Source organism: Ureibacillus endophyticus (assembly GCF_003628435.1).
Classification (GTDB): domain Bacteria; phylum Bacillota; class Bacilli; order Bacillales_A; family Planococcaceae; genus Ureibacillus; species Ureibacillus endophyticus.
This window is the reverse complement of record NZ_RBZN01000012.1, coordinates 1-57,671: the sequence shown is the minus strand read 5'-3', so window position 1 is coordinate 57,671 and position 57,671 is coordinate 1. Positions and strand designations below refer to the sequence as shown.

Below are 57,671 nucleotides of genomic sequence, written 5' to 3'. Positions count from 1 at the left end.
TGAAATTTTAGCAAACTTAATTACTGCTGCTGAAATTGGTGGAGATGGTGAAGTGACGTATTTACTTGAAGAAGCGCGCAAAAAATCAAAAAACACTCCTGTATTAGGTATTACGGGTACTGGTGGAGCAGGTAAATCTTCGTTAACAGATGAATTAATCCATCGTTTCTTGCGTGAATTCCCTGACAAAAAAGTAGCCATCATTTCAGTAGACCCTACTAAACAAAAAACGGGTGGCGCACTGCTTGGCGACCGTATCCGTATGAATGCAATTTTCAATAATCGTGTTTATATGAGAAGTTTAGCGACGAGAGGATCGAGAACGGAACTATCTTCGGCGACTGGGGATGTCCTTGATATTGTAAAAGCAGCTGGCTACGACCTTATCATTGTAGAAACAAGCGGTATTGGTCAAGGCGATGCGGAAATCACAAAATATACAGATCTTTCGATGTATGTAATGACAAGTGAGTTTGGTGCACCAACGCAACTTGAAAAAATCGACATGATTGACTATGCAGACTTAATTGCCATCAATAAATTTGAAAGAAAAGGTTCCGAGGATGCCCTTCGCCAAGTTCAAAAGCAATACCAACGCTCTCATGAATTGTGGAATGAACCTTTAGATAAAATGCCTGTTTATGGTACGATTGCTAGTCAATTTAATGACAAAGGGACAAATTCATTATTTGCTGCACTTGTTGCAAAAATCAACGAGAAGTTTGGATTTAATTGGAAAACTTCCTATGAGCAGTTTGTTCAAACTCAAAAGCAGGATGTCATCATTCCAAATGATCGCCGCTATTACCTGCGTGAAATTGTTGATACAGTAAGAAATTATCACAAACATGCGGCACATCAAGTAGAGCTAGCAAGAAAACTATATCAACTAGAAGGTACGATTTCGCAAGTTCAGCAAAACTCACCAGAGGATGCTTTATTACAATCTTTACAATCTCTTGCCGATAGTGTGAAAAACGAATTATCAGCAGAATCTAAACGTATTTTAAATAACTGGGAGAAATTAAAAGAAGCGTATTCTGGGGATGAATTCGTTACAAAAGTTCGAGATAAAGAGATTCGTACAATTTTAAAAACAACATCTTTATCAGGGACAAAAATTCCAAAAGTGGTCCTTCCAAAATATAAAGATTACGGGGAAATCTTAAGATGGGTTTATGCTGAAAATGTACCAGGTGAATTTCCGTATACTGCTGGCGTATTTCCATTTAAACGCCAAGGTGAAGATCCGAAACGTCAATTCGCTGGGGAAGGTACACCTGAACGAACAAATAAACGATTCCATTACTTATCAAAGGATGATGATGCAAAACGATTATCAACAGCCTTTGATTCTGTAACATTATATGGAGAAGACCCTGATTACCGTCCAGATATTTATGGGAAAGTCGGGGAGTCTGGGGTTAGTGTTTGTACTCTTGATGATATGAAGAAACTATATTCCGGATTTGATTTATGTGCACCATCTACGTCTGTTTCTATGACTATCAATGGACCTGCACCAATTATTTTAGCGATGTTTTTAAATACAGCGATTGATCAACAAGTGAAAAAACGTGAACAAGAACTAGGTCGTACGCTTACAGTCGAGGAATTTACTCAAGTACGTGAGCAAACATTGCAAATTGTGCGCGGAACTGTTCAGGCAGACATTTTAAAAGAAGACCAAGGTCAAAATACGTGCATATTCTCTACTGAATTTGCTCTTAGAATGATGGGGGATATTCAAGCATACTTTATCGACCATAAAGTACGAAATTATTATTCTGTTTCTATTTCCGGTTATCATATTGCAGAAGCTGGGGCGAACCCAATTTCGCAACTAGCGTTCACGTTAGCGAATGGATTTACTTACGTAGAGTATTATTTAAGTCGTGGTATGAAAATTGATGATTTTGCACCAAATCTTTCGTTCTTCTTCTCGAATGGTTTAGACCCAGAATATACAGTAATCGGTCGTGTTGCTCGTCGTATTTGGGCAATCGTTATGCGCGATAAGTATGGTGCAAATGAGCGTTCTCAAAAATTGAAATATCATATTCAAACATCTGGTCGTTCATTACATGCACAAGAGATTGACTTTAATGATATTCGTACAACGCTTCAAGCATTAATGGCACTACAAGATAATTGTAATTCACTTCATACAAATGCATATGATGAAGCAATTACAACACCAACAGAGGAATCCGTTCGCCGCGCAATGGCGATTCAAATGATTATTACAAAGGAACATGGATTATCGAAGAATGAAAATCCATTACAAGGTTCCTTCATTGTTGAAGAATTAACAGATTTAGTGGAGCAAGCGGTTTTAGAGGAGTTTGAACGACTTAATGATCGTGGTGGCGTGCTAGGTGCAATGGAGACACAATATCAGCGCGGAAAAATTCAGGAAGAGTCCATGTATTATGAGCATCTAAAGCATACTGGTGAATTGCCAATCATTGGCGTAAATACTTATTTGAACCCTAATCCACCTTCAGCTGATGAAATTAATAATATGGAAATCGCCCGAGCAACAAAAGAAGAGAAGGAATTGCAAATTAAAAATTTACAGGAATTCCAAAAACGTAATGAGGCAAACTGTTCTACTGCATTAGAAAAATTAAAACAAACAGCCCTTTCTGGAGGGAATATTTTTGCAGAATTAATGGAAACAGTGAAAGTTGCGAGTCTTGGGCAAATAACGCGAGCGTTATATGAAGTTGGTGGGCAATATAGAAGAAATATGTAAATATGATTAATTATAAAGCGCTTGCAAATGAGTATAGTTCAATTGTGCAAGCGCTCCTTTTTGTTAAAAAAGTTTTTTCTCACAATACTGAAATTACCTTTTTTAAGCAAATTTCTACTCACTTAATAAATATTTTACTGAAATTATAATTTTAAGGAGAATGTGGCATGCTGTTTAGTAGCAATTTTTAGTTTTTTTGTCTAAATTTTAGCTATAATATATTGTACAGAAAGGAAGTTTTGCACTTTGATTAAACAATATTATCATTACATTTTTATACTTTCTTGTTTACTGGCAACTTTCTTTTTGTATAATAAACAGTTAGGTTCTATACCATTACTGATATTATCAGGTTTTTTATTTTACTTAGGGTTTAAAGAAGTTTATAAAATAAAAAAACAGTAAATGAAACTAGCATAGTGTATAGTACTTTGTATATAATGGATATTATGCTTAAGATATGTAGAATCGCAAAACAAGAATATGCGAAATTGTATTGATAGAAAGGACGTGCACGAGTTGAATATTCGTGAATTGACAAAAGAACAATTAGCAGAAGAATCGTTAATTGACTTAGCCTACGCAGTATTAGAAGAGAGAAAATCACCGATTGCATTCCATGACTTACTTAAAGTAATCCAATCTTTAAACGGTCTTTCAGATGAAGAAATCCAAGCACGCCTTGTACAGTTTTATACTGATATGAATATTGATGGACGTTTCCTTCTAAACCATGAAAACGGCTGGGGCCTACGTGAGTGGTATAAAGTTGAAACAATCGAAGAAGAAACAGCTCCAACAGTAAAAGCTCGTAAACGTAAATCTAAAGCAGTTGATGAAGAAGAAGAAGAATTAATTGTTGATGAAGACGATTTAGTATTCGAGGAAGACTTCGAAGAGTTTGTTGACGAAGAAGAAATCGATGAATTAGATGATGAAGAAGATTTAGAATTTGTTGAAGAAGAAATTGATGATCTTGACGATGTCGATGCAGACATTGACGATGAAATCATTGAGGACGATGAGGAATTCATTATTGAAGATGATGAAGAAACAGAAGAAATTGAGGAAGAGGAAGAAGAATAATATAAAAGTGTTAGATTTTGCCGCTAGATAAGCAGAAACACCATTTTATTTTTCGATACTCAATTTAAAAGGGCTTGACTTCTCCTATTTTTCAATATACTCTTTTACTTGGGCTCCTTAAAAAAGGAGATTGACCGTGATAAATTCACGCTCCCTCTGCTATTTGCAGAAGGAGCGTTTTTTATTTTGAATAAGAAAAACAGAATAGACCATTAAAAACGTATAGGTTTAAATATCCGGTGGAATGTTTTTATAGAGATATAAAAATTTTGATTAGAAACCACGGAAATGTTCTGTCTTTCGAAAAATGTGTAATAGTAGTATTGAGGAGGAAAATTTGCAATGACAAAGTATATTTTTGTAACAGGTGGAGTAGTTTCTTCACTTGGAAAAGGGATCGTCGCTTCATCTTTAGGACGATTATTAAAAAATCGTGGATTAGAAGTAACAATTCAAAAATTTGACCCTTATTTAAATATAGATCCAGGTACAATGAGTCCTTACCAACATGGTGAAGTATTCGTAACAGATGATGGCGCAGAAGCTGACTTAGACTTAGGACACTATGAACGCTTTATTGATATCAATTTAGGTAAACATTCTACTGTAACTTCAGGGCGTGTATATAAATCTGTTTTAGCAAAAGAACGCCGTGGTGATTATAACGGTAAAACGGTGCAAGTTATTCCTCATGTTACAAATGAAATAAAAGACCGTATTCAACGTGCAGGACGTGAAACAAACGCTGATATCGTAATTACAGAAGTAGGCGGAACAGTTGGGGATATCGAATCTCTACCATTCCTTGAAGCAATTCGCCAAATGAAATCAGATCTTGGTCACAATAATGTTATGTATGTTCACTGTACATTAATTCCTTACATTGCTGCTGCTGGTGAATTAAAAACTAAACCAACGCAACACTCTGTAAAAGAATTACGTTCATTAGGAATTCAACCTAATATTATTGTTGTACGTACTGAGCAACCAGTATCTCAAGAAATGCGCGAAAAATTAGCTTTATTCTGTGACGTAACGGCACGTGATATCATTGAATCTCGTGATGCAGAGCATTTATATGAAATTCCGTTAAACTTACATGCTCAAGATTTTGACGATATCGTTTTAGAACATTTCCGTATTGAAGCGCCAGAAGCAGACATGTCTGACTGGAAAGAACTTGTTCATAAAGTAAAAAATCTTCGAAATAAAACTCGTATTGCTTTAGTAGGGAAATATGTAGAACTACAAGATGCTTATATTTCAGTAGTAGAAGCTTTAAAACATGCAGGATATGTATATGATTCTGATATCGAAGTAGATTGGATTAACGCAGAACATGTGACTACTGAAAATGTTGGAGAGTTATTAAAAGATGCAGCTGGTATTTTAGTTCCTGGTGGTTTTGGTGATCGTGGGATTGAGGGAAAAATCGCTGCTATCCAATATGCTCGTGAAAACGATGTACCATTCTTAGGAATTTGTTTAGGTATGCAGTTAGCAACAATCGAATTTGCTCGTAATGTTTTAGGACTTGAAGGAGCACATTCTACTGAATTAAACAAAGAAACACCTTACCCAATTATCGACTTCTTACCAGATCAAAGTGATGATATCGATTTAGGTGGTACATTACGTTTAGGATTATATCCATGTAAATTAAAAGAAGGTTCACGTGCAATGGCGGCATATGATGATGAATTAATTTACGAACGTCATCGTCACCGTTACGAATTCAACAACGAATACCGTGAAGCAATGGAAGCAGAAGGGTTAGTATTCTCTGGTACAAGCCCTGATAATCGTTTAGTGGAAATTATTGAATTACCGGAGAAAAAATTCTTCGTGGCATGTCAATTCCACCCAGAATTCATCTCACGTCCACAACGCCCACAACCATTATTCCGTGAGTTCGTAGGAGCAGCATTTAATAACAATAACTGTTAATAAACAAAAAGGACTGTCATTTGGAGACAGTCCTTTTTTAAATATTACTAAATTTAATTCTTTAATATAAAATAGAATTAATCCAAGTCATCATCTGATAGCATTTCGTCATAGTTTAATTTGATTGCTTCATAGACAAATAAACCGGCCATTAAATATGGAATAACAACACGTTCTCCTAAATTTGTTGGATGAGGTAATATTCCACCACGAATTTTCATAGAAACATAAGTATAGGCTAAATCACTTAATAGATTCTTTTCGCTCGGCGGTTCACTTGAGACAACGGAAAAAGGAATAAATTTATCGTATAGCATATTGGCAAGTTCTACAGCTTTAAGATTTTCAGCACTTGGAGTAAAAATACAAACGCGATCTACATCAGTGATTACAGTATCTTCTGACCATTTTTCAAGATTGGTGAATTTTTCTATTCCGTGTAGAGCATTCGTTTCAATAGCTTCTAACCCATCAAAACAAGCAAAGTATACTTTACCTTGTCCAACACTTGCTTGTGCTAGTAGACGAGCAGTTTCTTCGATAGCATCTTCTTCACTTTGAATGATTCTTTGGAATAACCCACTCATTTGAGTAGAAAGTATTTTTGACATAGTTCCACCTCTTCTTTTGGTATTATAAAATTTCGAAAGGTAAAAATCAAAATTTGAAATTATTGTGAATGATTAGAAACTGGGAAATAAAAATAGCAGGACATACATGTTTATATATGGAAATATAGGGAAATGTAAAAGTGATAATACATAAATCTAAATTTTTTTTAAGGGGAAAAGAACTGTGAGAAATATATTAATTGTAGATGATCAAAGAGGCATTCGACTTTTGTTGGAAGAGGTATTTTCAAGAGAGGGTTATAATGTTTTTCAGGCAGTGAATGGTTTAGAAGCACTAACCATTATCGAAAATAACATAATTGACTGTGTCTTATTGGATATGAAAATTCCGGGTATGAATGGTTTTGAAATTTTAAAACATATTCGAGAGCGTGATTTTATGATGCCAATTTTTATGATGACAGCTTTCGGCGATCAAGAGATGATGGAGGAAGCCAAAACTCTTGGTGTAGTCAGATATTTTACGAAGCCATTTAATATATTCGAGGTAACGAAAGAAGTAAATGACGTGTTAACAGCTTGATAAATTTTTTTATAGTGATTTCTCCTTAAACCACTATTTTAGTTTATATAAAAATTGATTTTAAAATTCCTGTCTCTTTTTTGAGTGATGGGAATTTTATTTGTTAATAGGCTATAAATGTGATTTATATCTGAATTGTCGATAAAGCTTTAGGTTCATTACGTTTATGTACTAAAAAATATATAAAGAAAGGATCTGACGTTATTTTACATGTCGGTGTGCTTTCTATTAAGAAAACAAGTTATTTTGACAAAAAGTAATTTTTCCAAAAGATTGAATAAGTGTTAGCTTTCTCGAAAAAAAGTTGATTGGAATGGAGTGTGGCTGAGTGTAGCTGACGGCATTCGCCTTTCGCTACAGAGCAAAGCTTCCTGCGGGAATAGCAAATTTATTTGCGACGAAAGCGGAGCGACAGTAGCACTGAGCCGAAAATCCATTTTTGCCGGCGTTAGCCGGAAAAAATTAGTTGAGGCCATGCCCGCGGAAAGCGTCCACACGGAATGGAAATCAACTTTTACTTAATAAAGACCATTTGCAAATAGATGTTAGGATCCTGAAATGTATAAACTAAACTTTTTTAATTAAAAACTAATAAGAGTTTTTGAGCTTGATGCTTGCTTTCACCGCAGAAAAGCAAGTCGTCTCGCACTTGAGAGACGAGAATAAGGAAATACATTAAAAATAATAAATTACTTATTGAGAAGTTTTTGCGCCTTTCGCTACGCTTTCGGCACAGAAAACGATGTAGTCTCACTTGAGAGACTAATAAGTGAAAGCCTTAGAATTATTTGAATACTTATTAAGAATTTTTGCGCCTTTCGCTACGCTATCGGCGCAGAAAAGCATGTCGTCTCGTACTTGAGAGAGTAGATTAAATAACAATTCCGGTAAAGTAATATTTACTTTATAAAAGTTTTTGTGCCTGACGCTACGCTTTCGGCACAGAAAACGATGTAGTCTCACTTGAGAGACTAACAAGTAAAGCCTCTGAATTAGTGTCATACTCATAAAGAATTTTTGCGGCTGACGCTTCGCTTTCGCCGCAGAAAAGCAAGTCGTCTCGTACTTGAGAGAGTAGATTAAATAACAATTCCGGTAAAGTAATATTTACTTTATAAAAGTTTTTGTGCCTGACGCTACGCTTTCGGCACAGAAAACGATGTAGTCTCACTTGAGAGACTACATCGTTTTTGTTATAGTTAATCTGGAATATTTAATGGAATGTTTTAGCATAATAATAAAAAATTTTGGTCTGGGAGTGTATTTAACGATGCCATTAGTTTCTATGAAAGAAATGTTAATTAAAGCGAAAAAAGAAGGTTATGCTGTAGGGCAATTTAATATAAATAACCTAGAATTTACTCAAGCAATTTTACAAGCAGCTGAGGAAGAAAAATCACCAGTTATCCTTGGTGTTTCTGAAGGTGCAGGGAAATATATGGGTGGATTTATTGCAGTTGTCCACATGGTAAAAGGGTTAATGGAAAGCTACAAAATTACAGTTCCAGTGGCAATTCATTTAGACCACGGTTCTAGCTTTGAAAAATGTAAAGAAGCGGTTGATGCAGGGTTTACTTCTGTTATGATTGATGCTTCTCATCATCCATTTGATGAAAACGTAAAAATTACTTCTGAAGTAGTGGAATATGCACATTCAAAAGGCGTTTCAGTTGAGGCAGAGTTAGGTACTGTTGGTGGAGAAGAAGATGGTGTTATTGGCGGTATCATTTATGCAAATCCTCAAGAATGTAAAGCGTTAGTAGAACAAACAGCAATCGATTGTTTAGCTCCTGCATTAGGATCTGTTCATGGACCATATAAAGGTGAGCCAAACTTAGGATTTGCTGAAATGGAGGAAATCTCAAATTTAACAGATCTTCCACTTGTACTTCACGGTGGTACTGGTATCCCAACTAAAGATATTCAACGTGCGATTTCTTTAGGTACAGCTAAAATTAACGTAAATACAGAAAACCAAATTGCAGCAACAAAAGTTGTTCGTGAAATTTTAGAAAAAGACCAAAAAGTTTATGACCCACGTAAATACTTAGCACCAGCGCGTGAAGCAATTAAAACAACTGTTATTGGTAAAATGCGCGAATTTGGTAGCTCACAAAAAGCTTAATTTAAAGGTTGCAGAAATAGTTTATAATGATTAGTAAAATGTTTACTAAGTGAAATATTTAAATGAAACTCTGCTTTTCTTGATTGAATATTAACTTACAGGAGAAGAGTCGTTTGTGTTAAACCGACCTTCTCCTCATTTTTGATAGATGACTATTTGAGGAGGATTACACAATGAAATTTTTTATCGATACAGCAAATTTTGAAGAAATTAAAGAAGCACACTCATGGGGTATTTTATCCGGGGTTACAACTAATCCATCATTAGTTGCAAAAGAAGAGAACGTTTCATTCCATGATCGTCTACGTGAAATTGCAGAGCTTGTTGATGGTTCTGTTAGTGGTGAAGTAATTTCACTTGATGCAGAAGGAATGATTAAAGAAGGTCTAGAATTAGCGGCAATCGCTCCTAATATTACGGTTAAATTACCAATGACTCCAGAAGGATTAAAAGCATGTAAATTCTTCTCAGAAAAAGGCATTAAAACAAATGTGACATTAATCTTTAGTGCTAATCAAGCATTAATGGCTGCACGTGCCGGCGCAACATACGTATCTCCATTCGTTGGACGTCTTGATGATATCGGTCAAACAGGATCTGAATTAATTAGCACAATTGCTGATATTTTTGCAATTCATGATATCCCAACTCAAATCATTGCAGCGTCTATCCGTCATCCTCAACATATTACAGAAGTCGCTTTAGCTGGAGCAGATATCGCTACAACTCCATTCAAAGTATTAAAACAGTTATTCCATCATCCATTAACTGATAAAGGAATTGAAGGATTCCTAGCTGATTGGGAAAAACGTAAAAGTAAATAACCAGTTGTCCCGATTGTCAACATAAATGATATTTACAATACAATAGAGTAAATTGAAAAAAACTTAGATTCTTTATGGAAATTAGTCTTTAAATTGGGAAATTGGTAAATAATAAGAAGTAATTAAAAAATTATTATTTGGTCACCTTTGTTTTAGAAAGTGAGCGGATCTAACTGATGCGTAAAGGACAATAATAAGTGAAACTTTCCAATCAAAAGGGAGAACGTGTAATGGATGTTTATAAAATCATCGGCGGGAATCGTCTAAAAGGAACAGTGAAAGTTAGTGGAGCAAAAAATAGTGCAGTTGCTTTAATTCCAGCTTCGATCCTTGCAAATTCAACTGTTACAATTGATGGAATACCTGAAATTTCTGATGCTTGGACGTTAAAAGCATTATTAGAGGAAATTGGTGGGGAAGTCCTTTTCAAAGACGGTCAAATGGAAATTGACCCGACCCAAATGCAAGCAATTCCTTTACCAAATGGAAATGTCAAAAAACTTCGCGCTTCTTATTATTTAATGGGGGCGATGCTTGGTCGTTTCAAAAAAGCTGTAATTGGGTTGCCGGGAGGATGTTTTCTCGGCCCTCGTCCAATTGATCAGCATATTAAAGGTTTTGAGGCACTTGGGGCGAAAGTAACAAACGAACACGGAGCAATTTATTTACGTGCTGATGAATTAATTGGTGCAAAAATTTATTTAGACGTTGCAAGTGTTGGAGCCACTATTAATATTATGTTAGCAGCAGTGCGTGCTAAAGGGCGTACTGTTATTGAAAATGCCGCAAAAGAACCGGAAATTATCGATGTTGCGACTCTTTTAACAAATATGGGTGCAAACATTAAAGGTGCTGGTACAAGTGTAATTCGTATCGATGGTGTCGATGAATTACATGGTACAAAACATACGATTATTCCAGATCGCATTGAAGCAGCTACTTTTATGATAATGGCAGCTGCAATTGGTGATGGTGTAACGGTTGATAATATTATTCCTCTACATTTAGAAGCTATAACTGCAAAATTACGTGAAATGGGTGTTAAAGTTGTTGAGGGCGAAGAAAGTATTTTCATCCCTAGAACTGATGCACTTCAAGCAGTGGATGTAAAAACACTGGTTTACCCAGGTTTCCCGACAGACGTGCAACAGCCACTCTCGGTATTAATGACACAGGCAGTTGGTGCTTCTAAAGTAACTGATACGATTTATTCTGCGCGTTTTAAACATATCGATGAACTGCGCCGTATGAATGCAAACGCAAGAGTAGAAGGGAATACGGCCATTATTCAGGGCCCAACTCGACTACACGGATCGAAAGTTACAGCTACCGATCTTCGTGCTGGAGCGGCATTAGTATTAGCAGGTTTACTTGCAGATGGCGAAACAGAAATACAGGAAATTTATCATATCGAAAGAGGATATAGTTCTTTAATTGAAAAGTTGTGTTTATTGGGTGCAAATATTCGTCGTGAAACCATTAGTGTAAGTACAACCAACCGTGTTGATTAACGACTTAGTTAAATGAAAACCTAAAATGCAAAAATCACAAAGTATGTTACAATAAAGACGTGATAAGTTTCGGCATTTCCGAAAACAGGAGGCAAATATAGAATGGAACGTAGTTTAACGATGGAAGTAGTACGCGTTACCGAAGCAGCAGCAATCGCTTCTGCGAAATGGATGGGACGTGGCTTAAAAGAGGAAGCTGATGACGCAGCTACAACAGCAATGCGTGCGTTATTTGATACAATTCCAATGCATGGTACCGTGGTAATTGGTGAAGGAGAAATGGATGAAGCACCAATGCTTTATATTGGTGAAGAACTTGGCCAACGTAACGGCGGTCCGCATGTGGACATTGCAGTGGATCCTCTAGAAGGAACAAACATCGTTGCAAAAGGAACAAACGGTGCAATTACTGTATTAGCAATAGCTGACCGTGGAAATCTATTAAATGCACCAGATATGTATATGGAAAAATTAGCTGTTGGTCCAGAAAGTAAAGGGAAAGTAGATATCAATGCATCTGTTACTGAAAACTTAATGGCAGTAGCAAAAGCAAAAAATAAAGAAATTTCAGATGTAGTTGCCATTTTACTAGATCGACCTCGCCATCAACATATTGTAGATGAAATTCGCGCTGCAGGTGCACGTATTAAATTTATCCAAGACGGGGATGTAAATGCTGCGATTAGTACAGCATTTGATGAAACTGGTATCGATATCATGTTCGGAACTGGTGGTGCTCCAGAGGGTGTAATTTCTGCTGTAGCATTAAAATGTTTAGGTGGAGATTTCCAAGGTAAGCTAATTCCAGAAGACGAAGAGCAGGCTTTACGTTGCAAAAATATGGGGATCGATCTTGAAAAAGTGTTATACTTAGATGATCTTGTAAAAGGTGATGACGCAATCTTTGCTGCAACGGCTGTAACAGATAGTGAATTACTACGTGGTGTGCAATATAAAGGTGATTATTGCTTAACTCATTCCGTTGTTATGCGTGCAAAGACAGGAACAGTACGCTTCATCGAAGGTCGTCACAGTATTGAGAAAAAACCAAGATACGTAAAAGAATAACTTCAAAATAAATGCCTGATTAAAAAATAGTGAAAAAGGAAATTCTTTTTCTAAGAAAAAGTTCCTCAATATTTCTACATAATTTTAATCAGGCTTTTTTTCCTTCAAAACTTTCAAATAACCCTACAGTAAGTAAATTCCAACAAATTTTAAAGTTATATAAAAATATAAAAGACTGGAGAAATGCTATGTCAGCTCTTACGATAGCACAATTAGAAAATATGACGTTGAAAGAGTTATATGCTCTTGCACGTGATTACAAGATTTCATATTATAGTAAATTAACAAAAAAAGAATTAATCTTTGCAATATTAAAATCTCGTTCCGAACAAGAAGGTTTCTTCTTCATGGAAGGAGTTTTAGAGATAGTAAATCAGGAAGGCTTTGGATTCCTTCGACCAATCAACTATTCTCCTTCAAAAGAAGATATTTATATTTCTGCTTCCCAAATACGTCGATTCGATCTTCGTAATGGGGACAAGGTATCTGGTAAAGTAAGACCGCCAAAAGAAAATGAGCGATATTTTGGATTACTTCAAGTAGATGCAGTAAATGGCGAAAATCCAGAAATCGCAAAAGAACGAGTTCACTTCCCAGCATTAACACCACTTTATCCAGACCGTCAAATTAAATTAGAAACAGAATCCCATAAACTATCAACTCGCATAATGGATTTAGTTGCTCCTGTTGGATTCGGCCAACGTGGGTTAATTGTGGCACCACCAAAAGCAGGGAAAACATCGCTTTTAAAGGAAATTGCTAATGCTATTACAACAAACTATCCAGAAGCAGAGTTAATTGTTTTATTAATAGACGAACGACCTGAAGAGGTTACAGATATTGAGCGTTCTGTAAAAGCTGATGTAGTAAGTTCTACTTTTGATGAAGTTCCTGAAAACCATGTAAAAGTAGCAGAACTTGTATTAGAGCGTGCCCGTCGTTTAGTTGAACATAAACGAGATGTTATTATTTTAATGGATTCTATTACGCGTCTTGCCCGCGCATATAACCTAGTAATTCCACCAAGTGGACGTACATTATCAGGTGGTATTGATCCAGCAGCATTCCACCGCCCGAAACGATTCTTTGGATCTGCTCGTAATATTGAAGATGGTGGTAGTTTAACAATTCTAGCAACAGCATTAGTAGATACAGGTTCACGTATGGATGAGGTAATCTATGAAGAGTTTAAGGGTACTGGTAACTTAGAACTTCATTTAGACCGGCAACTTGCTGAACGTCGTATTTTCCCAGCTCTTGATATTCGTCGTTCTGGTACGCGTAAAGAAGAATTGCTTATTCCTTCAGAGCAGCTAGAGAAACTATGGGCAATCCGTAAAACATTCTCAGATGCACCTGACTTTGCAGAACGTTTCTTGAAAAAACTTCGTAGTACAAAATCAAACGAAGAATTTTTCGAGAAACTTGATAGTGATATGAAAAAGGCAAAAGGTAAAGGTTTGCTATAATCGAGTGAGTGGGATTTTTGCGCGAATATACAATTCACATACTATATGTGGACAAATTCTAAGCATGAATCGACAAACTATGTAAATGGCAAATATTTTTCCTTGCGATAAGTAATATTACTTGCTATAATCTTTTAGGTATGTAACGTGTGCATATATAACTGGCATATTCGGGTTATGTAAGGCACAGTACGAATAATAACTCTGTTCCGGATGGTTCAGGGCGAGAGGAGAAACGAATATGAAACAAGGAATTCATCCAGATTACAAAACTGCAACAGTAACTTGCTCTTGCGGTAACACTTTTGAAACTGGTTCAGTAAAAGAAAAAATCACTGTTGAGTTTTGCAACGAGTGCCACCCATTCTATACTGGCCGTCAAAAATTCGCGTCTGCTGACGGACGTGTGGATCGTTTCAACAAAAAATACGGTCTTAAATAAGAATTTTATAAAATGCCTGCCAAGCAAATGCTGGCAGGCATTTTTTAAGTTTTACGATATAGGTTTGTTCGTCCAACGATGATGAAATTGAAGAAATGAGGTATTCTTGAATGGCGCAATTATTTTTTAAACATGGTGCTATGAATAGTGGAAAGTCTATTGAAATTCTTAAAGTTGCTCATAATTATGAAGAACAAGATAAACCAGTATTAATTTTTACATCAGGAATCGATACGAGAGATGAAGTAGGTTACGTATCTAGCCGAATTGGACTTCGCCGTAAAGCAATACCTGTTTTTGATGAAACAAACATTTTTGAATACGTGAAAAACTTTCCAGGAAAATTATATTGTGTTTTAGTAGATGAAGTGCAATTTCTAACAAAAGAACATGTTTTACAATTAACTAAAATTGTCGACATTTTAAATATACCTGTCATGGGCTTCGGATTAAAAAATGACTTCCAAAACGAACTGTTCGAAGGTAGTCGTCATATGCTCATTTATGCGGACAAAATCGAAGAGATGAAAACGATTTGTTGGTTCTGCCATAAAAAAGCAACAATGAATTTGCGTGTTGATGAAAATAACAAACCTGTCTATACAGGAGAACAAATTCAAATTGGTGGCAATGATACATATTATCCAGTTTGTCGCAAATGTCATGTAAATCCACCTTTATAAAAGGTTGTAATTTCTTTATACTAAGAAAGAAAAAAGCAATTGGCGGATAAACGGCTCGATTTGGCGGATAAATTCAAAAGTTTGGCGGAAAAACCCCTCAAATTGGCGGATAAATACCCATTTTCGGCGGATAAACGCTAGTACACATAAATTATAATAATCAAAACAAGAGGTGAAACCATGTTTGATCGTCTACAAGCGGTTGAGGACCGTTATGAAAGATTAAATGAATTATTAAGTGATCCGGATATCGTAAGTGATAATAAAAAACTTCGCGAATATTCAAAAGAACAATCAGATATTCAAGAAATGGTAGAAGTGTATCGTGAATATAAAAGTGTGAAACAACAATTAGCCGATACGAAAGAAATGTTAGAAAACGAAAAAGATCCAGATATGTATGAAATGGTAAAAGAAGAGTTTAACGAATTAAATGCGCAAATTCCAGCATTAGAAGAACGCCTAAAAATCCTTCTTATTCCGAAAGACCCGAACGATGATAAAAACGTTATTATGGAGATTCGCGGTGCTGCAGGTGGGGACGAGGCAAATATCTTCGCAGGAGACTTGTTCCGTATGTATTCTCGTTATGCAGAAGCTCAAGGTTGGAAAATTGATATTATGGAAGCAACACCGAATGCAATGGGTGGTTATAAAGAGGTAATCTTTATGATTAACGGCCAAGGAGCATACTCAAAATTCAAATTTGAAAACGGAGCGCACCGTGTTCAACGTGTACCAGCAACAGAATCTCAAGGTCGTATCCATACTTCTACAGCAACAGTTGCATGTCTTCCAGAAGTAGAAGATGTGGACGTTGAAATTCATGAAAAAGACATTCGTGTTGATACATTTGCATCTTCTGGTGCAGGTGGGCAATCCGTTAACACGACAATGTCTGCTGTTCGTATGACCCATCTTCCTACAGGTGTAGTTGTTTCGATGCAAGATGAGCGTTCACAAATTAAAAACCGTGAAAAAGCGATGAAAATTTTACGTGCTCGTGTTGCCGATATGTATCGACAAGAAGCACAAAAAGAAATTGATGCAACACGTAAATCAGCTGTTGGTACGGGAGATCGTTCTGAACGTATTCGCACATATAACTATCCACAAAATCGTGTCACAGACCATCGTATTGGTTTAACTTTGCAAAAGCTTGATATTATCATGGAAGGCAAGTTGGACGAAATTATCGATGCATTAATGTTAGAAGAGCAAGCATCGAAACTTGCCCACTTAAATGATGAAGCATAAAACTATTTTTGAGGCCCTCAAATGGGCTTCTTCTTATTTAGTGGACAAAGGTCGTGACGAAAATGCTGCAAGACTATTATTGCAGCATATTTTACAAACGAATTATTCTGGATTAATGATGCGAATGCACGATGCAATTTCGAACGAAGCACTCGAACAATTTGAAAACTATGTAGAGCAACATGCAAAGGGGCGCCCTGTGCAATATATTACAGGGGTTGAGGAATTTTACGGAAGACAATTTACTGTAAATGAATCGGTATTAATCCCACGACCAGAAACGGAAGAATTAATTGTTGCCGCGCAAGAACGTATCCACAAATTGTTTGGCAAAGCCGCTCCTATAAAGATTGCTGATATCGGAACAGGAAGTGGTGCTATTGCTATTACAATGAAGTGCGAAATGCCAAACGCTGAAATTACTGCAACAGATATTTCTGAATCTGCTCTTGAAACAGCACGTCTTAATGCAAAACAAAATAAAGCTCAAATTGATTTCCGTTTAGGTGATTTAACAGAACCACTTCAGAACGAAAAGTGGGATGTCATTTTATCAAATCCACCTTATATTAGCTATGATGAAGCAAAAGAAATGTCAGAGGTCGTTTTAGAGCATGAACCACACTCTGCTCTTTTTGCTGAGGAAGACGGACTCATCTTGTATCGAAAACTTGCAGAACAACTGCCGCCTTTATTAAAAAAGCCAGCATTAATTGGTGTGGAAATTGGTCATTTGCAAGGTGAAGCGGTTGCGAATTTCTTTAAATCTAGCTTTCCAGAGGCAAAAATAGAAATCATAAAAGATATTAATCAAAAAAATCGTTTTGTTTTTTGTGAAATTGATGTATAAAAAAATCTCTTCCTGCCAATTATGATGTCAGGGAGGGATTTAATATGTTAAACGATTACGAGATTACAAGAGTGGAAAACGATGAGAAGGTAAATACGATTTTAAGTCTACTAAAACTAGTAGCTATTTCAGTAGCGATATTATGTTCAATCATTTTATTGCCAGATTTATTCGACAAAGTTTATGAAACTAGAGAAAGTGCAGTAGATGATTCATTAAAAATTCGTGTAGTTGCAAATAGTAATACAACAGCCGATCAACAACTAAAAAATGAAATTGTGGATAGTTTACAACCGATTTTTACGCAAATTCAGAAAAATGAATTAAATGGTGTGGATAACGATGAAAGTTATGCACAATTGGTAACTTTCGTACAAAAGCATTATCCACAAGAAGAAATTAATATTAATATTGGAGAACATTTAATACCACCAAAGTTTGATGCAAACACGTTTTACCCACAAAATGTGTATAATTCTCTTGTATTAACAATCGGAAGCGGTCGTGGTGACAACTGGTGGTGCAGTATTTTCGGAAATGTTTGTGAAAGTGCACAAGCAAAAGAAGATACAAAACAAGATGCTAAAGAAGTTGCGAAAGAAGAAGAAAAAGACGAACCAGAAGTGAAGTTCTTTATTTGGGAATGGATTAAAAAATTATTTAGCTAAAATTTTTTTCAAACAATTTAGAAAGTTGTACACATAAGTTGATAAGTTATCCACAAATTGTGTATAACTATTGAGTAATACTCAAAAATAAAGGAGGGAGTAGGATGGAGACTTTCCGATTGCTTGTGGATAAAGATGGGGATAATGAACAGATTTATTCACAAGCTGTGGATTTATTAGAAAATGGGGAAGTTGTAGCCTTTCCAACCGAGACTGTTTATGGACTAGGCGCAGTTGCAACAGATGATCGGGCGGTAAAGAAAATCTTTGAAGCAAAGGGCCGTCCATCTGATAACCCATTAATTGTACATATTGGTTCTATTGAAGAAGTATCTAATTTCATAGAAGAGATTCCTCAAAAGGCAAGCAAGCTGATGGAGATTTTCTGGCCGGGAGCGTTAACGCTTATTATGAAAGTAAAACCAGGTGTATTTGCCCCGAGCGTTACAGCAGGGTTATCCACAGTTGGTTTACGTATGCCGGATCATGAGGTTGCATTAAAACTACTGAGAAAATTAAAAAAACCAATTGCAGCTCCAAGTGCGAATAGAAGTGGGAAACCAAGTCCTACGAAAGCAATTCATGTTGAAGAAGATTTGCGTGGAAAAATCCCGCTTATACTTGATGGGGGTACTACTGGCATCGGTTTAGAATCAACAGTGTTGGATATAACAGTTAACCCGCCAGTCATTTTACGTCCAGGTGGAATTACAAAGGAAATGCTCGAAGAAGTAATAGGTGAAGTGATTTTACCGAATAAGGAGCAACAACAACTTGAATCAACACCAAAGGCACCAGGAATGAAGTACACTCACTATGCTCCAGAGGCACCTGTTTATTTAATTGAAAGTGATCAACAAAAAGTGGAAAAAGCCATTGCCCAACTAAAAAATGATGGAAATAAAGTAGCTTTACTTGCTCCGTCAAATTACCACGCTATTGGCGCCGACTATTTCTTTACGTTCGGTATTGAGGGTGACCAAGAAAGAATGGGAGCAAAACTATATGATGATCTCCGCGCTTGTGATAAAACAGAAGCAAATATCATTCTAGTAACTACTACCTCAACAGAAGGAGTAGGAGCGGCAATCATGAATCGACTAGAAAAGGCTTCTGGTGGGAAATGGTATACAGTTTAAAACATAGGTTAGTAATTAGGACATGACTAATTGCTAACCTTTTTTATTCTTACTTTAAAATCTATGTCGATGAAAAGCCATGATATTGTAAACTTTCTACGCATAAGATGGTAGAAATCTTAAATAGGAAAGAGGACAATATTTGCAGGAAATATTAACTGGTCTCATTGTCGCTTTAGATGTTGTTGCATTATATTTACTACTACCAGATGTGAAAAAACGTTTCTTACTTTCTTTATGGACAGCAATTTTACATATGATATTCCCAATAATCGGTTATAATTTAGGTAACTGGATGTTATCTATTTTAACTCAGTGGTCGAATCTAATATCTAGTATTCTTTTGTTTTTTATTGGTCTTCAGTTAATACTATCGACAAAAAACCGCCAAGTAATAGCGATACCTCTCGTAATTTTAGCAATAACAGCAAGTTTAGATACCTTTTCAGTTAGCATTTCTTTTGGTATGCTAAACTTACAAAAACATTTATTTATAATGAGTGCAGGTATATGGACGTTTGTCCTATCTTATATATCGCTCTATCTTGCCAAAAGTCATTTCCCTATTAAAGGGGCTATTTTGAAATGGATTGCAGGAATATCACTATTAACAATTAGTATCCTTACTTTTATTAACAGTCTTGATAATACTTAAAAGGAAGAGTGACAGCATGAATATCTATTTTATATGTACAGGTAACACATGTAGAAGTCCAATGGCTGAGGCCATTTTAAAAGCACGCAATATTCAAGGGGTTCAAGTAAAATCTGCAGGAATCTATGCACTGGAAGGGGGAGAGATATCTGAGAATGCCAAAGCAATATTAGCGCAAGATCAGATTCAGTTTGAACATATTACATCTCAAGTAAAGCAACAAGATATTGAGTGGGCCGATTTAATCCTTACGATGACATTGGCGCATAAAAATATGATTTTGCAATCGTTTCCAAATGTTCAAAATAAAACATTTACTTTAAAAGAATATGTTGCCCCATATAGTTCCAAAGATGTATCGGACCCATTTGGAGGAGATATTAATACGTATAGACAAACATATGAAGAATTATCGAAATTAATTGACGAATTACAACATAAGATTGCTGGGGGTCGTACTACTGAATGAAGAACAATAAAAACTTTAACTTACGCAGAAAGTTAGTTTTATTCGTTGGCGTATTAGCAATTATTACGTACTCAACTAGTTTTATATTTATTCATTATTTGCATCCAATGTTCTTCTCAAAATTTATACCAAATCTTATAGTATTTGAATTTTTAACATATGCTTTAGGTATTTTATGGTCTTGTATTTTAGCGGCTATTTTTAGTGTGGTATTAGTAAAACCATTACAAAAACTCGAAGAATCAGCAACCCTTGTTGCAGAGGGTAAAATTGGACGAGATGTGGAAGTTAGAAACTCTCATGATGAAATTCAATCTGTTGCGGAAGCATTCCAATTAATGCTGACGAACTTAAGACAAATGGTTGATAGTATTGAAAAGAACTTCCAAACAACAAATGAAACGATTATTAATCTATCAAATCAAACAGAGTCTGCTTCAAGAAAAGCAGAGGGAATTGCACACACAGTAAGTCAAATTTCTGAAGGTGCAGAAGCTTCTGCAGTGGCAGTTCAAGAAACAGTAGAAGCAATTGAAGATGTTCGATTACTTGCGTCAGAAGTAAATGAGCGAGCACTCAATTCAGCAACACAATCTAAAAAAATTATTGGAAACTTAGAGTCAACTACTGATTCGATTCAAGGCTTAGTAAGTAGTATCCAACAAATCGCAAATGGAAATGAAAAAGCGTTAGACAGTATCCATCAACTTGAGAAAAATGCGGAACAAATTCAACAAATTATTAGTTTAGTAGGGGATATTGCTGCTCAAACAAATTTACTCGCTTTAAATGCTTCAATTGAGGCAGCAAGAGCAGGGGAACATGGTAAAGGGTTTGCTGTCGTTGCTGAAGAGGTTCGTAGTTTAGCAGATGAAAGTGGAAAAGCAGTTCAAGGAATTACGGCGTTAATTAAAGCAATGCAAGAAAATGTGAATCTCGTTGTAAAACAAATGAATGAACAAGTAACTTTTGCTGTGAAAGAATCTTCAAAAGTCTCTCAAACTACTGCGATTGTTGAAGGAATGGCGTCAAGCGTAAGGGAAATGGCCGATGCTGTTGTGGATATTTCACAATTAGTAGAAAGACAAATGATCAACATTGAAACTACTGCTCGACAATCTCAAGAGGTAGCAGCAATTGCTGAACAAACATCAGCAGGAGCTCAAGAAGTTCGTGGCTCAACAGAAGAACAAGCCTTTGCCATCGAACAAGTAGAAAAACTATCTCAAGATTTAAAACGTCAATCTGAGGAATTATATCGCATGATTCAACAATTTGACCGTTCAAATTAAAAATTCCATATTTAACCAATAGTGCTATAATAGTTATAGCACTATTTTTTTATGGAAGGGGATTGTTATGAAGGGGAATGGATTCATTAAAATTCTACTAATTAGTTGTTTTCTTCTCATTTTAATAGCTGGTTGTAGTGAAGATGAAAAGGAGTCAACAGCAGAAACAAACAGTACACAACAAGAAGAAGGACAAGCTTTGGATGAAGCGTTAGTAGCAGAGGGAGAAAAAATCGCGAAATCTAGCTGTATTGGTTGTCATGGGGTTGATTTATCAGGCGATATTGGACCAAACTTACAAAACATTGCGTTATCAAAAGAGCAAATTGTAGAGGTTTTAATAAAGGGAAGAAAAACAATGCCACCAGGAACAGCAAACGGAAATGAAGAATCAGTTGCGGAATATTTGTTGTCTTTAAAATAACCAACGTTGTAATACATAAGAAAAGACGTAATCACTATAAATGAAGCGCGGCCTACCATTGTAAGCCGCGAATTTTTTTGTAGGAAATCATTGTAGATATGTCCAATAAAAAAGTGGACGCCTTTATGACGTCCACTTTTGCTATTCAGTAATTTCAAACATAGTTCGAATCGCTGGGATTCCTGTTCCAGGATGATCTTCGCGATAAGTCAGCATTGGTCTTAAATAATAAGTTGGTTGTGTTTGTTGACCTTTATAGATAGATGGATAAATATCGATAAATTGATATCCTGGTTCGCCAGTTGCTTTCAATCGTAATTTAATTGTTCCTTGGCTATTAAATCCACAAATATATCCAATATAAGAGTTATTATATAAAACCCCTAATGCATTATCGAATTCTGTCCATCCTGAACCTTTAATTTCAATAACAAACTCAGTTCCTACAGGGCCAGATGAAGGTGTTACCGAAACGATGGAAGGTAAAATTCTTAAATAGGTTTGACCGTAAACTTCATCCCCAACCTTCAAGTCGATTAGATGAGGAAGCCCACCTAAATCATCTGGAATATTAAATTGGTGAGTTGAATTGCCCTCAGCATCGGTTTTTCCTTCGCCAATATCAAATACTTCCTCGCCATAGCCTTCAGCCGTTACGCGAGTTCCAACCATAGTATGCCAATCAAACTTAATCGTTTCATTTTTAGGTAAACCAGAAGCTGTTAACACTACAGGTTCTCCAACTGTTCCTTCCGATTTGTCGATTGAAACGGAAACCCCATCTTTATTCACAGGGTCAGGTAATTTAATTCCGCCATTTGCAGGTTCTGGTGCTTCTTCGACATAAGAAGCGGTTGTAATTGGCTGATCTCCTGTCACTTCAAAATTGAAATAATGTGTATCGATATAATTGATTGCAGAACTACTTCTACTTAAATATGGGAAGCCCATTGCACCACTTTCTACTGTGATGCTGTGTAAACCTTCATTACCAGCCGCGCGTACAACAGCTTTTGCTTTTCCGTTTGTCGTAATCGCTGTAATAATTCCTGAGAAGTTGTTATCGTAGTTTAAATGCCATAAACTACCGAACATTTTCCAGCTTAACCCTTCACCAGTAACAGTAATTTCAGTACCAGGTGGGCCAGATTCAGGACTCATTGTAAAGACCGTTTCTACGAACACATTTGCTTTTCCAACGACTGTATCTTCTTGATAAATTAATAAGTCGTGATCGTCACCAAAGCCATCTGGAATAGTAAAAGTGCCTTCCCATTTTCCTGCACTATCAGCAGAACCTTCTGCAACCGTTTTTTCTACAGGTTCGTAAGTAGTACCGATAAATGAATAATTATCTTCAATTTGATAGGAACCAATCATATCTACCCATACTAATTTTACAGGTAAATCAGGTTTTAACGATTCTGCTGTAACTTTTATTTCATCCCCAATGCGTCCGCTTGCATTATCTAATGTAATTTTTCCTTGGAGATTTATTTCTGTTTCTTTTTCTTCAGGTTTTGTAGTTTCGTTTGCTTCTTTAGATTCAGACGAATTTGTTGCTTCATCTGGTGTTTTTGATTTCTCTTCGTTTGCGGCATCAGTACATCCGCTTGCTAATAATAGTAGTGAGAATAGTGCTACGGTTAGATATTTTTTCATTTCTATGCATCACCTTCTCCGTCTGCTGGTTGCTGTTCAGCGTTCTCTCCTCCGCCTTCAGCTTCTTCTTGAGCTTTTGCTTCAGCAGCAGCCTTGGCTTCTGCAGTTAATTTCTCTTCAGCACCTTTTTCAAGAATCGTTAATTTTGATAAAGAAACATTAAATGGTTCATGGGTATATTCTGTACCATCAACATCAGCAATGATTTTATAATCAAGTGTTCCTGTTGGGAAATCGTCTGGAATTGTCCATAAAACTGTCCAGAGTATTGTACCTTCTTCACCATGAGGTCCCATTTTCATTTCATATTCTTCGCCATTACCTAAAACAACTTTTACCTTAGCGTCTTCAATTGTTTCGTTTGTTTTACTATCGATAACATTTGCGCGGAAGACTATACTATGGCCACGTTCAAATCGACTATCCACAACACAAACTGCATCGGCTTGGAAGTGGGAATTAATCGTATCTCCTTTCACAACAACAGCAGGTGCTTCACTAGCTGCTTTCTCGGTTGTTTCAGTTTCTGCTGTGCTTTGTTCGGAATCTACTACTTGAACGTCCTCTTCTGTACATCCCGCTGCAATCATTGATGCTAGTAAAGCGCTTGCAATTAAACTTCCCTTAGCTTTCCACTTCATAACATTCCCCCTAATTAAATGTAATTTATCCACCATTTTTTCCAAAATAATGAAGTTACTTTCTATTATAATATTGGTGAATTTTTAGTCAATGGACAAAGTTTTGTAATATTCAATGATTAATAGTGAAAAAAATAGAATTTTCACTATTCTTTGACACATCTCCTTGGATAAATTTATTCGGTTTAACAATAAAATTTGAATGATTTATATTGAATTTCGTGTTAATATCAACTTAAAAGTGAACAATTTCATGTATGTAAGCGAAATCATTCGTATTTTCGGAAGAAGTTTATCGTTTTCTATGTAAAATTCATGTTATTCTTCAGCATTTAGTGGTACACTGATGATGAAACAATCGCGTAGGAGGTTACAAAAGTGAAAATCGCAATTTCTTCTGACCACGGTGGGAATAATTTACGTAGAGAAGTTATGTCACTTTTAGATGAACTAAACATTAGCTATGAAGATTTTGGCCCACAAAATTCAGATTCAGTGGACTATCCTGATTTTGCAAAACCGGTTGCGGATGGCGTAGCTAGCGGGAAGTTTGATCGTGGTATTTTAATTTGCGGAACTGGCATTGGGATGTCAATTGCTGCAAACAAAGTAAAAGGAATTCGTTGTGCTTTAGTACATGATGTGTTCAGTGCAAAAGCAACACGTTGTCATAATGATTCAAACATTTTAGCAATGGGTGAACGAGTAATTGGTCCTGGTCTTGCTTGTGAAATTGTAAAAGCTTGGCTTGGTACTGAATTTGAAGGTGGTCGTCACGCTCGACGTATTGAAAAAATTACAGAACTTGAAGGGTAAGTGACATCTATGTCGTTTCAACATCTACAAGATCAATTAGCTCAATTGCTTAATGAAATGGAACAACAAGTCGATTTTCAACCAAAGCAATTATTCGTCATTGGTTGCTCTACATCTGAAGTTGCGGGTTCTAAAATCGGAACTGCAGGAGCAATGGAAGTAGCAGAAGTACTGTATGCAGAATTAAATCGTTTTGCAAAAAAACACGATCTTTATTTAGTTTTCCAAGGCTGCGAACATATTAACCGTGCCTTAACTATGGAATATGAAGCAGCGTTAAAGTATTCATATGAGCCTGTTACAGTAGTTCCGGTAAAACATGCAGGCGGATCTATGTCAGCATACGCTTATACACAAATGGAAAATCCAGTTGTCGTAGAACATGTACGCGCCCATGCAGGTATCGACATAGGACAAACAATGATTGGAATGCATTTAAAAGAAGTGGCTGTACCAATTCGAACATCTATCCGTCAAATTGGGGATGCGATTGTTACGGTGGCAAAAACTCGACCAAAATTAATCGGTGGAGAACGAGCTATTTATATAAAAGTAGAAGAGTAGTACAAGGTGTTTGCAGATAAGTTTGATAAAAATCTAAATTAAGATTTTTTCACTATATAAAATTTACAAGATTCTTAGGGGGATTTGAACAATGGCATACGAAAAACTAGCAGCGCAAGATAAAGCGGTACTAGAAGGAATTTTAGCGGAGAAAAAACGTCAACAATTAAATATTGAGTTAATCGCATCTGAAAATATTGTTTCGGAAGCTGTAATGGAAGCACAAGGTTCTGTATTAACAAATAAATATGCAGAAGGTTACCCTGGTAAACGTTACTATGGTGGTTGCGAACACGTTGACGTAGTAGAAGATATCGCACGCGATCGTGTAAAAGAAATCTTCGGAGCTAAATTTGCAAACGTACAAGCCCATTCAGGTGCACAAGCTAACATGGCTGTATACTTTACACTTTTACAACCAGGCGATACAGTACTTGGTATGAACTTATCACATGGTGGTCACTTAACACACGGTTCACATGTTAACTTCTCTGGTATTCAATACAACTTCGTAGAGTATGGTGTAACAAAAGATACAAATGTAATCGATTATGAAGATGTTCGTGCAAAAGCGTTAGAACATAAACCAAAATTAATCGTTGCTGGTGCATCTGCTTACCCACGTGAAATCGACTTTAAAAAATTCCGTGAAATCGCGGATGAAGTTGGCGCATACTTCATGGTAGACATGGCACACATTGCAGGTCTTGTTGCTGCAGGTGAACACCCATCACCAGTTCCTTATGCAGACTTTACAACTTCAACAACACATAAAACATTACGTGGTCCACGTGGTGGATTAATTTTAACAAACAATGAAGAGTTAGCGAAAAAAATTGACAAAGCTGTGTTCCCTGGAATTCAAGGTGGTCCATTAATGCACGTAATCGCTGCTAAAGCAGTAGCATTCGGTGAAGCATTACAACCAGAATTCAAAGAGTACGCAAAACAAATTAAAGCAAATGCTCGTGCTTTAGCTGAAACATTATTAGCAGAAGGATTAGAGCTTGTATCAGGTGGTACTGACAACCACTTATTACTAGTAAACGTAAAATCTGTAGGTTTAACTGGTAAAGTTGCAGAACATTTACTTGATGAAGTAGCAATCACTGCTAACAAAAACACAATTCCTTACGATGAAGAAAAACCATTTGTAACAAGTGGTATCCGTTTAGGTACTGCTGCAGTTACTTCTCGTGGCTTTAAAGAAGAAGACCTTAAAGAAGTAGGTTTAATCATCGCCAAAGTTCTTAAAAACCCTGAAGATGAAGCAGTTAAAGCTGAAGCACGTGATCGCGTAAAAGCTCTAACTGACAAATACCCAATCTATGAAGATTTAGTAACTAATATCTAATCGATTTTAAATCCTCGCTCATAATAGGGCGAGGATTTTTTATGTGAATTTCAACAGTATCTAGCATGCCGGCACTGTGTAATATCATTCTGAGTTAATGAAGTGTCCATAGTTTTTCTTTTTTCGACATTATGTTTTATGTTTAAACATTTTTTGATATACTATGCTAGATATAAAGTGAATCTTCATTATATAGATGGGGAAAATAGTTAGGAGCGAACAACATTGAGCAAAGTTTATGTATTTGATCACCCACTAATTCAACACAAATTAACGTATATTCGTGATAAAAACACAGGAACGAAAGAATTCCGTGAACTTGTAGACGAAGTAGCAACTTTAATGGCTTTTGAAATTACACGTGATTTACCAGTAGAAGAAATTGAAATCGAAACTCCAGTACAAACGGCAAAGGCTAAAGTTCTATCTGGTAAAAAAATCGCTCTAGTTCCAATTTTACGTGCTGGTATCGGAATGGTAGATGGAGTACTAAAATTAATTCCAGCTGCAAAAGTAGGTCATATCGGTTTATATCGTGACCCAGAAACTTTAAAACCAGTAGAATATTATGTAAAACTTCCTGCTGATGTTGAAGAACGTGAATTCATCGTGGTGGACCCAATGCTTGCAACAGGTGGTTCTGCTGCAGAAGCAATTCATTCATTGAAAAAGCGTGGAGCTAAAAATATTAAATTTATGTGTTTAATTGCAGCTCCAGAAGGTGTACAAGCACTTCAAGAAGAACACCCTGATGTGGATATCTATATTGCAGCGTTAGATGAAAAACTTAACGACCATGGTTACATTGTTCCAGGTCTTGGTGATGCTGGCGACCGTTTATTTGGTACGAAATAATAATTTGTTAAATAATTTGTAGGGAACCACCCATATAAGGCGTGAATCCGCCCATAAAAGGTGGAAAACCGCACATAACCACACCAAAACCGCTCATAAAAAATCAATTTGCGTCCTTCGTCTAGGCGAAGGGCGCTTCACAATTTAAAAGGATGGTGCAAGACATTGACTAAAAAGTGGAAAGTAATGACGATTTTCGGAACAAGACCTGAAGCGATTAAAATGGCACCGCTTGTTCTAGAATTGCAGAAACATCCAGATAAAATCGAATCAATAGTTACCGTTACTGCACAACACCGCCAAATGTTAGATCAGGTACTTGAAACATTTCAAATTCAACCTGATTATGATTTAAATATAATGAAAGAACGTCAAACTTTAATTGATGTTACAACAAATGCACTTAAAGGTTTAGATGAGGTCATGAAAGATGCAAGACCTGATATTGTGTTAGTTCATGGTGATACATCAACAACATTCGTAGGAAGTCTTGCGGCATTCTACAATCAAATCGCAATCGGTCATGTAGAAGCAGGTTTACGTACAGGGAATAAATACTCGCCATATCCGGAAGAAATGAATCGCCAACTAACTGGTGTAATGGCAGATTTACATTTTGCTCCTACAGAAAACTCAAAAGATAACTTGTTAAAAGAAAATAAAAATAGTGAAAATATTATTGTTACGGGAAATACTGCAATTGATGCATTAAAAACGACTGTTAGAGAAAACTACACACATCCTGTACTGGACCTAGTTGGGGATAATCGAATGATTTTACTTACAGCCCATCGAAGAGAAAACCTAGGTGAACCAATGCGTAACATGTTCCGTGCAATTAAACGATTACTTAGCGAACATGACGATGTTCAAGTAGTTTACCCTGTTCATTTAAATCCAGCTGTACGAGAAGTTGCGGATGAAATATTAGGCGACGATTCTCGAATTCATTTAATTGAACCTTTGGAAGTACTAGATTTCCATAATTTTGCTGCCCGTTCGTATATGATTTTAACGGATTCAGGTGGCATCCAAGAAGAAGCGCCATCGTTAGGTAAGCCAGTACTAGTATTGCGAGATACAACGGAACGTCCAGAAGGAATTGCGGCGGGTACTCTTAAATTAGCAGGTACAGAAGAAGAAACAATCTATCAATTAGCAAAAGAATTACTAGAAGATGCTTCAGCATATGAAAAAATGGCTCATGCTTCAAATCCATATGGTGATGGATACGCTTCGGAGCGAATTGTCAAGGCTCTAATTAGCTTTTTAGAAAAAACTTTATAATATTAAGCGATAGTGAGCATAATTTTGTTGAAAAATTAATATTCCATACATTTTTAACAAGATAATTGAACATAACTTACAACATAAATTCAAATTGTTATCATAAATTTGTCGACAATTTGACAAGATTAGAGTTGATGTGAAGTTTTTCACCGGAACCAATTGACATCAAATTACCCCTATTGTATGCTTACAAAGGGTAAGAAAGATAGGGGTTTTGAGTCCGGAAATGGTCCCGAAACGCTTGTTATATCAAGTTTCTACTAGGTTGACAGTTGAAATTAATCAATTGTCAATTTGCAACGTTTTCAAGCGTCTGAATACTTAATGATTGCATTGGAGAAAATGTGGTAATAAGGAAGGGAATTTTCGAAATTTCGACAAATTTCTGATTAAAACAAGATTTTCCAATTCCAATTTTCCACATGCATGTCAATACACTACGCTTGATTTCCTTAAAGTAGAGAGCGATTAAACACATTACTCGAAAAAGATTTGGGAGATAAATTGCCAATGCTAGATTTGCATCACATTTTCGCTATGCAGAAAAAAGCGTTATTTTTTTTGCTTGCTCTTTGTGCATTAGGTTGGGGGTTCACCTCACATCCTACAGTATTTGCTGGTATTGCTGTCGGTGCTTGCTTTGGTACATATAACTTTTGGATTCTTGTTCGAAGAATGGACAAGTTTGATCGTTCCTTAAGTGAAGGGAAAAAAGTAGTATCACTCGGTTCAGCTTTACGCTTTGGATCAGGTGTTGCAGCAGTCGCAATCGCAATTACGTTGCCACAATATTTCCACTTAATTAGCACAGTGATAGGGCTAATGATTCCATACGTGTTCCTGAGTGTAGGGGTATTCGTATATGTAGTAAGAGACAATAAGGTAACTAGAAAGTGAGGTGAATGCAAGAATGAATCATGAATCTCCAGAGTTAACGTTGGACCTAGGTGCCTTTTCACTTACGTTCAACTTATCCACAGTTTTAATGCTAGTTATCACAGCTGTTGTAGTGTTTCTAATCGCATTTATTGCAACTCGTAATTTAAAGCTGAAACCAACTGGCATGCAAAACTTTATGGAATGGGTAATGGACTTTGTAAAAGGGATTATCAAGAGCAACATGGATTGGAAAACTGGTGGTCGCTTCCACATTTTAGGGATCACTCTTATTATGTTCATCGCAGTTGCAAACTTGTTAGGTTTACCATTCTCAGGGATAGTAATTAATGATCAGTTATGGTGGAAATCCCCAACAGCTGACCCAACTGTTACATTAACATTGGCTTCAATGGTAACGGTTTTAGCTACTTGGTATGGTATTAAATTACAAGGTAGCAAACATTATTTCGGTACATTCTTCCAACCTATGTCATTTATGTTCCCATTAAAAATTATCGAGGAGTTTGCTAACACATTAACGTTAGGTCTTCGTCTTTACGGTAACATTTATGCAGGGGAGATTTTACTTGGTTTACTAGCTGGTTTAGCTGGTTCAGGCGTAGTAGGATTCGTAGGTGCTATTATTCCAACAATGGCATGGCAAGGATTCTCAATCTTCATCGGCTTTATCCAAGCCTTCATTTTCACTATGTTAACAATGGTTTACTTATCACATAAAGTGAGTGCAGACCATTAATAAAAGCTTTTAGTGTAAAACATTAGATGCTTAATAAAAAAATATAAACAATTCCAAGGAGGAAATTTTACAATGACAGGTTCATTAGGTTTATTAGCAGCAGCAATCGCAATCGGTTTAGGTGCACTTGGTGCAGGTATCGGTAACGGTCTTATCGTATCACGTACAGTTGAAGGGATCGCTCGTCAACCAGAAGCTCGTGGCGTTCTTCAAACTACAATGTTCATCGGGGTTGCGTTAGTTGAGGCCCTACCTATCATCGCAGTAGTAGTAGCATTCATCGTAATGAACCGATAATTATCGGTTTACAATGTGGCGAAGAGTTTTCCACAAGAAGAACTTCGCCATTCCTTTTGTTATAACTAATGGAAAAATTCTAGTTCTTAATAGTAGTAAATAGAAGTACAACACATAGATGAAAAACCTATTACGATAAGTAATTAGGTTGCTTGTATACATTATCTGAAAGCTCTTGAAGGGAGTGAAACAATCGTGAATTTAGATTATTTAGTACTAGGTTCTGACGGTCACTTTAACGGTGGAGACGTTCTTGCAACTCTAGTTATTTTCCTAATCTTAATGTTCCTTCTTAAGAAATTCGCGTGGGGTCCATTAATGGGCGTTATGCAACAACGTGAAGAATTAGTTAAGAGTGAAATCGATGCAGCTGAAAACGCTCGCAAAGAATCAGCTAAACTATTAGAAGAACAAAAAAGCCTTTTAAAAGATGCTCGTACTGAAGCTCAAACAATCGTGGAAAGTGCGAAAAAACAAGGTGAATTACAACGTGATGAAATCATCACTGCTGCACGTGCAGAAGCAAACCGATTAAAGGAATCTGCTGTACGTGAAATCGAAACTGAAAAAGAAAAAGCAATCGCTGCAGTTCGTGCAGAAGTCGTTTCACTATCAGTTCTTGCTGCATCTAAAGTTCTTGAGAAAGAAATTTCTGAAGAAGATAATAGCGCATTAATTAAAGAAACGATTGCGAAGGCAGGCGAGGCGAAATGAGTCAAGTAGCGAAACGTTATGCGGAGGCATTGTTTCAATTAGCTCAACAAAAACAAGTTGTTGACGAAATCACAACTGATTTAGAAGAGCTTATTAAAGTAATTGAAACAACTCCAGAATTGCTTTCATTACTTTCTTCGCCAAAGTTCTCTATCGAACGTAAAAAACAAATCGTTGCTGAGATCTTTGCAAGTGCAAGTCCAATTGTTGTTAATACGTTACAACTTCTTATTGATAAAAAACGTGTTGACGAAGTAAAAAGTTTAGCAAATGAATATAAATTACTTGCTTCAGGAGCTCTAGGTTCTGCGGAAGCAACTGTTTACTCAACTCGTGAGCTTACAGATTCAGAGAAAAATGAAATTTCTACTGCATTTGCGAAATTAGTTGGTAAAGAAAAATTAATCATTAAAAATGTAATCGAACCATCATTACTTGGTGGTGTTCGTGTTCAAATCGGCAACTACATTTTCGATAACACTGTAGCTAATAAGCTAGAGGGTCTAAAACGTACGTTAGTTGGTTAATTCATAAGAAATGTGAGAGGTGACATTCATGGGCATCAAGGCTGAAGAAATCAGCGTGCTGATCAAAAAGCAGATTGAAAATTACCAATCTGAATTAGAAGTAAGCGAAGTTGGTACGGTAATCACAGTTGGTGACGGTATCGCTCGTGCTCATGGCCTCGACAACGTCATGGCTGGAGAGCTAGTAGAGTTCTCTAACGGTGTTATGGGTATGGCTCAAAACTTAGAAGAAGGTAACGTTGGTATCATTATTCTAGGTAACTACCTTGGCATTAAAGAAGGCGATGAAGTTCGTCGTACAGGTCGTATCATGGAAGTACCAGTTGGTGAAGAACTAATTGGACGCGTTGTTAACCCACTTGGTCAACCAGTGGATGGACAAGGCCCAATCAATACTACAAAATCTCGTCCAATCGAAAGTCCAGCTTTCGGTGTAATGGCTCGTAAATCAGTACATGAACCATTACAAACTGGTATTAAAGCGATTGACGCATTAGTACCAATCGGTCGTGGTCAACGTGAGTTAATTATCGGTGACCGTCAAGTTGGTAAAACTTCGATTGCTATCGATACAATCCTTAACCAAGCAGACCAAGACATGATTTGTATCTATGTTGCAATTGGTCAAAAAGAATCTACAGTTCGTGGTGTAGTTGAAACATTACGTAAACACGGTGCTTTAGATTACTCAATCGTTGTAACTGCATCTGCATCTCAACCAGCTCCATTATTATACCTAGCTCCTTATGCTGGTGTATCTATGGCTGAAGAGTTCATGTTACAAGGTAAACACGTATTAATCGTATATGATGATTTATCAAAACAAGCAGCTGCTTACCGTGAGCTTTCATTATTATTACGTCGTCCTCCAGGTCGTGAAGCTTACCCTGGTGACGTATTCTACTTACACAGTCGTTTATTAGAACGTGCTGCAAAGTTAAACGAAACTTACAAAAACGGTTCTATTACAGCTCTTCCATTCGTTGAGACTCAAGCTGGGGATATCTCTGCATACATCCCAACAAACGTAATCTCAATCACTGATGGACAAATTTTCTTACAAGCTAACTTATTCCACTCAGGTGTACGTCCAGCGATTAACGCCGGTCTTTCTGTATCACGTGTAGGTGGTTCTGCTCAAATTAAAGCGATGAAAAAAGTTGCTGGTACATTACGTCTTGACTTAGCAGCATTCCGTGAACTTGAATCATTCGCTCAATTTGGTTCAGATTTAGATAAAGCGACTCTTGCTAAACTTGAACGTGGTAAACGTACGGTTGAAGTATTAAAACAAGACCTTAACAAACCAATTAAAGTTGAAAAGCAAGTAACAATTCTTTATGCTCTAACTCGTGGTTTCTTAGATGATATTCCAGTACAAGACATCGTTCGTTATGAAAATGAATTCTTAAGCTGGTTAGATGTAAACCACACTAAAGTTTTAGATCATATCCGTACAACAAAAGACTTACCAGCTGATGCAGACATGGCTGCAGCTATTAACGATTTCAAAAAAGTTTTCGTTAAATCAGAATAAGTAATTTTGTTGTAAAACGTGTGATATTTGATTAAAAACTTAAAGGTGGTGAAATACCAGTGGCAAGCTTACGCGAAATAAAAAGCCGTATTAACTCTACGAAGAAAACAAGTCAAATGACAAAAGCCATGCAAATGGTTTCTGCTTCTAAAAGTAAACGTGCTGAACAAAATGCAAAAGGATATGTTCCTTACATGGAAAAAGTACAAGACGTGGTTGCAGCAATCGCGGGTGGTACTAGTGATGCATCACATCCAATGTTAATTTCACGTCCAGTAAAGAAAACAGCTTATCTTGTTATCGGTTCTGACCGTGGATTAGCAGGTGCATATAACTCAAGCATTTTACGTCAATTATCACGTACACTTAAAGAACGCCATAGATCAAATGATGAGTTTGTAATTTTGGCAATTGGACGTGTTCCTCGTGACTACTTCGTAAAACGTGGTTACAACGTAGTTGAAAGTATCGTTGGTTTACCAGACCAACCTACATTCTCGGACGTAAAACAAATCGCTCGTAAAGCTGTTGGTATGTTCGCTGATGGTACGTATGATGAACTTTATATGTACTATAACCACTTTGTCAGTGTTATTTCACAAGAAGTTACTGAGAAAAAGGTATTACCAATTACTGATCTAGCTCCAAAAGCAAATGAAGGTTTATCTGCTTCTTATGAATTCGAACCATCTGGTGAAGCAATTCTAGAAGTATTACTACCACAATATGCTGAAAGTTTAATTTATGGTGCTTTATTAGATGGTAAAGCCAGTGAACATGCTGCTCGTATGACAGCGATGAAAACAGCAACTGATAACGCTAATGAACTTATTAGAGACTTATCACTTGTATATAACCGTGCGCGTCAAGCGGCGATTACACAAGAAATTACAGAAATTATTGGTGGGGCAGCAGCTTTAGAATAGTTGCGCTCCCCAACTCGGATAAATTGACGGATATGGCAAAGAGCTTCCTTTTTAGATTCACTAAAGTGGGTGCACACATTTTAGTCATTCATAAAAAAGAAGTATCTTGCCTATGAAGTTTTTTAGGAAGACAGCATGGGTGAATAATTCACATCAGCTCGACACCAATCTTGATAGGAGGGTACACAGGAATGAATAAAGGACAAGTTATTCAAGTAATGGGTCCGGTTGTTGACGTTAAATTCAGCAACGGTCAATTACCAGCAATCTATAACGCTTTAACTGTTAAGATTGAACGTCCAAACGAAGAAGCTGTTACTTTAACATTAGAAGTAGCAGTTCATTTAGGTGACGATTCTGTCCGCACAATTGCCATGTCATCTACTGACGGTTTACAACGTGGTGCAGAAGTTACAGACTTAGGAAAACCAATCTCTGTTCCAGTTGGTGACGTAACATTAGGACGTGTATTTAACGTACTAGGAGAAGTTATCGACTTAGGAGAAGAAATCGCTCCAGAAGCTCGTCGTGATTCAATCCACCGCGAAGCTCCAAAATTTGAAGAATTAACTACAGAAGTACAGATCCTTGAAACAGGTATTAAAGTAGTAGACTTATTAGCACCTTACATCAAAGGTGGTAAAGTAGGTTTATTCGGTGGTGCCGGTGTAGGTAAAACTGTATTAATCCAAGAGTTAATCAACAACATCGCTCAAGGTCACGGTGGTATTTCGGTATTCGCGGGTGTAGGTGAACGTACTCGTGAAGGTAACGACTTATTCCACGAAATGAGTGACTCTGGCGTTATCGGTAAAACATCAATGGTATTCGGTCAAATGAACGAGCCACCAGGTGCACGTATGCGTGTAGCTTTAACTGGTCTTACAATGGCTGAATATTTCCGTGATGAACAAGGCCAAGACGTATTACTATTCATCGACAACATCTTCCGCTTCACTCAAGCAGGTTCGGAAGTATCTGCCTTACTTGGACGTATGCCTTCTGCGGTAGGTTACCAACCAACTCTTGCTACTGAGATGGGTAACTTACAAGAACGTATCACTTCTACAAACAAAGGTTCTGTTACATCAATCCAAGCGATTTACGTACCAGCCGATGACTATACTGACCCGGCTCCAGCAACAACTTTCGCTCACTTAGATGCTACAACTAACTTAGAGCGTAAATTATCTGAGATGGGTATCTACCCAGCCGTGGATCCATTAGCATCAACTTCTCGTGCACTTTCACCTGAAATCGTTGGTGAAGAACACTACAAAGTTGCTCGTGGCGTTCAAATGACGTTACAACGTTATAATGAATTACAAGATATCATCGCAATCTTAGGTATGGATGAATTATCTGATGAAGACAAGCAAACAGTAGAACGTGCTCGTCGTATTCAATTCTTCTTATCTCAAAACTTCCACGTAGCGGAACAATTCACTGGTCAACCAGGTTCTTTCGTACACGTAAAAGACACTGTTCGTTCATTCAAGGAAATCCTTGAAGGTAAATACGACCACTTACCAGAAGATGCATTCCGTTTAGTAGGTAGCATTGAAGAAGTAGTAGAAAAAGCGAAAAGCATGGGCGTAGAGGTATAATTTTAGGGACGAGGAGGAAAAAATATGAAGACAGTTCAAGTCAATATTGTCACTCCCGACGGCCCAGTATACGATTCAGAAGTCGCAATGGTTATCGCAAAAACAGTTTCTGGTGAAATTGGGGTTCTTCCTGGACACATTCCAATGGTAGCTCCTCTTGCAATTAGTGCAGTTACTCTTAAAAAAGATAACGGTTCATCAGAAGTAGTTGCTGTTAGCGGTGGTTTTATTGAAGTTCGTCCTGACAAAATTTCAATTTTAGCTCCATCTGCTGAAGTTGCATCAAATATTGATGTAGCACGTGCTAAAGAAGCTATGAAACGTGCTGAGGAACGCCTTCAAAAGAAACAAGATAACATCGATTTCAAACGCGCTGAGCTTGCTTTAAAACGTGCGATTAATCGTATCAGCGTTCATGAGGGTAATAAATAATAATTAATTTAAGAAGCGGGCAGGTTTTCTGTCCGCTTTTTCATATGTGTATAAATGATGGAGGAAACGAAATGGAAGTATATCAATCTTTAGGACTGCAAGCAGTATTAGGGCTATTTTCGCATATATTTTTTATCGGCATTACGTTTTATGCCATTCAATCATTCCGCTTTGATCAATTATTTAAAAAAGGGCACACTTTTCAGATTCAATTAGTTTATATTTTGCTTAGCATTGCTATCGGATCATCCGTGTCAAATTTTGTTTTAGAAATTACAAATTGGTCTCGACAATTACCTTATCTTTTTTCGTAATTCGAACATACTATATAGACAAAAGGCAACAAGTTATATGCCTTGTAAGGACAAATGAAGTTCGTTTGCCGTTACAACACATATAGATTTAATTTTCCCATCCATGATTTACTTACACGTGTAAAAATTTGCCGCACTTTGAAGGTTTTATCTATTTCCTGGGTAATATTGTAGAAATTTGTACACCTCAAGAACAATTCACCAAAAGTTTTATTACGCGTAATATAAAAGTGTAGATAATTATTGAGAAGTACCGTAAAATAGTGATTTGGATGCTTGTTTAACCCGTTAGAAAGCATTAACATAGTGATAGTTTGTGTGTTTTATAGCTTACAACTTTTTTTTAAAATGACAGTTTTGGACAATTGAATTCGGAGGGACGAATTGTGGAGAAAATCATTGTTACGGGAGGCCAAAAATTACGTGGAGTCGTAAAAGTAGAAGGAGCCAAAAATGCCGTACTACCAATTCTAGCTGCATCTTTACTAGCTTCAAAGAGTATAAATATTATAAAAGACGTTCCGAATTTGGCGGATGTTCATACAATAAATGAAGTACTCAAAAGCTTAAATGCTACTGTAGAATATAATGAGAAGAATAATGAAATTTATATAAATGCTCAACAAAAATTATCAAGTGAAGCACAGTTTGAATATGTAAGTAAAATGCGTGCATCAATACTTGTTATGGGTTCTTTACTTGCACGCAATGGATATGCTCGTGTTGCGTTGCCTGGTGGTTGTGCAATCGGTTCTCGACCAATTGAATTACACTTAAAAGGCTTTGAAGCAATGGGTGCAAAAATTTCTTTTGGCCATGGCTATGTGGAAGCAAAAACCGCTGCTGGTTTACACGGTGCAGAAATTTATTTAGATTTCCCAAGCGTAGGAGCTACAGAAAATATTATGACGGCTGCTGCATTAGCGAAGGGTGTCACTGTAATTGAAAATGCTGCAAAAGAACCTGAAATTGTCGATTTAGCTAATTTCATTAATGGTATGGGTGGCCGAATCTTCGGTGCTGGTACAGATACAATTCGTATTGAAGGTGTTTCTGAACTACACGGAACTACACATCACGTTATCCCTGACCGTATTGAAGCAGGTACATTTATGGTTGCTGCAGCAATTACACGAGGCGATGTATTTATCGAAAACGCAGTACCTGAGCATATGACAGCTTTAATCGCGAAATTACGTGAAATGGGTGTTGAAGTGTTAGAAGAGGGTGACGGCTTACGTGTACGTGCCACAGATCCTCTAAAAGCTGTTGATATTAAAACGATGCCACATCCTGGTTTCCCAACAGACATGCAAGCACAAATGATGGCATTATTATTAACAGCCAATGGAACGAGTATTATTACTGAGACAGTGTTTGAAAATCGATTCATGCATGTGGAAGAATTCCGTAGAATGAATGCACAAGCAAAAATCGAAGGTCGTTCAGTTTTCATTGAAGGACCTGTGAAATTACAAGGTGCTGAAGTTTCCGCAACAGATTTACGTGCAGCAGCTGCATTAATCTTAACTGGACTTGTTTCAGAAGGTGTTACACGCGTTACGAAACTTAACCACCTAGATCGAGGCTATGTTGATTTCCACAAAAAACTCGCTGCTCTTGGTGCAAACATTGAACGTGTTGCAGATATGGATTTTGAACAATCACCAAAGCATACTATCGAAATATAGACTTTGCCCATTATAATTTATCTAATTTAATTAAAATTATGTATAAATGAGATAAATTATGACGAAAAATTTATAATGACCAACGAACGACAAAATTCTTAAAAGTGAGTTTTGTCGTTTTAATTTATCTTTCCTTTTATCCCTCAGTCAGTATATCCAAATTCTACTTCTTCATAACTCATAAATTTTCCTTCCATATCATAAATAATATGTATGAAAAAATTTAAGAAGAAAAAGCAGTTAATAGTTGTTGCATCAATTTTTGGCTTTATTTCTCTATTATTTTTCTTCCCATTTCTTTTCAAGCAAATGGATCATAAAACTGAAGCTACATCAGAGAAAGAAGAAGGGGAAAACTTTGCGAACGCTTGTGAACTAACTATCCAAGTAAGTGGTAGTGATGAGCCAATTGATTTAGAAGAGTATGTAATTGGTGTTGTTTCGGCTGAGATGCCAGCAAACTTTCATCCCGAAGCATTAAAAGCACAAGCAATTGCAGCTAGAACGTATGTATTAAAAAACACCGAATATGGGAAAAAGGCAATCGAACCAACCGTTGCAAAACAAGTTTTTTATGATTCAAATACTCGAAAAGAAGTTTGGGCAGAGTCCTTTGATGATTATGAAAAAAAAGTGAGACAAGCTGTTGAAAGTACAAAAGGAGAAGTTATTAACTATAATGGAGAACTCATAACGGCGATGTTTCATTCGATGAGCAACGGTATGACGGAAAGCTCCAAAAACTATAGTGGGACAGACCTTCCATATCTACAATCTGTTGCAAGTACAGATTTTCAATATGCTGATAATTACGAAGTGGAAAAAAGTTTTACTATTAATGAATGGAATCAGCTATTAAACACCAATTTGACTCTAAATCAGCTTAAAAACGTGCGTATAAAAAGAAATAATACAGGGAGGGTAGAGACTGTTATTGTTGGAAAAAATGAATGGTCCGGGCGAGATATGAGAACGTTACTCGATTTGCGCTCTACAGATTTCCGTATTGAAGTAAAAGGAGAAAAAATCGTTGTAACGACTGAAGGCTATGGTCATGGTGTTGGTATGAGCCAATACGGCGCAGATGCAATGGCGGAAAATGGTGCAACTGCCCATGAAATTATCCAACATTATTATAAAAATACAAATATTGAAAAAATATCTTGTAAATAATAGAAATTTTTTTCCAAAATGTGTTTAGAATTGTAAAATCTTGTTCACACTTCAATCAGAGGTGATGAACATGAGAGAAGAAAAACAAACTACTCCTTCTCCTAATAAAAACAGTTGGCAGAAAAAGCCATGGTTTTGGCCGTCAATCTATGCAGGTATCGCAGCAGTGTTAATCGGTCTAATTTTCAGTTATAATGCAATCATTAATGATGACGAAGAAAAGGAAGTTGCATCAACTAATAATGAAACAACTTCACAAGAAACAGTCATCGAAACAAATGCTCGCCAGGAAACATTGAAATATCCTTTCAGTGAAGATCATTTAGATCAAGTACAAGTGTTACAAGATTTCTATGATGTAACGGCTGATGAAGCAACAAGAGAAAATGCACTATTAGTATTTAACCAAACATTCTCTACTTCATCTGGTGTATCACTTTCTGTTAATGGCGAACCATTTGAAGTACTTGCTGCAATGAGCGGTGAAGTAACTGAAGTAAAATTAGATGCATTTACTGGAAATAAAATCGTAATTACTCATCCAAATGGCATGGAAACGCAATATAGTTCGGTAACTGATATCCTTGTTAAAGAAGGGGATACAGTAGAACAAGGCCAACCATTAGCGACAACAACTGAAAACGAATGGAATCCAACAGCTGGAAACCATCTGCACTTCCAAGTGTTACAAGATGGCGAACACGTTAACCCAAGAAATTTCTTAGCTTTCTAATTTGACAAGATTCAACTTTTTGTACAAGCAATAAAGCAGAACGTCCATAAACCCTGTACCGTTGAAACCGACGAAATTTTACCTAATTTCAACGGTACAGAGGAATTATGGGCGTTTTTGCAGTTTTGTTCACAAAATTGGTTCTTAAATCACGGAAATCCTCATATGGTGAATAAACGTTATATCGCTAGTTGCAAAAATTTCAATGAAACACTCACAATATGAACATGTTGAAGAAGACACCTCTCGTTAGCAAAACGGCACATTCTTATATCCGATAGAAAGGAAGAGAACGTGCACGAGCACATTCGGCATCGTTGCGTACGGCTTGGAGAGCTGCTAATTGAAACTGGTGAGACAGTTCGTGTCCTGGCGAAAATGACGGGTTATTCGAAGAGCACAGTGCATAAAGACCTAACCGAAAGACTGTTCCTAGTTAATGAAGAATTAGCGAATGAAGTAAAAGAGATATTAGCTTATCACAAATCGATTCGTCATTTACGAGGAGGCGAGGCAACCCGTAAGAAATGGCAGTCCCGACAAAAACAATGAAAGAGCATTTAGTTTGGCTTTCTTTACGAAGTCAACTAAATGCTTTTTTATTGGTGTACCGGGTACATATACAATTTTGAATATTCTGAATTGTTTGTGTACCTGGTACACAAACAATTCTAAACTGCACACAAAATTGTAATACAACTGTAACAACAATGAAATTAAAGATGTAATTACTACATGAATATGATAAAATAATCTAGATAAAGAGAAATTTTGAACGTGAATCATGTTGGAATTGGCGGGAAGGAGAAATATACATATGTTTTCAAAAGATATTGGGATAGACCTAGGAACGGCAAACGTCCTAATTTATGTTAAAGGTAAGGGAATTGTTTTAAATGAGCCTTCCGTCGTAGCAATAGACAAAAACACAAATAAAGTACTTGCAGTTGGTGAAGAGGCACGCCAAATGGTTGGACGTACACCTGGAAATATCGTTGCCATTCGACCACTCAAAGATGGTGTTATTGCAGACTTCGACGTAACTGAAGCAATGTTAAAACATTTTCTAAACAAACTGGATTTAAAAGGATTTTTCTCAAAACCACGCATTCTAATTTGCTGCCCAACAAACATTACAAGCGTGGAGCAAAAAGCAATTCGTGAAGCTGCTGAAAAATCAGGCGGGAAAAAAGTTTATTTAGAAGAAGAACCAAAAGTAGCTGCAATTGGCGCTGGAATGGATATCTTCCAACCAAGTGGTAACATGGTAGTAGATATTGGTGGCGGTACAACAGATATTGCAGTACTTTCTATGGGTGATATCGTAACAAGTGAATCAATTAAAGTAGCAGGTGACGTTTTCGATAATGACATCTTGCAATACATAAAAAAAGAATACAAATTACTTATCGGCGAACGTACTGCTGAAGCGATTAAAATCAACATCGGTACAGTTTATCCAGGGGCACGTGACGAATCAATGGAGATTCGTGGCCGTGACATGGTAACAGGTTTACCTAGAACAGTGACAATTCATTCTACAGAAATCGAAAAAGCACTTCATGAATCGGTATCATTAATCGTTCAATCAGCGAAAAATGTATTAGAAAAAACACCACCTGAATTATCAGCTGACATTATTGATCGTGGCGTATGTATCACTGGAGGCGGTGCGCTTCTACATGGCATGGATCAACTATTAATTCAAGAACTAAAAGTACCAGTATTTGTAGCAGATAATCCAATCGACTGTGTAGCAATCGGAACAGGATTAATGTTAGACAATATCGATCGTGCTCCTGGTTCTAGAATTTAATCAGTTCGATATTTTATTGAAATAGTTTTGTAAACTGAATACTTTACAATAAAAAGAGGTGAATATAGTTGTTTAAAGGGTTTTACACAGTTGCTACAGGTATGATTGCACAACAAAGAAAAACAGAAATATTAACAAATAATATGGCAAATGCGAATACACCTGGCTTTAAAGCAGACCAATCAACAATACGTTCATTTCCTGATATGCTTCTTTCTGCAAGGGGTACTACAAATATCCCTACAGAAAAAGGTATTAATACATTAAAAGCAACTGAAATTGGTGCACTTAATACTGGCGTATATTTACAAGAAACACTAGCAAACTATACACAAGGTACTCTTATAGAAACAAACCTTACAACGGACATTGCTCTATTAAACGGTGCAATGCCGATTGATCAAGAATCTGGTCAAGCTGGTACGATCTTTTTCCGTCTAGAACATCCTGAAGGCGGAGAAGCATATACACGTAACGGAAACTTCACAATTGATGGCCAAGGATATTTAGTAAATCCTCAAGGCTTATATGTACTTTCAGATCAAGGAGAGCGTATACAATTACAAAATGAAGATTTCCAACTTTCACAAGATGGGCGTATTTTAGTGGATGGTCAACAAGTTGCAACTTTAGGTGTGGCTTTCTCAGCAAATCCTGATGTGCTTATTAAACAAGATAATGGTTTGTTCCGTTCTATTGACGGGGAAATGCTACCATCTGCGTATGGACAAGATGGAGTTACCTTTGCACTACAACAAAACTATATTGAAGGTTCCAATGTAGATGCTGCACAATCCATGACAGAATTACTTACAGCTTATCGTGCCTTTGAAGCAAATCAAAAAGTACTACAAGCGTATGATAAGAGCATGGATAAAGCAGTCAATGAAATCGGTAAAGTGTAGTTGGGAAGGGGATAAAACATGATCCGTACAATGATTACAGCAACAAATACATTAGGTCAGTTACAACAACAAATTGATACAATTAGTAATAATATCGCTAATAGCAATACAACGGGTTATAAAGCAAGAGAAGCACGTTTTTCTGAGCTTTTATACCAACAATTTGAAAACGACCAAATGGATCCTACAGTACGCCAATCACCAGTAGGCATTCGTTACGGAGTTGGTGCGCAACTTGCTCAAATCCAAGTGAATACAAAGACAGGTAGTTTACAAAATACAGAACGTGATTTAGACATTGCTTTTACAAAAGCAAATCAATATTTCAACATTATTATGCCTGATGGTGAAAATGGACAACGCACTGTTTATTCACGCCAAGGTGACTTTTATGTAACCCCTGTTAACAATGGCCAAGTCATGCTTGTCAATCATGATGGCTACGCTGTTGCAGATTCGAATGGGAACGCAATTACTTTTGCGGATAACATGAAAAACTTTAATTTACTAGATGATGGAACGTTATTAGTAAATTATAATGATGGTACAACACAAGGATTTGAATTAGCGGTTACACGAGTGGACAAACCTCAATCAATGGAAAAGTTATCGGGTTCATATATTGGGGTACCAGGAAATCTTGAACAATTAGGATTAAATGAGGCAGACCTTTATACAAATTTACAAGGTGGTCTTCGAACTGAAATTGGACTTGCTAATGGGAAACTTGAAATGTCAAACGTCGATATTTCTAAGGAAATGACGGACTTAATTAATGCCCAACGCTCATATCAATTCAGTTCTCGCGCAATTACGATTGCTGACCAAATGTTAGGGTTAATTAACGGAATTCGATAATTGACCCGAAAACTACCTAATAAAGTATACCCTCTATATCAAATATTAAGCATTACAAAAGGGAGAAACGGCCAATGACTAACGACTTAAAAAGTAATTCGCTAAAGCCGAATGTTCCTCAAGAAGAAAAGGAAAAACGAACAGCTAGATATTCTGAAAGACCGATTCGTTTTCATAGCTTTCGACTTTTTCCGATTTGGTTAAGATTACTTATTGTTTTTATTTTATTATTCCTAGCAATTTGTTTTGGAGTAATGATTGGGTATGGAGTCATTGGAGATGGAAAACCGTTAGATGCTCTAAAATGGGGAACATGGCAACATATACTAGATATCATAAATGGCAAAGAATAAATATTACATACTCTTGGGGGGAAGAACATGTTAACTGCTGATCAAATACAAGAAATTTTACCGCATCGTTATCCATTCCTTTTAGTGGACCGTATTTTAGAAGTAGAAGAAGGAAAACGCGCGGTTGGAATTAAAAATGTATCAATCAATGAAGACTTCTTTAATGGACATTTCCCAGGATACCCTGTAATGCCAGGTGTTTTAATTGTGGAAGCATTGGCACAGGTTGGTGGAGTAGCTTTATTAATGTCTGAACAGTTTAAAGGTCGTCTTGCGTTCTTAACTGGGATTGATAACTGCCGCTTTAAACGACAAGTGGTACCAGGAGATCAATTAAAATTAGAAGTTGAATTTGTAAAATTACGCGGTGCAATGGGTAAAGGACACGCAATTGCGACAGTTGAAGGCGAACTAGTTTGTGAAACCGACATTTTATTTGCAATTGGACCAGTTCAACCGAAATAAAAAATTGTTCCTTCACTAAAATAAATGAATTTTCTTAGTATAAAATCCAATTTTTTATGGGTATGAATGCTATAAGAAGATTTCGTCAAATGTCCGTGAATTTGCATTTTAATAGTGAAGGATATACAATAATATGGTTGACTTTATTTGTACGTACGAATATACGTATTGTTTGGCTTTTTAAACGTAGGAGGTTTTAAATAGATGTATAAACAGTTGTCTTCAGGCGTCAAGATCAGCATCACTCGATCCATCTCAACGTCTTTCGAGTCATACTTAGCAAGCATTGGATGGGATGAAGATAAATTCTCAATGGAAGACTTCGTAGCAAGCTGGCAAAAGTATTTTACGGAAAACGCTGCTTGGTTCGATAAAGTTCCTCCAGAAGTATTAGTTAGTCAAGAGTTTCATGAGGAGATTGCAAAGAAAATTGACGAAACAATCGCAAAAATTCTAAATGAAAAACCGACTAAAAAGCAAATTGATTCTATCGAAAAAATGCAAAAACAACTTGGTACAAGCTACACATATGGATGTAAAGCAGAAGCCGCATATGTTGAACAACTTTTAAAAGAACAATTAGATAAATAACGATGTCAATTTTTTAAAGATTAACTAAAATCGACTCGTTTAAATTTCGGATAGTTCCCTCCTTTCCCGGGCACTCTATAACTAGTCACATTTAAATGTGATGGAGTGTGCAAATCTTGAAAGGAGGGAATTTTTTATGTGGAAAAAACCAGTCTTTGCATTTATTCTTGGTTCAGCATTACTTGTAGGGTGTAACAACGCTGCAAATGACACTGAGGATGCTTTAGAGGATGTTGGTGAGGACATTAATCAAGGCGTTAATGAAGTACAACGTGATGTAGATGATGCCATTGATAATGATATGAACGATAACAATGGTAACGGCTACGATGCTGACCGTAATGTAGATCAAGACGGTGTTCCAAATAGCAATGGTGCAGGTCAAAATGGTACTTCTGGTACGGTGAACAACAATGATGAACGTATCCTAAATGACAACCAAGAAGACATTATTGAAGATAATCGTGATGTCCGTGACCGTGACCAAATAGATGAATAATAAAACAAAAGATCGTCTCATTCAAGTGAGACGATCTTTTGTATGGCGTGCGGGGAGTGAAGTTGGAGCAAAAGAGGGAAGGTTATGATTCTCGCAAGCGCGGACGTTCACGCATACCCTTTTTAAATCGTTCCAATAACTCATCCTTTGATAAATTTTCTTCTAATAAAAGCTTTAGCAATTGTTCTGCATATTTATTTCGTTGCGCCTTAATTGTCCCTTTCAGTAAAACGGAAATGTTTTCTCCAATTTCCTTAATGGAATAGACAATCACTTTGAACGGGGCAGGTTCATTTTCTGGAAAGGAAATAATGGCGTGCACATCTAAAATATCTCCAGAGGATTCATATTTTTCAAACGTGGACTTGTGTTCTTTTGAAGTAAATATTTCTAATATCCATGATTTGTGACTATTTTCTTGATTAATAATAATCCCATCAATTAGTGGTATATTTAGCTTCCCTCCCTCATTGATAAGATCAAAAGAGAGCATTTTAAAAGTCTTCATTCACGTACCCCCTGTAGATTTTCGTTAATTTTAGTATAACATAGAAAAAATGCAAAAATTATAAATTGGACACACTCAATAAATAAGAATAAACCCTTCTCATATCTACATTTATCCAGATATTAATAAAAAATACATATATTGAAAAATTATTTTTCAAAACGGAAACGAGGCCAAAGTTCATTTTCCTGATTTTGCTAAATATTTTAACTTAAGTTAGGATGTAGTCAAAGGAGGTGAACAACATGAATCAAGTCGGACTAGTCGGTAGAATTACTAAGGATCCTACACTGAAGTCGTTTTCTGAAACTCGTAACCAAACTAGTTTTGTCATTGCAATCAATAGAAACTTTCGGAATAGCCAAGGCATGATTGATGCAGATTTCGTACCCTGTATAGCGTGGGGAAAGCTTGCAGAACGAATTGTTCAATATTGCGGAAAAGGATCGTTGATTGGAGTTAACGGCCGTCTACAATCAAGATCTTATATTACAAAGGAAGATACGAAAGTTTATACTACAGAAGTTGTAGTCGATGATGTCCGATTTTATGCACTGAAGTTACCACAAGATTCAAAACTCTCCGCACCAAAAGATATTGCACAACACTTTGTACTTCCTGATCAACAGGATGTAGTACCTGTTCCGTAACTGTTAAACATTGTGGATGAAGTTGTTATCGTTGTTGAAGGGTAAGTAAGTTGTCAGTAACCATTCTCCTTGTTAAAAATGTAGAGGGGGTGATAGTTCAACCGCTACTGCTGACCGCACAGTAGTGGTTCCCATTTCTCCTAACTCTACATATCTTTTGCCATCTATACGAAAGTAACGTAGAGAAAATAACAACTGAATATTGGAATAAAAGTGAAAAAGGATAACGAGACTAAAAAAGAGTCGAGTAACTACTACCTACTCGACTCTTTTCATACATTTAGTTTCTTATGGTTGTTGTATCTAACATTAATAAATCCATTAATTCCTCTTCTTGAAGCTCTGTTAACCACGTACTTGATTGAATCAATTCTTCGGATAAAGCGGATTTTAACTCAATCATCTTATCAATTTTTTCTTCAATCGTTCCAATCGTGATAAATTTATGAACCTGGACAAATTGTGTTTGCCCGATACGGTACGCACGATCCGTTGCTTGATTTTCAACAGCTGGGTTCCACCAACGATCCGCATGCAATACGTGATTTGCAGCAGTTAAATTTAAGCCAGTGCCTCCTGCTTTTAGAGACAGTAAGAAAATCGGGAATTCTCCTGTTTGGAAAGCATCGACTAACCGGTCTCGTTGTTGTTTTGGCATACTACCAGTTAAAAATGGTACATCAATATCATACAGTTCTGAGAAGCAATGCTGTAACAGATGCCCCATTCCAATATATTGAGTGAATATTAAACATTGTTCGCCATTTTCAACGATTTCCACGGCCAGTTGCACGATGCGTTTTAGTTTGACTGATCGATTCATCAACGTTTTCGCATCATCAAAAGGTTCTTTTAAATACAAAGCAGGGTGATTACATAGTTGTTTTAATTTACTTAGCATTTGTAAGATACGTCCCTTTTTCTCAAATGCAGTCATTGTATCAAGCTGTGCCATTGTATCTTCAATATACCCTTCATATAATGCCGCTTGCTCGCTTGTAAGGGAGCAAAACTCTTTTGTCTCTTGTTTATCCGGTAAGTTTAGCATCAAATCAGGGTCATTTTTCGTACGGCGCAACAGGAATGGACGGATTTTAGTACGCAAGATTTGTTTATGACATTCCGATTCATCCCGTTCAATCGGCAAGATAAATTGTTCTTGGAATTTGCCGAAGCTTCCTAAATAACCTTTGTGAATAAAGTCAAAAATAGCCCATAACTCAGAAAGGCGGTTTTCAATCGGAGTACCTGTTAACGCAATATGATGTTTACCATGTAATTTTCGTATTGCCCTTGATTGCAATGTTTGCATATTTTTAATGTTTTGCGCTTCATCAAGAGCTACTGTGGACCAATCGATATATTGTAAAAACTCAATATCCTGCGAGATTGTTCCGTAAGTGGTGAGCACTACGTTAGGTTGCTCCGTTTCAAGATAGTGTTTGAAATCCTCATCCTTTAGGCGCGCGGAACTGTAATGGGTATATACTTTCAAAGAAGGGGCAAACCGAGCTAATTCTTTTTGCCAATTTCCTAATACGGAAGTTGGGCAAATGATTAAAGTTGGTAGCACTTCACCGAGACTTTCAACCGTATGCAATAAGTAACTAATTAATTGAACAGTCTTTCCGAGCCCCATATCATCTGCTAATACAGCACCGAATTGTTGGTCACGCATAAATACAAGCCATTCAAAGCCTTCTTGTTGATATGGTCGTAATTCTGCTTGTAGTCCATCTGGTCGTTGAACTTTTGGTAACCCCTTCTTATGTTGTAGCTGATCTATATAATTTTTCAAAGAATGCTGCATTTCAAAGGCAAATAATGGGTCGTCCCGTTCGGCATCTTCTTCATCCATTTCTAAAGGAGCAGTCAGTTCTTCAGGCAATTCTCGGAAAAGCAGTTCGCGTACAGTCCAATTTTCTTCCTCAGCCTTTTCCATCAGTTCGCGAATTTCATTCATCCATTCAGCATCCATTCGGAACCATTCATTGCCGATACGGATAAATTCACGCTTTTCATCGACAATTTTGCGGAACTCCTTTGAAGAAATTTCCTCGCCATTAAGGGAAAGTTGCCATTTGAAGGATAAAATATCGTCTAGTCCTGCAACAGACCGTTGTGTTTGACTATTTGCACTCACACGAACACGCATTTTTGTTTGTTTTAATTCTTTTAGCCATGCAGGTAAGATTACTTCAAACCCTAATACACTTAGCTTGGCAAAGTCATCACGTAACAGTTTGCGAACATCCGCATCTTCTAAATAAACATGTAAGAAAGTATCCTCAGAAACGTGGTACTTGCTTAAGTCCAGTAGTTCTAGCATTTGATGTTGCAAATCCGATATATCTTCCGCAAAGGGTAACCATTTATCCGGTAATGCCCGTTCAATAGGCAAGTGACGTTTCCGAACGGCTGGTGTCCAATGTTTGGAAGTACTTTTCGAGCTTAATACAGTTTCCAATAGCCATTCTGAAGAAGTTTCTTCCGGTTCACTTAAACGAAGAGCGACTTTTATATTACCAATCGACCGTTCTTTGTTCATTGGCCAACCACCATTTTTGAAAAATGGCATTAATGTAGGAAGATCTGTTGTTGATAATCCTGCATTGGCAAGCTTCTGAATAGTAGCCATCGTTAAAAGGGAAGTGCATTGTTGTAAATCAATCGTCTCTTTTCCAAAGATACTTTGAACTGTTGCATCTTTTGAAAACTGAGTGGGAAGTTCAAAAGATAATCCATTGTCTAACGAAGCATAATCCCAAAGTGCAGCACTATTCCAAAGTAGTTCAATGGCCATTGAAGTTTTCAGAAGTATTTCTGAATCGCTATCTGTCCCAACTAAGTTCATGAAGGGATGTTGATACCTTGGGGAGAGAAGATCCAGTAATTCTGAAATGCTTAGTAATAGTTCGTTATCATCGACATTTGCCTTTAATCCATAAAAGTTAGGCTCAAATCGATAAAATAGTTGAGGTGTCCAACTTGCTGCTGGGATAATAGTGCCGTCGTTATTGATTGCTTTAATTGAATAATATCCTGGTTGTTGTTCTTCAAGCTTTATATGAATCGTTTTTGTGAATGGTGAAATGTTTGTCATGCAAGTAAATTTCCTTTCTCTAACTCTTCTTGCAATGCCCTTAAACGTTTAAACTGTTCCCGAACCGTTTGAATATAGTCGGTCCAATAATTTACTTTTCCGCTTTTTTTCGCAGCAGATTTCATCATCTTCCATATACGTACCGCTTGTTTATAATTCATACGCGATTTTTGATTCACTTCTTCCAAGGCGTAATAATGGTATAAAGGTAAAGTTACTGCTGGTTCGTGTTCAAGTATTTCCTTTAATCCACATGTTTCTAAATAAGAAATAGAAGAAGGGTAAAGAAGATGCAGCGCCACCCACTCCTCATAACGTTGTTTCTTTAATAAGAAAGATGAATAAGGTTGTACGCCATGAACACCGAAAGCAGAATAGAGCAGTATTTCTTCTTGTTCCGTTAAATTAATATTGTCGTATAATGAATGAATTCTTTTCACAGACAGTTGGCGTTTAGAAGGCATTAAATAATGATTAATATAATCGCTCAAAAGAGGAAGAATGGATTTTAAAATGTACTCACTCGCAACATCATCTCTTTTAGATATTGAAAATTTAGCAAGCCCAAAGTATACATCTAAATGCTCAGGGTTGATTTCCTCTAAGTTACGCTTTAGCTTTTCATAATTTTTAAGCAAAATATGAAAAATGTTAAGGATATCAGAGAGTGGAACATCGTCGCTAACTTCTTGCAGATCCTCTAAGACGTCTCGTTCTTCTTCAGCTCTTCGTCTTTCAGTAAAAATTGAATCCCAAAATAATAAATAGATGTTAAATCTCCTACTAAAATAAGTGTTTCGATCCACTAACAGTTCGCGTACCATCACTTGAAGAGCGTCGAAAAACACATCTGTTGCAAATAACCGAGATTTACCCGTTAATTCATTTACATAAATTTGAATCCCTTCAAATCGACGATCAATAAAGTACTCGAAGTATTCTTGTTTCATTCCTACATTTGTTTGAAAAATATGCTTCCATAGCTTACTCAAAATTGCTATTTCCATAAACAGATGATAAATCGGTTGCCATTCCCTTTCGAAAGGTTGATGCTTCCGCAATTTTATATAGGCATTTTCGTAAATAGTAGAAATTAAATAATGTTCAATTTGCCGTCCAGTTGGTAAAAGATGTGACATTACTTCATCAACCATTGCTAGCCAATTTTCAGGTGTCCGTTCAGCAGCTAGTAGATGTAAGTTAACCCCTTTTTTCGCTCTCCATTTCGCTGCCCAATCTTGGACAGACTCTAAATATTGATATAAAGACAATATAACGCTCACCTTATGACGGCACCACCCATCATGGGGACAATTACAAACAATAATTTGGCTTTGCAAATGAAGGATGACTTCAGTAGGTCGAACATCTTGTACTTGTGTATATAAAATCCCGTTAGACGGAATATAACGCCCGATTATAACGGACTTGTTACGAACAGCAAACAACGCGCGGCGAACCAATTCTTCATCTTCTGTCACAGAAGGGTGTAATGCGCGTTCAATTTGCTCAACTTGTTCTTTTATAAAAATTTCATGCTCACGTGCGAGGGATGAAATTGATAAAGCCATTCTATTCGCTCCTTAAGTTTGCGGAATATCCGCTTAAAAAAGTCTTTCTCTCCATTATAACTTGAATGAGGGGGGATGATAAGTAAAAGGATTGAATATAAAAAGGCAGCGCATGAATTTGCACTGCCTTACATCACTATTCAGTTACAAGTTCATCGGCTAAATCGCTGTAAATGACTAAGATGGATTTGATTGCATTTAAACATAACCGACGCTTTTTATCATCTAAATTATTGAGGAATCCTAACAATTGCCTGAGTTCTTGTGTATTGGAAATTAAATCAAAATAAGATTCACCAAAGCTAATCATATATCGTTCACGCAATTCTTTTGTTTGTATTGCTAATTTTTCAACGGTCATTTTCTTACGACGATGGGATTGGTTAAGGAGCATGTCCAAAAATTGTTCATCTGGGATGTTAAACGCTTTTTTAATTTTTGGGAGTAATTCAATGGGAATTGGTCTTTTGCAACGTTCGTAATTGGAATATGTATTCGGTACTAAGTCTAACTGATAAGCAGCTTCGAGCTGGGTAATGTTCATATTTTCCCGGTATTGTCTTAACGATTTTCCAAAACTCATTCACTCGACCTCCATTTTTCAGAATTTAGCTTAATTATACTTTAATTTTGTCGGATTGAGGGGAAATCTGATAAATATCTTGAAAATTATTACAATGGTTACTGAAAATTAATTTGAAATGGGGGAATGATGATTGGCGATGGTTGAAGTTTCAATTCCGGTGACGAACAATTACTCTGCATTTCAATGGACGCTTACGATTTTTGAAAATTCTGTGCAGAGGCGACTTCTGTACTCGTCATGTAATGTGTACGAAGAAATTGGAAAAATTGAAATCAATGGATACTCATATGAGAAATTAATTTTTGATTTTCAGAAAGGGAAATTACATATTCAATTAATGAAAAATGATCCCAAAGCTGTTATAAATATTTTAAATGCTTTAACCATTCATACCTCACCAACGTCACAAATGTATTTCTTAAAACGAGGTAAGAGACGGCGGAATCGAGAGGTATAAATTTTAAAAGATTTCGTTTGAAACAAGAAAAGTATGGGGAATATAGCATTAATAAGAAGGGAGAAACGTATAATACATTACAGAGGCTCATATACTTCATGAAACCCTAAGAGATTGAGGAGGGGATTGGATGATTCAAGTGCAATTTATGAAACCTTTTTACACGAAAGTAACTGGCAAAAACCTACGTCTCGTTTTTGCGTACCAGTATTTTTCAATTGTAAAAGATGATGAGCTTTACCATTTTGTGCCGGTGGAAGGAAAAGAGATGATTGTCAACTTAGAAACGAAGCAAATCGAAAATTTATCGGAAATTTTTGTTTTCCAGCGCGGAAATCGTTTTATTAGAATGCCATTGTATCAGTTACTTCTGATATCGAATGTGCATGAGCATTTATCACCAATTTTGGATAAAGCCTCAACCCACGAAGAAACAATCAATCTCTTACCGAAAGATGAGGAAGTATCCGAAGTGCAAAAGCTAATTCGTCGATTTGAAGAAGATAATATTAACCGTCTAATTGATGAGGCTTTAGAACAGCGAGATGAAAAGCGATTCTATCAACTTCTTGATGAAAAGGCAAAAATGAATTGGGCATAACAATGTATTCTACAACAAGATCGCATATGACAACGGAGGATAGACATCATGAATAGTCACAAAAAATAAGCACCCTCGATTTGGTTGATAATCGAAGGTGCTTAAATTTTTTAGGGGAGGAGGAAGGGAGAGTTTCGAGATACAGTTCAGATAAAAAAATTCGAATTAACAAAGAGTTGGATGATGATCATTACAATTCCAGAGCCGATAATTCCTAGAATACAATCCTCTTTTGAAAAGGACAGTCGTTTTAAATCCTTCATTCGTCTCCCTCCTATAAGAAGCATTTCCAATGGATTGGAAAATTAAACGCAAATTATGGAAATTGTTTTGATTTTGACCGATAAAATAAATAAAGGGGGATTCCACATGCTTGGACAATGGTGGTCTACTGGGATGTCGATACTAAATAATATGAATCGCAACTGGTATTCCGCAAATCAAGCTCTAATGCGAATATCTACTGGGTACCGAATTAATAGCGCGGCAGACGACCCAGCTGGTTTAGCCATTTCTGAAAAAATGCGTGCGCAAATTCGGGGACTTAATATGGCAGCAAAAAATATTCAAGATGGCATATCCCTCGTGCAAACTGCTGAAGGAGCACTAAACGAAACACACGCCATGATCCAACGCATGCGTGAATTAGCTGTACAAGCTGCAAACGATACCCTGACAGACGAAGATCGAAAGCAAATCAACATTGAATTTCAGCAATTAAAGGAAGAGATTACGAGAACAGCTACAGATTCGGAGTTTAACACACGAAAATTATTAAATGGGGATTATGAAAAGGACCCATTAAAAATTCAAGTGGGTGCTAATGCTGGTCAAACAATTGATATTTACATTGGTGGGATGGATAGTACGAAGCTCGGTATTGAGGATTCCGATATTTTGACTCGAGAAAATGCGGACAAGACCATTGGAGAACTGGATGGCGCTTTGAAGCTAGTGTCATCTGAGCGATCTCGACTTGGAGCATATCAAAACCGAATGGAGCATGCGTACAACAATAATGTAAATACCGCCGAAAACCTAACAGCAGCTGAATCCCGTATCCGTGATGCCGACATTGCCAAAGAAATGATGAACTACACAAAAGCCAGCATCCTCCTACAAGCAAGCCAATACATCCTCGCACTTCATATGCAACAAGCCCAATCTGTTCTCATGCTATTGAAAAACGACTAAAACTCACTTTTGGAAGTGAGTTTTTTACATTTACATGGATGTTTTTGTAAACGCATTCACAACTGTGGATTTGTTTGATAATTTAATAGCAAAAACGGGGTAGGTGAATGTAGGAGTGATTTTGAAAGGGTTTGAACCAAGTAATTTAACGTTAGGTCTTACTGCACTAAAAAAGCGATTAAATCAAAGATGTGAAAAATTCCCCATTATTGTTGATGAACTGAATAAACACGAAGCGGGTGAGCATGGTGAGCAGTACTTACTATCATTATTTGAAATGAACAGGTTACCTGAAAATACGGTGATACTCCACAACGTAGCATTTACATCAAACGTACAGACTCAAATAGATATCCTCTTTATTTCTCCTAGTTGGTGCTTAATTTTAGAAGTTAAAAATATTCGGGGTGTGTTATCTTTTAATAGTAATCCGAAACAGCTTATTAGAATAAAGGAGGATGGAACTGAAGAAGTGTTTGGAAGTCCTGAAGTACAGCTAAAGCAATATCAATTCGGTCTCCATTCGTTGCTTTTGAATAAAGGAATTCGTATGCCCATTTATTGTGCAATTATTTTCCCCTTTAATAATGCGATCATTAAGCTGCCACCTGAGAAATACTCTCTTTTAATCGGGCGTGAAATTATTCAATATATTTGGTCACTTCCAATTAATAAAAACATCGTAAGTCCACATCATGTAGGAAAACTAATAATGCATCATTTAGAACCATGGGAACCATTTCCTCTATGTGATTATTACGAAATTAATAAAGAGTGGATTCTCAAAGGGGTAGAATGTCCATACTGTGGAACCATTCCAATGAGTAGAACGTTAAGAACATGGAGTTGCCCAAAATGCAAAAAAAATAATATATCTGCCCATATGCAAGCATTAAAAGATTATTACATGCTTAATCAGTAAGACAATTTCCTCTAAAGAAGCAATGAACTTTTTGCAATTAAGAAACCGATTCGAGGCAGTGCGAATAATAAAGGCAAATAGTCTAAAGAGAACAGGTGCAACTAATACGAGTCGTTTTGAATTGACATTAAATAGACCAGATAAGAAGTGAGAATACCCGTTGGGTGGCTAAGCGCACAAGAGAGGAAGTAAGTGCACTAGATGTTAGGCTAAGTGCACAAGAGGAGTAGTATGTGCACAAGTAGTAATACTAAGTGCACAAGTTAAGTCACGATACGCACAAAACTGATTGTTAAGCGCACAAGATAACTGATTATCTACACAAAACAATTAGCAAAAACTTCATTCTTAAGATTTTCATTTCACAGAACCTCATGAAAGTTGTATACTATAATGCGAGATTGTAGAAGCGTTCATCCAAATAGAATGCTAGCATATAAATCGAGTAGATAGGCGTGTTCTGTGATTTGCATAAATTCACAGTATGTGGACATTTTAAAAAGAAACTGCTCGAAGATGATATAATGATGTATTGAATATAACCACACTCGTTCTCGAAGTTGAAAGGAAGTAACGAAGATTATGACAAAGACAGTTTGTGTTGTTGGTTTAGGATATATTGGATTGCCAACAGCAGTTATGTTTGCAAACCACGGTGTGAAGGTGCATGGTGTTGATGTAAATCCTGCAGCCGTTCGAAGCATTCAAGAGAAAAAATTACACATTGAAGAAACAGGCTTGCAGGAGCGTTTAAACCAAGCAGTTGATGAAGGTTTCTTAACAGCATCTACGACACCAGTGGAAGCAGACGTATTTATTGTGGCCGTTCCTTCACCAATTAATCCTGATAAAACAGCAAACTTAGAATATGTACGCCAAGCTACGGCATCAATTGTGCCTTTCGTGAAAAAAGGAAATTTAGTGATTCTAGAATCAACAGTACCACCAAAAACAGTTGAGCGAATTATGATTCCTGAATTAGTGAAAACAGGTCTTGAAATTGGAACAGATATTTATGTTGCCCATTCTCCAGAGCGCGTTATTCCTGGACGTATTTTTGAAGAGTTAGTGAACAACGATCGTATTGTTGGTGGGATTAACAAAAAATCTGCTGAATTAACAAAAGAACTTTATGAAACATTTGTAAAAGGAACGATTCATTTAACAGATGCGACAACTGCAGAATTAGTAAAAGTAATGGAAAACACATACCGTGACGTGAACATTGCTTTTGCCAATGAATTAGCAAAAATGGCTGAAGTGTTAGATGTAAACATCTGGGAAGCAATCAAATTTGCAAACTTCCATCCACGTGTAAATGTTCACTTCCCAGGACCAGGTGTAGGCGGACACTGTATCGCAGTAGATCCATGGTTCTTAGTAGAACTTGGAGGAGAAAAGGCGCAAATCATTCATATGTCTCGTAATACAAATGACAGTATGCCAGCATTCACTGCTCAAAAAACTCAAAGCATCTTAAATCGTAATAAAATTGCTGGCGGAAAAGTAGCGGTACTTGGACTAGCATTTAAAGGAAACGTAGATGATATGCGTGAAAGTCCATCTGTGGAAGTAATTGAACAGTTACAACATCTAGGATTAGAAGTTGTTTCGTATGATCCACATATTAAAGAGAACAAACATGAAACTCAAACACAAAGTTTAGAAGAAGCGACTAAAGAAGCGAACATTATCGTTGTGTTAACGGATCACAATGAATTTAAAACATTAAATCCATTAACAATTAGCGCGGAAAACAAAATTGTCTTTGATACGAAAAACTGCTTAAACCGAGAAGCATGGCAAGAAGCAGGATTCCAGTTCCATCTATTAGGGGACGCGAAAAATAAATAAATAGAAGAATGCATGATTGTTCAGTATGAACTGAACCCTATTTTATAGACAGTTTAATAAAAAGGGATATAGTTGTGTTTAAGCCGCAATAAGATGACTTCGGTAGGCTGCCGGAGTCATCTTTTTTAACGTCCATTGCTTTCTTGT

General features: G+C 36.7%; 58 protein-coding genes (1 of these 58 running past the window's edge). 51 read left to right on the top strand and 7 right to left on the bottom strand.

The features are described 5' to 3' along the window. The 3 genes from icmF to D8M03_RS06995 all read left to right on the top strand — a co-directional run. Nucleotides 1–2,758 carry the 3' portion of a fused isobutyryl-CoA mutase/GTPase IcmF gene (icmF, locus tag D8M03_RS07005; protein WP_121214068.1) on the top strand. The gene continues 512 nt to the left of window position 1, outside the view, so 2,758 of the gene's 3,270 nt are visible here — the last part of the coding sequence; its start codon lies beyond the left edge, outside the window; it ends in the stop codon at nt 2,756–2,758. Nucleotides 2,759–3,277: 519 nt separating this feature from the next. Further along, entirely contained in the window at nt 3,278–3,844 is a 567-nt protein-coding gene (gene rpoE, locus D8M03_RS07000) for a DNA-directed RNA polymerase subunit delta (RefSeq protein WP_211330875.1), read from the top strand. Nucleotides 3,845–4,186: 342 nt separating this feature from the next. Continuing rightward, nucleotides 4,187–5,791 (top strand): CTP synthase, encoded by a 1,605-nt coding sequence (locus D8M03_RS06995; RefSeq protein ID WP_121214066.1) that lies wholly within the window; start codon nt 4,187–4,189, stop codon nt 5,789–5,791. A gap of 77 nt (nt 5,792–5,868) precedes the next feature. Here D8M03_RS06995 and D8M03_RS06990 read toward each other — a convergent pair whose 3' ends face one another. Beyond that, on the bottom strand, nt 5,869–6,402 hold the full coding sequence (locus D8M03_RS06990) for a DUF2529 family protein (RefSeq protein WP_121214065.1): 534 nt from the start codon (nt 6,400–6,402) through the stop codon (nt 5,869–5,871). 184 nt (nt 6,403–6,586) lie between these two features. On the opposite strand from D8M03_RS06990, the gene D8M03_RS06985 reads away from it, so the two are divergent. The 16 genes from D8M03_RS06985 (at nt 6,587) to D8M03_RS06910 (ending at nt 21,822) form a co-directional block, all read left to right on the top strand. Beyond that, entirely contained in the window at nt 6,587–6,946 is a 360-nt protein-coding gene (locus D8M03_RS06985; protein ID WP_121214064.1) for a response regulator, read from the top strand. Nucleotides 6,947–8,216: 1,270 nt separating this feature from the next. After that, nucleotides 8,217–9,071: a class II fructose-bisphosphate aldolase gene (locus D8M03_RS06980; protein ID WP_121214063.1), complete on the top strand. Its 855-nt coding sequence runs from the start codon at nt 8,217–8,219 to the stop codon at nt 9,069–9,071. A gap of 173 nt (nt 9,072–9,244) precedes the next feature. Further along, entirely contained in the window at nt 9,245–9,895 is a 651-nt protein-coding gene (gene fsa / locus D8M03_RS06975) for a fructose-6-phosphate aldolase (RefSeq protein WP_121214062.1), read from the top strand. Nucleotides 9,896–10,125: 230 nt separating this feature from the next. Continuing rightward, nucleotides 10,126–11,406 carry a UDP-N-acetylglucosamine 1-carboxyvinyltransferase gene (locus D8M03_RS06970; RefSeq protein ID WP_121214061.1) on the top strand — a complete coding sequence of 427 codons (1,281 nt, stop codon included), beginning with the start codon at nt 10,126–10,128 and terminating at the stop codon, nt 11,404–11,406. A 102-nt stretch (nt 11,407–11,508) separates the two neighbouring features. Continuing rightward, nucleotides 11,509–12,474: a class II fructose-bisphosphatase gene (glpX, locus tag D8M03_RS06965; RefSeq protein WP_121214060.1), complete on the top strand. Its 966-nt coding sequence runs from the start codon at nt 11,509–11,511 to the stop codon at nt 12,472–12,474. Nucleotides 12,475–12,662: 188 nt separating this feature from the next. Then, nucleotides 12,663–13,943: a transcription termination factor Rho gene (rho, locus tag D8M03_RS06960; RefSeq protein ID WP_121214059.1), complete on the top strand. Its 1,281-nt coding sequence runs from the start codon at nt 12,663–12,665 to the stop codon at nt 13,941–13,943. Between the two features lie 241 nt (nt 13,944–14,184). Beyond that, nucleotides 14,185–14,385 carry a 50S ribosomal protein L31 gene (rpmE, locus tag D8M03_RS06955; RefSeq protein WP_097071668.1) on the top strand — a complete coding sequence of 67 codons (201 nt, stop codon included), beginning with the start codon at nt 14,185–14,187 and terminating at the stop codon, nt 14,383–14,385. Nucleotides 14,386–14,495: 110 nt separating this feature from the next. Continuing rightward, nucleotides 14,496–15,068 carry a thymidine kinase gene (locus D8M03_RS06950; protein ID WP_121214058.1) on the top strand — a complete coding sequence of 191 codons (573 nt, stop codon included), beginning with the start codon at nt 14,496–14,498 and terminating at the stop codon, nt 15,066–15,068. 180 nt (nt 15,069–15,248) lie between these two features. Beyond that, nucleotides 15,249–16,325: a peptide chain release factor 1 gene (prfA, locus tag D8M03_RS06945; RefSeq protein ID WP_121214057.1), complete on the top strand. Its 1,077-nt coding sequence runs from the start codon at nt 15,249–15,251 to the stop codon at nt 16,323–16,325. Then, nucleotides 16,312–17,175: a peptide chain release factor N(5)-glutamine methyltransferase gene (gene prmC / locus D8M03_RS06940; RefSeq protein ID WP_121214056.1), complete on the top strand. Its 864-nt coding sequence runs from the start codon at nt 16,312–16,314 to the stop codon at nt 17,173–17,175. Before prfA ends, prmC begins: the two co-directional genes overlap by 14 nt. Nucleotides 17,176–17,219: 44 nt before the next feature. Continuing rightward, nucleotides 17,220–17,843, top strand: coding sequence for a stage II sporulation protein R (locus D8M03_RS06935; protein ID WP_121214055.1), 624 nt, complete (start codon nt 17,220–17,222; stop codon nt 17,841–17,843). Nucleotides 17,844–17,947: 104 nt separating this feature from the next. Continuing rightward, nucleotides 17,948–18,982 carry an L-threonylcarbamoyladenylate synthase gene (locus D8M03_RS06930; protein ID WP_121214054.1) on the top strand — a complete coding sequence of 345 codons (1,035 nt, stop codon included), beginning with the start codon at nt 17,948–17,950 and terminating at the stop codon, nt 18,980–18,982. A gap of 142 nt (nt 18,983–19,124) precedes the next feature. Next, nucleotides 19,125–19,637, top strand: a complete 513-nt coding sequence (locus tag D8M03_RS06925) for a manganese efflux pump MntP (RefSeq protein ID WP_121214053.1) — start codon at nt 19,125–19,127, stop codon at nt 19,635–19,637. Nucleotides 19,638–19,653: 16 nt separating this feature from the next. Beyond that, the gene (locus D8M03_RS06920) at nt 19,654–20,106 is read left to right on the top strand and encodes a low molecular weight protein arginine phosphatase (RefSeq protein WP_121214052.1); all 453 of its coding nucleotides are present in this window, start codon (nt 19,654–19,656) and stop codon (nt 20,104–20,106) included. After that, a complete protein-coding gene (locus D8M03_RS06915) occupies nt 20,103–21,398 on the top strand; it encodes a methyl-accepting chemotaxis protein (RefSeq protein WP_121214051.1) in 1,296 nt (431 codons plus the stop codon). Before D8M03_RS06920 ends, D8M03_RS06915 begins: the two co-directional genes overlap by 4 nt. Nucleotides 21,399–21,465: 67 nt before the next feature. Beyond that, nucleotides 21,466–21,822 carry a c-type cytochrome gene (locus D8M03_RS06910; RefSeq protein WP_121214050.1) on the top strand — a complete coding sequence of 119 codons (357 nt, stop codon included), beginning with the start codon at nt 21,466–21,468 and terminating at the stop codon, nt 21,820–21,822. A 141-nt stretch (nt 21,823–21,963) separates the two neighbouring features. On the opposite strand, the gene D8M03_RS06905 is transcribed toward D8M03_RS06910, so the two are convergent. Then, nucleotides 21,964–23,484, bottom strand: a complete 1,521-nt coding sequence (locus D8M03_RS06905) for a hypothetical protein (protein ID WP_121214049.1) — start codon at nt 23,482–23,484, stop codon at nt 21,964–21,966. A 2-nt stretch (nt 23,485–23,486) separates the two neighbouring features. Then, the gene (locus D8M03_RS06900) at nt 23,487–24,125 is read right to left on the bottom strand and encodes a hypothetical protein (protein ID WP_121214048.1); all 639 of its coding nucleotides are present in this window, start codon (nt 24,123–24,125) and stop codon (nt 23,487–23,489) included. Between the two features lie 378 nt (nt 24,126–24,503). Here D8M03_RS06900 and rpiB point away from each other — a divergent pair, with 378 nt between their 5' ends. From rpiB to D8M03_RS06770, 26 genes are all read left to right on the top strand, one after another. After that, the gene (gene rpiB / locus D8M03_RS06895) at nt 24,504–24,941 is read left to right on the top strand and encodes a ribose 5-phosphate isomerase B (protein WP_121214047.1); all 438 of its coding nucleotides are present in this window, start codon (nt 24,504–24,506) and stop codon (nt 24,939–24,941) included. A gap of 9 nt (nt 24,942–24,950) precedes the next feature. Next, a complete protein-coding gene (locus tag D8M03_RS06890; protein WP_121214046.1) occupies nt 24,951–25,505 on the top strand; it encodes a TIGR01440 family protein in 555 nt (184 codons plus the stop codon). A gap of 91 nt (nt 25,506–25,596) precedes the next feature. Then, nucleotides 25,597–26,859: a serine hydroxymethyltransferase gene (gene glyA / locus D8M03_RS06885; RefSeq protein ID WP_121214045.1), complete on the top strand. Its 1,263-nt coding sequence runs from the start codon at nt 25,597–25,599 to the stop codon at nt 26,857–26,859. A 225-nt stretch (nt 26,860–27,084) separates the two neighbouring features. After that, a complete protein-coding gene (gene upp / locus D8M03_RS06880; protein ID WP_121214044.1) occupies nt 27,085–27,714 on the top strand; it encodes a uracil phosphoribosyltransferase in 630 nt (209 codons plus the stop codon). A 165-nt stretch (nt 27,715–27,879) separates the two neighbouring features. After that, entirely contained in the window at nt 27,880–29,001 is a 1,122-nt protein-coding gene (wecB, locus tag D8M03_RS06875; protein ID WP_121214043.1) for a non-hydrolyzing UDP-N-acetylglucosamine 2-epimerase, read from the top strand. A 513-nt stretch (nt 29,002–29,514) separates the two neighbouring features. After that, nucleotides 29,515–29,901: an ATP synthase subunit I gene (locus tag D8M03_RS06870; RefSeq protein WP_121214042.1), complete on the top strand. Its 387-nt coding sequence runs from the start codon at nt 29,515–29,517 to the stop codon at nt 29,899–29,901. A gap of 13 nt (nt 29,902–29,914) precedes the next feature. Beyond that, nucleotides 29,915–30,640: a F0F1 ATP synthase subunit A gene (atpB, locus tag D8M03_RS06865; protein ID WP_121214041.1), complete on the top strand. Its 726-nt coding sequence runs from the start codon at nt 29,915–29,917 to the stop codon at nt 30,638–30,640. Nucleotides 30,641–30,712: 72 nt separating this feature from the next. Next, entirely contained in the window at nt 30,713–30,937 is a 225-nt protein-coding gene (gene atpE, locus D8M03_RS06860) for a F0F1 ATP synthase subunit C (RefSeq protein WP_097071686.1), read from the top strand. 195 nt (nt 30,938–31,132) lie between these two features. After that, nucleotides 31,133–31,651 (top strand): F0F1 ATP synthase subunit B, encoded by a 519-nt coding sequence (gene atpF, locus D8M03_RS06855; protein WP_121214040.1) that lies wholly within the window; start codon nt 31,133–31,135, stop codon nt 31,649–31,651. Beyond that, on the top strand, nt 31,648–32,178 hold the full coding sequence (locus D8M03_RS06850) for a F0F1 ATP synthase subunit delta (protein WP_121214039.1): 531 nt from the start codon (nt 31,648–31,650) through the stop codon (nt 32,176–32,178). The genes atpF and D8M03_RS06850 overlap by 4 nt, the downstream gene beginning before the upstream one ends. Nucleotides 32,179–32,206: 28 nt before the next feature. After that, nucleotides 32,207–33,715 carry a F0F1 ATP synthase subunit alpha gene (gene atpA, locus D8M03_RS06845; RefSeq protein WP_121214038.1) on the top strand — a complete coding sequence of 503 codons (1,509 nt, stop codon included), beginning with the start codon at nt 32,207–32,209 and terminating at the stop codon, nt 33,713–33,715. Between the two features lie 59 nt (nt 33,716–33,774). Continuing rightward, on the top strand, nt 33,775–34,641 hold the full coding sequence (atpG, locus tag D8M03_RS06840; RefSeq protein ID WP_121214037.1) for an ATP synthase F1 subunit gamma: 867 nt from the start codon (nt 33,775–33,777) through the stop codon (nt 34,639–34,641). A gap of 191 nt (nt 34,642–34,832) precedes the next feature. Beyond that, nucleotides 34,833–36,248: a F0F1 ATP synthase subunit beta gene (gene atpD, locus D8M03_RS06835; RefSeq protein WP_121214036.1), complete on the top strand. Its 1,416-nt coding sequence runs from the start codon at nt 34,833–34,835 to the stop codon at nt 36,246–36,248. A gap of 24 nt (nt 36,249–36,272) precedes the next feature. Then, nucleotides 36,273–36,680 carry a F0F1 ATP synthase subunit epsilon gene (locus D8M03_RS06830; protein WP_121214035.1) on the top strand — a complete coding sequence of 136 codons (408 nt, stop codon included), beginning with the start codon at nt 36,273–36,275 and terminating at the stop codon, nt 36,678–36,680. Between the two features lie 71 nt (nt 36,681–36,751). Further along, nucleotides 36,752–36,994 (top strand): DUF1146 family protein, encoded by a 243-nt coding sequence (locus tag D8M03_RS06825; protein WP_121214034.1) that lies wholly within the window; start codon nt 36,752–36,754, stop codon nt 36,992–36,994. Nucleotides 36,995–37,380: 386 nt separating this feature from the next. After that, entirely contained in the window at nt 37,381–38,685 is a 1,305-nt protein-coding gene (murA, locus tag D8M03_RS06820) for a UDP-N-acetylglucosamine 1-carboxyvinyltransferase (RefSeq protein ID WP_121214033.1), read from the top strand. 213 nt (nt 38,686–38,898) lie between these two features. Next, nucleotides 38,899–39,858 carry a stage II sporulation protein D gene (spoIID, locus tag D8M03_RS06815; RefSeq protein ID WP_121214032.1) on the top strand — a complete coding sequence of 320 codons (960 nt, stop codon included), beginning with the start codon at nt 38,899–38,901 and terminating at the stop codon, nt 39,856–39,858. Nucleotides 39,859–39,928: 70 nt separating this feature from the next. Beyond that, nucleotides 39,929–40,591, top strand: coding sequence for a M23 family metallopeptidase (locus tag D8M03_RS06810; RefSeq protein ID WP_121214031.1), 663 nt, complete (start codon nt 39,929–39,931; stop codon nt 40,589–40,591). Between the two features lie 294 nt (nt 40,592–40,885). Further along, a complete protein-coding gene (locus tag D8M03_RS06805; RefSeq protein ID WP_097071697.1) occupies nt 40,886–41,143 on the top strand; it encodes a sporulation transcriptional regulator SpoIIID in 258 nt (85 codons plus the stop codon). A gap of 265 nt (nt 41,144–41,408) precedes the next feature. Then, nucleotides 41,409–42,407: a rod shape-determining protein gene (mreB, locus tag D8M03_RS06800; protein WP_121214030.1), complete on the top strand. Its 999-nt coding sequence runs from the start codon at nt 41,409–41,411 to the stop codon at nt 42,405–42,407. Nucleotides 42,408–42,475: 68 nt separating this feature from the next. Beyond that, nucleotides 42,476–43,312 (top strand): flagellar hook-basal body protein, encoded by an 837-nt coding sequence (locus D8M03_RS06795; RefSeq protein WP_121214029.1) that lies wholly within the window; start codon nt 42,476–42,478, stop codon nt 43,310–43,312. Nucleotides 43,313–43,330: 18 nt separating this feature from the next. Continuing rightward, nucleotides 43,331–44,170, top strand: coding sequence for a flagellar hook-basal body protein (locus D8M03_RS06790; RefSeq protein ID WP_121214028.1), 840 nt, complete (start codon nt 43,331–43,333; stop codon nt 44,168–44,170). A gap of 74 nt (nt 44,171–44,244) precedes the next feature. After that, nucleotides 44,245–44,523, top strand: coding sequence for a DNA-directed RNA polymerase subunit beta (locus tag D8M03_RS06785; RefSeq protein ID WP_121214027.1), 279 nt, complete (start codon nt 44,245–44,247; stop codon nt 44,521–44,523). Nucleotides 44,524–44,550: 27 nt separating this feature from the next. Then, complete coding sequence (fabZ, locus tag D8M03_RS06780) at nt 44,551–44,988, top strand: 3-hydroxyacyl-ACP dehydratase FabZ (RefSeq protein WP_121214026.1); 438 nt, start codon at nt 44,551–44,553, stop codon at nt 44,986–44,988. Nucleotides 44,989–45,192: 204 nt separating this feature from the next. Further along, nucleotides 45,193–45,579, top strand: coding sequence for a hypothetical protein (locus D8M03_RS06775; RefSeq protein ID WP_121214025.1), 387 nt, complete (start codon nt 45,193–45,195; stop codon nt 45,577–45,579). 136 nt (nt 45,580–45,715) lie between these two features. Further along, on the top strand, nt 45,716–46,078 hold the full coding sequence (locus D8M03_RS06770; protein ID WP_121214024.1) for a hypothetical protein: 363 nt from the start codon (nt 45,716–45,718) through the stop codon (nt 46,076–46,078). 82 nt (nt 46,079–46,160) lie between these two features. On the opposite strand, the gene D8M03_RS06765 is transcribed toward D8M03_RS06770, so the two are convergent. Continuing rightward, the gene (locus D8M03_RS06765; protein ID WP_121214023.1) at nt 46,161–46,586 is read right to left on the bottom strand and encodes a YwpF family protein; all 426 of its coding nucleotides are present in this window, start codon (nt 46,584–46,586) and stop codon (nt 46,161–46,163) included. Between the two features lie 245 nt (nt 46,587–46,831). On the opposite strand from D8M03_RS06765, the gene D8M03_RS06760 reads away from it, so the two are divergent. Beyond that, complete coding sequence (locus D8M03_RS06760; RefSeq protein WP_121214022.1) at nt 46,832–47,236, top strand: single-stranded DNA-binding protein; 405 nt, start codon at nt 46,832–46,834, stop codon at nt 47,234–47,236. A gap of 280 nt (nt 47,237–47,516) precedes the next feature. Here D8M03_RS06760 and D8M03_RS06755 read toward each other — a convergent pair whose 3' ends face one another. From D8M03_RS06755 to D8M03_RS06745, 3 genes are all read right to left on the bottom strand, one after another. Beyond that, on the bottom strand, nt 47,517–50,339 hold the full coding sequence (locus D8M03_RS06755) for a DEAD/DEAH box helicase (RefSeq protein ID WP_121214021.1): 2,823 nt from the start codon (nt 50,337–50,339) through the stop codon (nt 47,517–47,519). Further along, nucleotides 50,336–51,910, bottom strand: a complete 1,575-nt coding sequence (locus tag D8M03_RS06750) for a hypothetical protein (protein ID WP_121214020.1) — start codon at nt 51,908–51,910, stop codon at nt 50,336–50,338. The genes D8M03_RS06755 and D8M03_RS06750 overlap by 4 nt, the downstream gene beginning before the upstream one ends. A gap of 136 nt (nt 51,911–52,046) precedes the next feature. After that, the gene (locus tag D8M03_RS06745) at nt 52,047–52,493 is read right to left on the bottom strand and encodes a helix-turn-helix domain-containing protein (protein ID WP_121214019.1); all 447 of its coding nucleotides are present in this window, start codon (nt 52,491–52,493) and stop codon (nt 52,047–52,049) included. Between the two features lie 133 nt (nt 52,494–52,626). Between D8M03_RS06745 and D8M03_RS06740 the strand changes: the two genes are divergently transcribed. The 5 genes from D8M03_RS06740 (at nt 52,627) to D8M03_RS06720 (ending at nt 57,524) form a co-directional block, all read left to right on the top strand. Beyond that, nucleotides 52,627–52,953, top strand: a complete 327-nt coding sequence (locus D8M03_RS06740) for a hypothetical protein (RefSeq protein WP_121214018.1) — start codon at nt 52,627–52,629, stop codon at nt 52,951–52,953. A gap of 130 nt (nt 52,954–53,083) precedes the next feature. Continuing rightward, a complete protein-coding gene (locus tag D8M03_RS06735) occupies nt 53,084–53,554 on the top strand; it encodes an IDEAL domain-containing protein (protein ID WP_121214017.1) in 471 nt (156 codons plus the stop codon). A gap of 369 nt (nt 53,555–53,923) precedes the next feature. Beyond that, a complete protein-coding gene (locus D8M03_RS06730) occupies nt 53,924–54,748 on the top strand; it encodes a flagellin N-terminal helical domain-containing protein (protein ID WP_121214016.1) in 825 nt (274 codons plus the stop codon). A 115-nt stretch (nt 54,749–54,863) separates the two neighbouring features. Next, entirely contained in the window at nt 54,864–55,670 is an 807-nt protein-coding gene (locus D8M03_RS06725; protein ID WP_121214015.1) for a nuclease-related domain-containing protein, read from the top strand. Nucleotides 55,671–56,252: 582 nt separating this feature from the next. Continuing rightward, entirely contained in the window at nt 56,253–57,524 is a 1,272-nt protein-coding gene (locus tag D8M03_RS06720) for a nucleotide sugar dehydrogenase (protein ID WP_121214014.1), read from the top strand. The last annotated feature ends 147 nt before the right edge of the window (nt 57,525–57,671 follow it).

What these genes read in the sequence shown, in the direction of transcription:
- D8M03_RS06995 (WP_121214066.1), top strand. Translation starts at nt 4,187, where the DNA reads ATGACAAAGTATATTTTTGTAACAGGTGGAGTAGTTTCTTCACTTGGA.
- D8M03_RS06990 (WP_121214065.1), bottom strand. Translation starts at nt 6,402, where the DNA reads ATGTCAAAAATACTTTCTACTCAAATGAGTGGGTTATTCCAAAGAATC.
- D8M03_RS06980 (WP_121214063.1), top strand. Translation starts at nt 8,217, where the DNA reads ATGCCATTAGTTTCTATGAAAGAAATGTTAATTAAAGCGAAAAAAGAA.
- fsa (WP_121214062.1), top strand. Translation starts at nt 9,245, where the DNA reads ATGAAATTTTTTATCGATACAGCAAATTTTGAAGAAATTAAAGAAGCA.
- D8M03_RS06970 (WP_121214061.1), top strand. Translation starts at nt 10,126, where the DNA reads ATGGATGTTTATAAAATCATCGGCGGGAATCGTCTAAAAGGAACAGTG.
- glpX (WP_121214060.1), top strand. Translation starts at nt 11,509, where the DNA reads ATGGAACGTAGTTTAACGATGGAAGTAGTACGCGTTACCGAAGCAGCA.
- rho (WP_121214059.1), top strand. Translation starts at nt 12,663, where the DNA reads ATGTCAGCTCTTACGATAGCACAATTAGAAAATATGACGTTGAAAGAG.
- rpmE (WP_097071668.1), top strand. Translation starts at nt 14,185, where the DNA reads ATGAAACAAGGAATTCATCCAGATTACAAAACTGCAACAGTAACTTGC.
- D8M03_RS06950 (WP_121214058.1), top strand. Translation starts at nt 14,496, where the DNA reads ATGGCGCAATTATTTTTTAAACATGGTGCTATGAATAGTGGAAAGTCT.
- prfA (WP_121214057.1), top strand. Translation starts at nt 15,249, where the DNA reads ATGTTTGATCGTCTACAAGCGGTTGAGGACCGTTATGAAAGATTAAAT.
- prmC (WP_121214056.1), top strand. Translation starts at nt 16,312, where the DNA reads ATGATGAAGCATAAAACTATTTTTGAGGCCCTCAAATGGGCTTCTTCT.
- D8M03_RS06935 (WP_121214055.1), top strand. Translation starts at nt 17,220, where the DNA reads ATGTTAAACGATTACGAGATTACAAGAGTGGAAAACGATGAGAAGGTA.
- D8M03_RS06930 (WP_121214054.1), top strand. Translation starts at nt 17,948, where the DNA reads ATGGAGACTTTCCGATTGCTTGTGGATAAAGATGGGGATAATGAACAG.
- D8M03_RS06920 (WP_121214052.1), top strand. Translation starts at nt 19,654, where the DNA reads ATGAATATCTATTTTATATGTACAGGTAACACATGTAGAAGTCCAATG.
- D8M03_RS06915 (WP_121214051.1), top strand. Translation starts at nt 20,103, where the DNA reads ATGAAGAACAATAAAAACTTTAACTTACGCAGAAAGTTAGTTTTATTC.
- D8M03_RS06910 (WP_121214050.1), top strand. Translation starts at nt 21,466, where the DNA reads ATGAAGGGGAATGGATTCATTAAAATTCTACTAATTAGTTGTTTTCTT.
- D8M03_RS06905 (WP_121214049.1), bottom strand. Translation starts at nt 23,484, where the DNA reads ATGAAAAAATATCTAACCGTAGCACTATTCTCACTACTATTATTAGCA.
- D8M03_RS06900 (WP_121214048.1), bottom strand. Translation starts at nt 24,125, where the DNA reads ATGAAGTGGAAAGCTAAGGGAAGTTTAATTGCAAGCGCTTTACTAGCA.
- D8M03_RS06890 (WP_121214046.1), top strand. Translation starts at nt 24,951, where the DNA reads ATGTCGTTTCAACATCTACAAGATCAATTAGCTCAATTGCTTAATGAA.
- glyA (WP_121214045.1), top strand. Translation starts at nt 25,597, where the DNA reads ATGGCATACGAAAAACTAGCAGCGCAAGATAAAGCGGTACTAGAAGGA.
- D8M03_RS06870 (WP_121214042.1), top strand. Translation starts at nt 29,515, where the DNA reads ATGCTAGATTTGCATCACATTTTCGCTATGCAGAAAAAAGCGTTATTT.
- atpB (WP_121214041.1), top strand. Translation starts at nt 29,915, where the DNA reads ATGAATCATGAATCTCCAGAGTTAACGTTGGACCTAGGTGCCTTTTCA.
- atpE (WP_097071686.1), top strand. Translation starts at nt 30,713, where the DNA reads ATGACAGGTTCATTAGGTTTATTAGCAGCAGCAATCGCAATCGGTTTA.
- D8M03_RS06850 (WP_121214039.1), top strand. Translation starts at nt 31,648, where the DNA reads ATGAGTCAAGTAGCGAAACGTTATGCGGAGGCATTGTTTCAATTAGCT.
- atpA (WP_121214038.1), top strand. Translation starts at nt 32,207, where the DNA reads ATGGGCATCAAGGCTGAAGAAATCAGCGTGCTGATCAAAAAGCAGATT.
- atpD (WP_121214036.1), top strand. Translation starts at nt 34,833, where the DNA reads ATGAATAAAGGACAAGTTATTCAAGTAATGGGTCCGGTTGTTGACGTT.
- D8M03_RS06830 (WP_121214035.1), top strand. Translation starts at nt 36,273, where the DNA reads ATGAAGACAGTTCAAGTCAATATTGTCACTCCCGACGGCCCAGTATAC.
- D8M03_RS06825 (WP_121214034.1), top strand. Translation starts at nt 36,752, where the DNA reads ATGGAAGTATATCAATCTTTAGGACTGCAAGCAGTATTAGGGCTATTT.
- spoIID (WP_121214032.1), top strand. Translation starts at nt 38,899, where the DNA reads ATGAAAAAATTTAAGAAGAAAAAGCAGTTAATAGTTGTTGCATCAATT.
- D8M03_RS06810 (WP_121214031.1), top strand. Translation starts at nt 39,929, where the DNA reads ATGAGAGAAGAAAAACAAACTACTCCTTCTCCTAATAAAAACAGTTGG.
- mreB (WP_121214030.1), top strand. Translation starts at nt 41,409, where the DNA reads ATGTTTTCAAAAGATATTGGGATAGACCTAGGAACGGCAAACGTCCTA.
- D8M03_RS06790 (WP_121214028.1), top strand. Translation starts at nt 43,331, where the DNA reads ATGATCCGTACAATGATTACAGCAACAAATACATTAGGTCAGTTACAA.
- D8M03_RS06785 (WP_121214027.1), top strand. Translation starts at nt 44,245, where the DNA reads ATGACTAACGACTTAAAAAGTAATTCGCTAAAGCCGAATGTTCCTCAA.
- fabZ (WP_121214026.1), top strand. Translation starts at nt 44,551, where the DNA reads ATGTTAACTGCTGATCAAATACAAGAAATTTTACCGCATCGTTATCCA.
- D8M03_RS06775 (WP_121214025.1), top strand. Translation starts at nt 45,193, where the DNA reads ATGTATAAACAGTTGTCTTCAGGCGTCAAGATCAGCATCACTCGATCC.
- D8M03_RS06770 (WP_121214024.1), top strand. Translation starts at nt 45,716, where the DNA reads ATGTGGAAAAAACCAGTCTTTGCATTTATTCTTGGTTCAGCATTACTT.
- D8M03_RS06765 (WP_121214023.1), bottom strand. Translation starts at nt 46,586, where the DNA reads ATGAAGACTTTTAAAATGCTCTCTTTTGATCTTATCAATGAGGGAGGG.
- D8M03_RS06760 (WP_121214022.1), top strand. Translation starts at nt 46,832, where the DNA reads ATGAATCAAGTCGGACTAGTCGGTAGAATTACTAAGGATCCTACACTG.
- D8M03_RS06755 (WP_121214021.1), bottom strand. Translation starts at nt 50,339, where the DNA reads ATGACAAACATTTCACCATTCACAAAAACGATTCATATAAAGCTTGAA.
- D8M03_RS06750 (WP_121214020.1), bottom strand. Translation starts at nt 51,910, where the DNA reads ATGGCTTTATCAATTTCATCCCTCGCACGTGAGCATGAAATTTTTATA.
- D8M03_RS06745 (WP_121214019.1), bottom strand. Translation starts at nt 52,493, where the DNA reads ATGAGTTTTGGAAAATCGTTAAGACAATACCGGGAAAATATGAACATT.
- D8M03_RS06735 (WP_121214017.1), top strand. Translation starts at nt 53,084, where the DNA reads ATGATTCAAGTGCAATTTATGAAACCTTTTTACACGAAAGTAACTGGC.
- D8M03_RS06730 (WP_121214016.1), top strand. Translation starts at nt 53,924, where the DNA reads ATGCTTGGACAATGGTGGTCTACTGGGATGTCGATACTAAATAATATG.
- D8M03_RS06720 (WP_121214014.1), top strand. Translation starts at nt 56,253, where the DNA reads ATGACAAAGACAGTTTGTGTTGTTGGTTTAGGATATATTGGATTGCCA.